The sequence below is a fragment of the Paenibacillus sp. Aloe-11 genome (genome assembly GCF_000245715.1).
Lineage (GTDB): Bacteria > Bacillota > Bacilli > Paenibacillales > Paenibacillaceae > Paenibacillus > Paenibacillus kribbensis.
Genome location: NZ_JH601066.1, coordinates 187,991 through 232,085, shown reverse-complemented (window position 1 = coordinate 232,085; position 44,095 = coordinate 187,991). Strand labels below are relative to the sequence as shown.

Genomic DNA, 44,095 nt, shown 5'->3' with positions numbered 1-44,095 from the left:
CCAAGCCTTTTCCGCCAGTAGCGGAAATTCATTCATTATACTTCTTCCATTTCAAAAAGCTCCAAAGCAGCACCTGATCTGTGGATATCAGCCGGATGCTTCTTTGGAGCTTGGTATCAATACAGCTTATATTTGACGATAATCCTGGAAAATTCCTCGTACGTTTCGCATTTTAACATCTGCTGGATGATATCCGAATTGTCGACCAGTTCCATGAGATGTTTATACATTTTGGCCGGCGGCTCTTTGCCGTTTCTTTCAATGCTAAGGAGACAGATGAACTGCACGGGTTTGTCGCCCCAATCGATAGGCTGTTGAAGGGTGCAGACCGCCCATACGGTTTGATTGCTTTGCGGAATGATAGGATGAGGAATGGCTACCAAATTTCCGTAAGCCGTGGGTGCAGCCTGTTCTCGTTCCAGAACGAGTCCAATAAAGCCTTCGGCAGAGCGGATTAGCCCTTCACAATATATTTTTTGGCCCAGAAAAGAGATGACCTCTTCCTTGGTGGTAAAATTTTGTCTCAGAAATACGAGATCTTCCCGGATGTAGTGAAAAGCAAACTCGGCTTCACCAGCCAGCAAACTTTCAATTTTGCCCATATCACTGCCGCCAAGAAGCGTCTGTACCACCACGACCGGAACGGATAATGGCAGCTGAATGGGAATGGTGCTCACCACGAAATCAATGTTATGGAGAGGAACCTGCTGAAGCTTGTAATATTCCGTTGTACCCGCCACTTCAAGTCGGCTGCCAAAAGTGCTTTGCAGTTTGTACTTAAGCAGCCGGGCGCTTCCGACTCCTGAAGTGCAGACGACCAGACAGCGTTTTGGCCGGGTATTCATACGCTGTCTTTCGATGGCTGCTCCGATGTGAATGGCCAGATAGCCCATCTCCGCTTCCGGGATCGCAATATTCAGCTTGCTCTCGATCAGCTTGGCACCAATGACACCCGCTTGAAAAGCCAGAGGATAGTTGCTCTTGACATGATCCAGCATGGGGTTTCGAATGTTCATCCCGTACTTTACCCGGTTCAGCGCCGGCTTCAGATGAAGGCAGATACCTATGAGCAGTTCCGTATCACGGCTGATGTTCAGGTTCAAATCCCTGTCGATCTCAGCGAGCATTCCCTTGCCCAGTTCATAGATGTTCCGGTCCAACAGCTTCTCGGGTCCCATGTCCTCTATTTGCTGTCCTTCAATCCCGGCAAACCACTTGTTTCCGGCAAGATGCATGGCAATGTAGGCGATCTCGTCTTCGGGAAAAGACAACTGCAATTCCTTTCCGATCAGCTCGACAATATGCTCGGCAGCCCGAAACTCATCGGTGCCCCGCAGATCTCCTATTTCCGTCGAGAGCATAGCCACCCGGTTTCCGTCACGGATACGCTTGCAGGCGATCGCAATATGAATGGATAAATTGCTGAAGGCGATATCGGAGAGCGTCACTTCATATTTCTGAGTCTGTTCCAGAATGATTCCGCAGATCAGCGTCATTTCGCGGGGGCTGACGATGCGCAGAGCTGCATGAAGTGTTCCGCCTTGTTCCTCGGAACGGCTTACAATAAACTCGGACAAGCAAAACCGAAGCTGAACTTCATCACCCTTCAGTTTGACTCCGTAATTCGGCCGTTTGTGAATGGTGATTCCGTAGCTTTGCAAGGTTTGTTTAACCTCTTTGAAATCATTTTGCACCGTAGACTTGCTTACATATAGCTCATCCGCGAGGTCTTCCAGCTTCACATAATGATCAGCGAGCAGGAGGCGCTTTATTAAATACAATTGCCGGTAGCCGGGAGAACCTGGATCATCGGGCTCGCTGGACAGGAACAACTGCTGCAGCAGCGCACGAAAGCTACGATTATCCGTAATTTTCAGTTCATATCCCCTTGAACGAACAGGTTCAATTGCTGCCCCGTGTTTGGTTAGAAATTCATCCAGTTCCCGGATATCGCTGCGGATGGTACGTGAAGTAACCTGGATCAATTTGGCAAGATAATCACTTTTGACAGGAGTGTCGGCAGCCAGCAAGTGCTGAAGAATTGAAACCATGCGCGCATTCATTCAAGGTGCCCCCCCTTTCTGTAAAGCAGAATAAATGTAGTGTACACTGAACTAAATTAAAAAAACCTCCGATTACTCCAAGTGTAACACCTGCAAAATAACCGGAAGCTTGTAGTAAACTCAAAAATAAATGAAGAAGACTGAATTATCAATTGACGGGAGAAGATGGTGTATGCGGTTGTTCTGAACGTATTACCATCTGCACTGCATTCTGCCAACCTGTATAAAGCCGCTGACGGCTGACTTCGTCCATGCTAGGAGTGTAGTGCTCATACAGATTCTGATCAGAGGTGTTTCCGGTGACGATGCTAGGATCTGGCCAGTATCCGACTCCGAGACCGCCCAGATACACAGAGCCCATTGCAGATAGCTCGGCACAGGTAGAGCGGGTAACATGGGTACCCAGGATATCTGCCTGGAACTGCATTAGCCAGCTGTTAGATGAGGCTCCGCCATCCGTACGCAGACTAGTCAGGGGCACACCGGATTGTTCGCGTATAAATTCTACAGCATCTCTCACCTGATACCCGATACTCTCCAGCGCTGCCCGTACAATATGCGCTTTGCCGCTTCCACGGGTCATGCCCAGAATTGCAGCACGCGCAGAAGGGTTCCAGTAGGGAGCACCTAAACCGACAAAAGCAGGAACCAGATATACGCCCTCATTGTCCTGCAATCCGGTGACCATTGCTTGCATTTCCTCAAATGACGAGAATAATCCCAGATTATCCCTTGTCCATTTTATACTGTCTCCGGTCGTGCGTATAACGGCTTCCAATGCATAAGTAACCTTCCCTGAAGCACCCCAGGCAATCGTTGTGACAAGACCTTCACCGCCCTGTACGGGCTGCGGGCCAATATTCATAAGTACAGACGTTCCAGTTCCATACGTCGCTTTGGCGTCGCCAGTTTCAAAGCAACGGTGTCCGTACAGTGCGCCCTGTGAATCTCCGATTATCCCTGATATCGCTACTTGTTCATCCCATAATTGCGCTTCCTGTGTATAGCCATACAAGGCATCGGATGCTTTAACCTCAGGGAGCAGGGAGGAGGGAACACCAAATATGTTGCACAAATCCATATCCCAAGCCAGGGTATGGATGTTAAAGAGGGAAGTACGACTGGCATTGCTGTAATCGGTTGCATGTATTTGACCGCCCGTAAGTTTCCATAGCAGCCAGCTGTCAATGGTCCCTGCAAGCAATCTGCCTTCAGCAAGCAGTTGGGGCGCATGAGGCGCATGTTCCAAAATCCATTTGAACTTGGCAGCAGAGAAATAAGGATCGAGCATTAGACCCGTCTTGGAGCGAATCATATCTTCATAGCCATCATCTTTCAACTGTGCGCAGACCTCTGCCGTCCGCTGGCACTGCCATACAATGGCATTATAGACAGGCAAACCGGTAGTACGGTCCCAGATCAGAGCCGTTTCTCGCTGATTCGTAATGGTGACTGCGGCCAGCGAGGAAGGAGAAAGCCCGGCTTTCTCCAGCACGCCTTTCGCAGCAATAAGCACATTGTGATATATCTCAAGCGGGTCATGTTCAACCCAGCCCGGCCGGGGGTAATATTGTTTGTGCTCCAAAGAATAACGGGCAATCACTTCGCCCTGCCGATTGACCAGCAGTGTTTTGGTTCCGGAAGTGCTTTGATCGATCGCCAGAATATAGGTCTCGATATTCATTACAGCTACAGCTCCTTACTTGTTAATCAGTTCGAGCGCAATCTTGTTGATATTCTCAGGTGTAAGCCCGTAATGTTCAAATACTTCAGCTGTTTTGCCCGCAATCGCCGGCTCATCCGGTATGCCCAGTACTTTCATTGGAACGGGTTGATTTTGAACTACGACTTCTGCTACGGCAGCACCCAAGCCTCCGAATACACTGTGCTCTTCCACGGTGATAATGCCTCCGGTTTCGCGCGCTGCGGCGATGATTGCTTCCTCATCAAGAGGCTTGATGGTGTGCATATTGAGGACACGTGCTTTAACACCCGCTTGCTGGAGCAACTCAGCCGCATCCAAAATGATACGGACGGTCTCACCAGCGCCAATCAGAGTAATGTCTGATCCTTCTCGTAAGGTGACAGCTTTTCCAATCTCGAATGGATAATCATCGGACGAATAGACATCTTCAACAGCATTGCGTCCGATCCGCACATATGCACCTCCGTTATGCTGAACCAGCGCTTCGGTCATTTTTTTGGTTTCATGACGATCAGCGGGCAGCAAGACCATTAAACCTGGAATCGCTCTGGCCACGGCAATATCCTGAACAGAGTGATGGGACATTCCCAATGCGCCGTAGCTGACACCGCCGCTTATCCCGATCAGCTTTACATTGGTCCCGGAATAGGCTACATCTACCTTGATTTGCTCAATACTGCGCATGCTGAGGAAACAGGCAGGAGAGGTGACGAACGGCTTTTTACCACTGTGCGCGAGTCCGGCTGATATACCGACGATATTTTGCTCGGCAATGCCTACCTCCACAAATTGTTCGGGATATGCAGCTGCAAAAGGAGCCATGGCAGCAGAACCGCGGGAATCACTAGCCAACACCATAATATCCCGATCTTCTTTGGCAAGGCCAAGCAGTGTTTCACAGATGACCTGACGATTTGGGATTTTGTTCATTGTTTATTTCACCTGTCCTTCCCCGGATAATTCGTCTATTTTTTGCTGTAGTTCAGTCAGTCCGCGTTCAAGCTCTTCATCGTTTGGAACATGGTGATGCCATCCTGGAACACCCTCGGCAAAGGATACACCTTTTCCTTTTATCGTGTTTGCCAGCACCAACGTTGGTTTGCCTTCAATTTCGGGGACGTTGCGGAATGTTTGAACCAGTTCCTCCATGCTGTTACCGTCAATAGAGATGACATTCCAGCCGAAAGCAGCCCACTTCTCCTCCAGCGGCTCAAGTCCCATAACCTCCTCGGTTGTACCACTGATTTGCAGGCCGTTGCGGTCAATGATACCGACAAGATTATCCAGTTTGTAATGGGCACCTGCCATGGCAGCTTCCCAGTTGGAGCCTTCAGCTTGCTCCCCGTCACCCATCAGACAAAATACACGGTAGGATCGTCCGTCACGCTTGGCAGCCAGCGCCATCCCGACTGAGATGGGGAGGCCATGGCCCAATGCGCCTGTATTCATCTCAATACCAGGCACTTTATTGTTCGGATGTCCAATCAGACGGGTTCCGAATTGGCTGTAGGTTTTCAGTTCTTCTTTTGGGAAAAAACCACGGTCTGCCAGAATGCACCATAAAGATTCGACGGAATGTCCCTTGCTGGCAACAAAGCGGTCGCGCTCCTCCCATTTAGGATTAGCGACATCAATATTCATGATTTCGTAGTACAGGGCGGTGAGTATATCCGTGTTGCTCAGCGAGCCTCCCGTATGCCCTGTTTTGGCACGATGAATAATGGTGAGTAGATCCTGACGGATTTGTGCGGCTTTGATTTTCAAGTCTTGGATTTCCATAGTGTCCTCCTTGAAATAATATAGTTAAACCAGAATGTTCGACTTAGTGACAGTGAGATCGGAGCCGCGCAACCAGCGTTGGATCTCCTGTTCGGTAGGATCTACCGGGTCTGCCTTGACGCCTGGAAGGTAATTGCAGGCCTCGTAGAGAGCCGGGATGACGTTAGCGTGAATGCCAACAGAGTGGTGGACGTAAGGACCTTTGACGAGCTTTTCTTCCCATAACGGCCAGTCGTTGACTTCTACCCAGACATACGAGCCGCGGGTATAAGGTCCCTCAATCCCTTTCGCTTTGCCGAGGAAAATGGAATACTCCCCGTGGTCACCGTCAAAACGAGCGATGGTCATGCCGCCGCCTTTAATTTCTCCTTCATGTGTGCCTGGCGCGTGATCATCGAACAGGAAGTGCTTGCGCAGCTTGGGTTTGTTCTCAATGGACATGGATACTGGAAAATTCCCGCAGTGGAATAGAAGTTCTCCATTGTCATTCTCAGGGTGGCGTACCGTAATATCAGCAAAAAAGGTCGGCAGTTCGTTCATCGCAGCCGCTTGTACCATAACCGAAGTAATAGCTCCGTGAATATCGGTTTCGCAGGTGACCGGAATTTGTTCATCTGTCAAAATGGCATTTGCCAGACATGGCATAATTCCCATGGCTTCCTGAAGGGCGGACCAGCATTGGATGGCGATGGCTGTGCTTCCCGTTTCGATGGCATAGGATTTCATGGCTACTTTAAGTGCAGCGATTCGTCTGACATCATCTTCGGTGACTTCACTGTAGTCCAGCTTCTCTTTGATGTAATCAATCGCTTCTGAAAGTTCGGCACTGCTCCCGGATGCAATTTTCTTGGAACGAAGCTGAATATCTACCAGCGTAATCGGATGGATTTCAATACCGAATCGTTCCAACAGTTCTCCTTCATTGCAGATCATGGTCCAAAAGGAAGCGGGGCGAGGGCCAATCTGGAGAATCCGTAACTTATTGAACTGTCGTACCACATTGGCGGCCGAGATAAAGTTGTTAAACCCTCGTTCAAATACCGGATCAGTCACACGACTGTTGGTTATATAGGTAAATGGGACATTAAAGCGGCGAAGCACTTTTCCGCTGGCGAACAATCCACACTGGGTATCCCGCAATCTCATGCCGTCGGCCAAAGGGGCCTCATCACGTGGACCCCACAATAGAACCGGCTTACCAAGCGCCTTGCCCACACGGGCAACCGTATCCTCAGTTCCAAAATTGCAATGGGGGAAGAAAACGGCGTCGACTTCCTCTTCCTTAAAACGTTTGATAATCAAGTCAGCGTTAATATGATCGTCGTATAGCAATCCTTCTTCATTAAGCCCTTCCAAATCCACAATATCAATGTTCATCCCGAAGCTCTCGATTTGTTTGCGAATGGCAACTTTGTAGCGGAATGCATCCTCAGCACTGAAGGTGAACCGTCGTGTAGGCGCATAACCCAGTTTCAGCTTTTTCATTAATAACTCTCCTTTACTAGAAGTAAATAAACTGAAATGAGACTAAACAAGACTAAACTAAATCAACTAAAATGTATGAAGTTTTATTTTCGAAATCATCGTATCACCTCTATAAACCGCTGTCAATTGGCTGAATTCTAATAGAAATCATTATTTAGTTTAGTTAGTCTAGTTGAATTATCTAAACTTATAGATTATATTTAGAATAAATCACATATATAGTATTCTTTCTCACCAAATTTTCAGGAATAAAATGAATAATATTATAAATAAAGAAACTAAATTTATATCGAGAAATATACTAATCTATTGCATCTGTTTATTCATATATGTAAACTGACTTTAACGGTTAGCCGTATTTTATATAGATGGAGAATCAATTTATGAAAATGGAAGATATCGCCCAAATGGCTAATGTTTCTAAATCGGCTGTTTCTCTTGCTTTTAGTGGTAAGCCGGGGATTAGTCCTGAAACACGAGAGCATATACTTCAAATCGCTCATCAAGTTGGTTACATGCCGAAGAGCCGAGCCTCACATCAGAAGAAAGGCGATAAAGCGTTGCTGTTTCTAGTGTGTACTAGCTCCGGTATTGTTTTTGAGCAATATGATCAACAGCCCTTTTTTAAGTCACTGATTTATTTCATAGAAGAAAACTGCCGCCAAAAAGGTTATAAACTAATTTTTTCGACAGTAAATGTAGAATTTTTTGAAGAGGAAATTAAACATGTGTTTGAGGAAAAATATAGTGATGGTGCCATTGTTCTCGGAACAAATTTGACACGCTGGCAGATCGAAGAAATACATCATATCATGCCTAATTTGGTTGTACTGGATACTTGTTTTGACACGTTGCCCGTACAATTTATCGGTATTAATAACCGTATAGGAGCTTACCAGGCAGGAGCACATTTATGCCAACTTGGTCATACTTCAATAGGTTATATTGCTTCAAATGTACGTATTCATAATTTTGAGGAGCGGCAGCGAGGATTTATGGAGGCATTAGAGGAATTTCAGATCGATATCCCCACATCTCGGCGTTTGTCGGTGGCCCCAACCATTCTAAGCTCACAGGAATCGCTTAAAAAACAATTGACTGAATATTTGAGTGATGATCGACAACTTCCGACGGCGTGGTTTTGTGAATGTGACTACATTGCGATAAGTGCGATTAAAACATTAACCGAGATGGGGATTAAAGTGCCCGAGGAATGCTCAGTTATAGGGTTCGACAATATTAATGAATCATTAATTATTACTCCAGAGTTGACAACGATCCATGTTGAGAAAGAGCGAATGGCTGAGCTTGCCGTCGATCTGTTGACTAAAGCCATCGAAACTGGCCCTAAAATGCAATCTAAAATTACAGTCGATACCCGGTTTGTAGAGCGTAAATCCTGTGCGCTTCCCAACCCGCGAGATTTGAATAATTAAAAAGTAGACGCTTTTTCGCCAAACAGGCATCTGTGGTAAGTGCCAACCGATTAGATCGCCGATTTCAGGCAGATTCCCCTTTATCCAAGCCGCTTAGCCGCAAGCCTAAGCGGCTTGGAATTCTTGGAAACCATTTACGCGAGCTCTTTTTGAAGATAAGCATCAATTTTTGCGAGGGCTTCCTCTGTACCGCCGGATTGCTGGAAGCTATCATTTATTTTTTGTACACCCTCTTTATATGCTGCGTTCGACATCACTTCATGTACGGCCTCTCTTAACGATTGTACATGGATACGGTCTTTGGTTATTCGATAGCCAGCTTGAAGCTCCGTTAACCGCTGCGCGACCAGTGGCTGATCCTTGTCCTGAGGCAGAACGACCAAGGGTACATTGAAGTGAATCCCTTCATTCACGCTGTTCATTCCACCATGCGTAATAAACACATCTGCATGACGCAATACCTCCAATTGAGGAACATAGGGCGAAATGATAAAGTGCTCAGGGGCCGGATTGATTTTCGTAAAGTCGGCTTTCTCGCCAGCTGCAATCACGACGATGCCTTCAAAATCGGAAAAAGCTTCGATACAGGTGTTGAAAAAGTCTTCAATATGATCCAAAACTGTTCCCATCGAAATATACAAAACCTTTTTACCCTGTAGTCTGTCCAAAGGAAAAGAATGTTCCCCTTTGCGCTCAGGGAAGCTGGGACCGATAAAAAGGCTCTCTTCACCAAAACGCTCAGCGTCCGGTTGGAAATATCGGCTGGTGTATACAACATTCAGAGCCCCTGTATTGTTCATAAATTGAACCATACTCTCGGGAGCGACACCGAATCTTTCTTTCATGAGCTCCAGTGAAGTCGCAGCCTGTTCATTAAGCTGAAACGGTACTTTTGCGTCAGAGCGAAAGAGATTGCTAGCCATTTGATTCTTTGAAATTAAAAAGGATGGGGATGAAGCAATACCGGGGATATTCAAATAATCTCTAACTAACTCACCAGCTCCGAATCTATCATAGAACACAAAGTCAAAATCAATGCTTTCAGACAGCTGTTTGGTGATTGCTAATATGTCCATCGAAGTCTGGATATGAATATTCATAAATGCGTTCAACCCAGCCGGAGTACTGGTATCAATGGAAGCCGTTCTGATCAGATCGGGATGCAGGTGAACCGTTGCTCCAACTGCTTGGAGTCTGTCCTTGTATTTCTCAGTTGTAATGTAATGTACCTGATCCCCACGCGCTGCAAAGGCTTGCGTAATCCCGAGCGTAGGATTCACATGCCCTTCTGCCGGAAAGTTAACCATTAATATGTGCAGCATTCATCATCACTCCTGTTCGATTTTATCGAAGATCGCAGCTTTCACTGAATCTCTTTATTTATAATAACAATAATATTTATATTTTCAAATGATATCCTTTCTGTAAATGTGGTGCAAACACATTAAAATGGCATCAATATTTTTCCTGGTGTAACAGAGTACAGCCGCTGTATGGCATGTTTTTGGTGTTTGACGTGAAATTTGTATAACAAATATTTACCTCGTGCATAGTAAAGACGAACTCTACTCAGCAAGGGAGGTTTTTCTAAAATGAATGTTCAAAGAGCACAAGAAATAGCGTCCTCTCCCATAATGGCGAATGTGCTGTGTGAGGGGCAACCCATTTACATTCAGCATGTGAACGAGCAGCGTGAGACGGCACGCATCTATGCGCTGAATCATCCAGAGGAAGAGCGGGAAGTACCTTTGTACACACTAACAGAGCGAGATCAGACTCTCGAATAAGAAAGGAGCGATATAAATAATGAAACCCAATCAACAGAAAGTAGTCGAGGCTGACCGTTTGAATTTTCGTGACCAGACTGATGATGTAGTCAGAGAAGTACCGGCCACGACGGATGCCAGCGAAGCAGTTGCTGCGATGACCTCACATATCAATAAATACGATGTACCGGATGAGCTGGAGGAAAAATAGAGAATGACCAAGCGCGCACAGGATAACCTGCTGCGTGCTTTTTTTATGTGTTTTAAAACATTCATTAATATCAGAAAAAAAGTATTGCATATAGGTTTACTAGGTATTATGATAACAACAGATTTATATTTTTTTGCTTCTTTTAAAGGTATAAGGTTTAGACCTTAAAGATTTATGATCGGAGTGTTCGTATGTTAATCCCATCTCCTCTGCGCTTTGAGAAAGTATCAGCTAAAAAAGTGAGTGATTTTATTAGAGAGCAGCTGGAAGAGGCTATTATTCTAAAAGAGCTGCTTAGCGAGGAGCAGCTGCCAACAGAGCGGGAACTCGCAGAGATATTTAATGCCAGCCGAATTACAGTTCGTGAGGCATTATCTCAATTGGAGTCCAAGGGACTCATTGAAAAGAGAGTAGGTGCCAAGGGAGGGACGTTTGTTCTTCCGGTGACAGCAAATTCTCATAAACGTACCCGGGCAGAAATCGCACAAGATTGGGAGCATATGCTGAAGGTCTTTGAATATCGGATGATTGTAGAGCCTGAGGCTGCTTATTTAGCGGCTGCGCGGATCACCGCGGATGAACTGGACTTGCTTCAGCATTATCTGGATCAGAGTATTGAAGCGGATTGTACCCGAGAATGGTTTCGGGCCCTGGACGTCAAGTTTCATTTGGCGATTGCCAAGGCATCGGGCAACCCACTTTGTGAAGCCGCTGTTAGGCAGATTCGGACTCAAATTAACCCGGCGCTGGATCTCATGCCCTATGATAACCAGATTCGGACGGTAAATTACGATGTCCATACAGAAATCCTGAGTGCGCTTCGGGCACGGGATGCTGAAAAGTCGCGGGAAGTAATGAGACACCATATCGGACATTCCGCAGACGCCATTTATGCGAGATTGGTTGCAAAAGGCTAGACGGTGTCTTACGGAACAAAGAACACAATTTGCGGGGACGGTGAAAGCATGAATGGTGAATGCATGAGCATACATGAGCTCTTGGCTTTATCAAGACCGCTTCAAGAGCAATTGATCACATGGCGCAGGGATTTTCATCGCCATCCTGAAACGGGATATGAAGAGATTCGCACGTCCGGTATTGTAGCTGAGCACTTGCAAAGTCTGGGGTTGGAGGTAACCACACAGGTAGGTAAAACCGGGGTTGTGGGGCTGTTGCGTGGAAAAAGCCCGGGGCCTACCATCGGTCTCAGGGCAGATATGGATGCTTTACCGATTCAGGATGAAAAAACGGCTCCCTATCGTTCGCAGATTCCGGGAAAGGCACATTTATGCGGACATGATGCCCATACTGCGATACTGATGGGAACCGCGCAGTTACTGGCTACTTTGGAGAGACCTGAACGAGGCCATATCAAATTTGTCTTTCAACCGGCAGAAGAAGGTTTGGCCGGAGCCAAGGCCATGATAGATGACGGTGTGCTGGACAATCCCAAAGTAGATGCCATGGCAGGGCTACATATGTTCCCGGGTCTGAGGACAGGCACACTTGGGGTCAGCAAAGGGGTAGCTTTTGCATCAGCAGATGGCTTAACCATTAAAATTTTAGGCAAAGGGGGTCATGCCGCCCGTCCGCATGAGGGGATAGACGCGATTGCCGTGTCCGCGCAGGTGATTTCTGCCCTGCAAAATATACCCAGCCGTCTGGTTGACCCGCTTGAGCCCATTGTCATTACCATTGGCAAAATTAGTGGCGGCTACATGGGGGCTGCCATTGCACCGGAAGTAGAAATGATCGGCACCGTTCGAACTCTATCTGCGGAGCTGCGCAAGCGAATGCCTGAACTGATCGAGCAGGTGGTCCGTGGGGTGTGTGAGTCGTTTGGGGCCGGATATGAATTGAATTATCAGCATGGCTACCCGGTTGTGCAGAACGACCCGGATATGGTCGACCTGATGACGGAAACGAGTGAGCTGCTGTTTGGCTCCAGGGAGTGGGAATACATCAAACCGTCAACAGGCGGGGAGGATTTCGCTTTTTATTGTGAGCAGGTTCCCGGCGTGTTCTTCCGGCTGGGGTCCGGGAGAGGAGATGAGGAAACAAGCTATCCATTGCACCATCCCAAGTTTGATTTGGATGAATCGGTACTGCCTTATGGCGTAGCCATGATGTCGGCTATAGCGCTGAATTTTTTGAAGAAGCAATAAAGTTTGAGACGCTAGAGAAACAGCTGTGTGGCAAAATACAACGTTAATGGACTGGAGTGGACAAAATGAACAGACACAAGTGGTTTACAGGCGGGATCACATTACTGATTGCAGCGATTATTCTGGCAGGCTGCGGTGCTCCATCCACAGGCGGCAGCAAAGACAGTGCAGCATCGACATCGACTGACAGTAAAGTGCTGACGATTGCAAATGCTACGGATATTGAGAGCTTTGATCCACATAACAATAACAATACGGCGAGTGAAGCCGTTCTGGTTAACGTATTTGACTACTTGCTGAAAAATGATAGTCAGCAAAAGAAAGTACCTGGACTCGCTACTTCCTGGGAAAAAGTAAATGATACGACCTGGCGTTTTCACTTGCGCGAAGGGGTTGCCTTCCATAACGGGGATCCATTCACGGCAGATGATGTGAAGTACACGATAGAAAGAGTGGCAAAGGATAACACGCTCAAACAAAATTCCTACTTTAAAAATATTAAAGAAGTGAAAGTGGTGGATGAACATACGGCAGACATCATCACGGATGGACCGGACCCGCTGCTGCTGAATCGTTTGTCCAAAATGGGCGCAGGGATATTACCTTCCAAGTATATTGAGAAAAACGGGATAGAGGCATTCCTTAAAAATCCAATCGGCACAGGCCCTTATAAATTTAGTCAATGGATTAAGGATGACCGGGTCGTACTCGTTAAAAATGATAAATATTATGAAGGTCAGCCGAAATGGGATCAGGTTGTTTTTCGCTCCATTCCGGAAGCCTCTACGCGTGTGTCTGAACTGCTCGCAGGCTCGGTTGACATTGCTTCCGGTATTCCGTCTACCGATGTAGCACGTATTCAAGGCGAAGACGGCAAAAAAATCGTCAAGGCACCGATTCAGCGTGTTCTGCAATTGATTTTACGTCAAAGCCAAGGAAGTGCTACAGCTAACCCTAAGGTGAGAGAGGCGATAGACCTTGCAATCGATAAAAAGGGAATCGTGGACAGCATTGCAGGCGGTGCCGGGATCGTAACTCGCACTTCTGTTACGCCGGGCAACTTTGGTGCCGACCCTTCCCTGTATGAGAAGACCTTATATGATCCGGCTAAAGCCAAAGAACTGCTGAAGCAAGCCGGTTATGCTGGCGCAGGCCCGGAATTAACCTTGTCGGTATCCTCAATATACAAGGAGTATGCTGAGGTTGTAGCCGCCATGTTAAATAAAGAAGGCTTCAAAATAAAGCTGGACGTGCTGGAGCCAAGTGCTTTCAGTGAGCGTTACAGTTCCAAATCGTTCAAGGAAATGTTTATGATCGGCATTGGTAATTCCCTGTTCGATGCTTCCAATAACTATAATCGTTACCTGCTGGAAGAGGCTAAAGGCGAAACGGATTATAACAATCCAAAGGTAGAGAAGCTGCTGCAGCATGCTCTGACAAATCTGGATACAGCCTCGCGTGAAAAAGAGTATCAGCAAGTGCAACAGATTTTGGCTGAAGATCGTCCGGCTGTTTATCTGTTCCAAATGGAAGGGATTTATGGCACTGGTAACGGCGTGAATTTCCAGCCGAGAAGTGATGAAATGTTCTATGCAGAGGATATTGCATCTGCAAAATAAAACGAGAAGTGAACGGGCGGGGACCTCAATGCAGGTTCCTGCCCGTCCTTTTAAAAAAAGCCTGCTGGTTATGGAGGTGACGGATTGAAAACTTATATCGCCAAATCGCTGCTGCAGGTGATTCCTGTACTGCTGATTGTCTCTCTGATTGTATTCATCCTGGTGAGGGTAACCGGCGACCCAGTAGCCCTTATGCTGCCGGAGACCGCTACAGCCGAGGATCGTGCAGTATTGACACAAGCGCTCGGACTGGATCAGCCATTATATACGCAATACATTAAATTTATTGGCAGTGCCTTACAGGGCGATTTTGGCACCTCGTTTCGCTATGGTGAATCGGCTTTGCCCTTAGTGCTGGAACGGCTGCCTGCCAGTTTTGAATTGGCAGTAGCCGCCATGATTTTTGCGGTCATCATCGCAGTGCCACTGGGCGTCATCTCGGCAGTTAAGCGGAATACCTTTATGGATTTAATCATTTCCAGTTTGTCTGTCGTCGGCAAGGCCATGCCTAACTTTTGGATGGGGATTATGCTCATTTTGTTATTTTCCGTCATGTTGGGGATGCTTCCCGTGTCTGGCCGGGGCGGGATGGAGCATTTAATACTTCCAGCCTTTACGCTGGGTGTCGGTCTTTCTGCACAAATGACCCGACTCATTCGCTCCAGTATGTTGGACATTTTGAATCAGGACTATATACGGACAGCACGAAGTAAAGGGATTTTTGAGATTGTAGTGATCGGAAAACACGCTTTTCGCAATGGATTAATTCCGGTTGTCACGATCATGAGCTTGCAATTTACAAGCTTGATCGGCGGAACACTGATTACCGAGACGGTATTTGCATGGCCGGGCTTGGGGCAGTTGCTTGTTGTCGCAGTGAATACACACGACATGGCTATTGTTCAGGCCGCTGTATTTGTGATCGCCTTGATAGTCGTCATCAGCAATATTTTAACGGATATCGTTTATCGACTGCTTGATCCCAGAATTAAATACAACTAGAGAGAGGAGGAGAAGATGTGGCAGGCATCAATCCTATACAAGCCCTTGGCTCGGAGCCGGACGACCCAAAGCAATCCCTTCGACTATCGGCTGTCGGCCGCGTGTGGAAGCAACTGTTACGAAGTAAAACCGGAACGGTCGGTGCGGTTCTGATACTGCTCGTTAGCTTAACAGCTCTATTTGCACCTCTTTTGGCCACTCACAATCCTGCGGATATTGACCCGCTTAACCGACTGAAACCACCCATGTGGCTGGCTGGTGGATTGCCAGAGCATTGGCTTGGTACAGATAATCTGGGGCGGGATATGTGGAGCCGTATCGTATACGGGGCCAGAGTTTCGCTTATCGTCGGTATCGGTGCAGTCCTGGTCTCAGGCACGATTGGCGCGATCCTCGGACTTCTTGCTGGTTTTTATGGCAAATGGGTGGATGCCGTGATTATGAGAGTTGCCGATGCATTTTTGGCTATTCCGGCCATTCTGCTGATGCTGGTCGTCTTGGCCGTGGTAGGGCCTGGCATGACTACACTTATTTTTGTTATTGGCGTTACGAATTGGGTTGCTTATACAAGGGTGGTCCGGGGCGAGGTATTGAGTATCAAGGAACGGGACTTCGTCAAGGCAGCCAAGGCGATTGGCTCCAAAAATAGCAGGATTCTGTTGAAACACATTTTACCCAATGTCTTGTCTTCGTTCATTGTGATTTCCGGCATGAATGTGGCGACAACGATTATTATGGAAGCTTCGCTTAGTTTTCTCGGATTGGGGATCACGCCACCAGCCGTTTCCTGGGGCGGTATGCTGAGCGATGGCAGACAATATGTAGCTACAAGCTGGTGGGTGGCAACGTTTCCCGGTCTGGCAATTACCATCACGGTCCTGGGCGTCATTTTCCTCGGTGACTGGCTTCGCGACGTGTTAGATCCCCACATGAAGGCGAAAGAATAACAGAAGGGGGGCGGAAAAGATGTCCACAAGACTGCTTGAAGTGAACCAATTGAAAACCTATTTTAAAACAGAGGATGGAATGGTTCCCTCGGTCAACGGTGTCAGCTTCACTGTGAACCCGGGCGAAACATTAGCGATTGTTGGAGAGTCCGGTTCCGGTAAAAGTGTAACCTCCTTGTCTATTATGGGCTTAGTGGCTGCGCCGGGAAAAGTAGTGGGCGGGGAAATTTTGCTGGAAGGCCGGGATTTACTCCAATTATCCAAGGGAGAAATGCGCAAATATCGGGGAAACGAGATATCGATGATTTTTCAGGAGCCGATGAACTCGCTGAATCCGGTATTTACGATTGGCAACCAGATCAGTGAGGTGATTCGGCAGCATCAAAAGTTGAGCAAAGCGGAGGCGCGGGAGAAAAGTATTGAAATGCTGGAGAGGGTAGGCATACCTGGTGCTTCGAAGGTTGTGGGTTATTTCCCGCATCAGTTGTCCGGTGGTATGCGTCAGCGGGTGATGATCGCAATGGCCTTGGCCTGCCATCCGAAGCTGCTGATTGCCGATGAACCGACGACGGCACTGGACGTGACGATTCAGGCTCAAATTTTGAATTTAATCCACAAGCTAAGCAAGGAAGAGAACACAGGTATCATTCTGATCACTCATGATTTAGGTGTGGTCGCGGAAATGGCCGATCGGGTGGTTGTGATGTATGCCGGTGAAGTGGTCGAGGAAGCAAACGTATTTGATTTGTTCGAAAAGCCGGGTCACCCTTATACAATCGGGCTGCTAGGATCACTCCCCAAGCTTACGGAACAGAGAGAATGGCTGGATTCCATTCCCGGCACCGTTCCTAATATGATGCAGATGCCGAGTGGATGTCCATTTCATCCCCGTTGCCCTTATGCCCAGGAACAGTGCACCCAGGTTCATCCTGAAATACAGGCCAAGGACCAAGGACACTATGTCAGATGCTTGCGGATGGAGGAGGTGTCGGTATGAGTGAGACAGCACAGGGTACACCGCTTCTTGAGGTGAATGGACTCAAAAAATATTATCCAATGAAAAAGGGCTGGTTCTCTCAAAAAAGTGGTTATGTGCGGGCGGTTGATGATTTGAGCTTTAAGGTTATGCCTGGCGAAACTTTGGGTATTGTAGGGGAATCAGGTTGCGGCAAATCAACAACAGGACAAATGATTACACAACTGCTGGAGCCTACGGCAGGCGAAATCCGTTTTCAAGGGCAAAGTCTGTCTGATTTAACGGACGAAGAGGTCCGCAAAGTTAGACGAGATTTGCAATTTGTATTTCAAGATCCGTACTCTTCTTTGAATCCAAGAATGAAGGTCTTTGATATCGTCGCCGAACCGCTGCAAGTACACGGGATTGCTAAAGGGAAAGAGCTTAAAGCCGAAGTGTTCCGGCTGCTGCAGACGGTAGGACTAGGCGCTCATCTGGCAGATCGGCATCCCCATGAATTCAGTGGCGGACAGCGGCAACGGATCGGCATAGCCAGGGCACTTGCCATGAAGCCGAAGCTCATTGTTTGCGATGAACCTGTATCCGCGCTGGATGTGTCGATTCAGGCTCAGATTTTGAATTTGTTAAAAGAGCTCCAGCAGCAGTTCGAGCTCACTTACATTTTTATCGCTCATGGCCTGCCTTCTGTCAAGCATATCAGCGATCGCATCGCGGTGATGTACTTGGGTAAAATCGTGGAGCTTGCGGATCGTGATGAGTTGTTTGCGCGGCCACAGCATCCGTACACCAAAGCACTGCTTGACGCAGTACCCGTCCCTGATCCGAGGCTGCGCAAGGAGCGAATCACATTGACAGGTGAAATCCCCAATCCGGCCAATCCGCCTGCGGGCTGTACTTTTCACACGCGTTGCCCATACGCACAAGAGATATGCCGCGGGCAAAGCCCGCTGCTCGAAGAGCATACGCCAGGGCATGTTGCAGCCTGTCATTTTCCTCTGCAGAAGCAGATGGCTTACGAATAGATACACCTTTGGCGGTATGCTTGGGCAGTGTGTTCGGCAGTATGATGTAACGGAAAAAGGAGGGCTACTCATGAACAAACGACCAATTGTACCAGAGGATTTGTACGGATATCAGTGGATCAGTGATCCGGCAATAAGCCCCGGTGGAACGATTGCCTACGTCAACAAAAGCATAGATCGTTCAAAGAATGACTACCAGACGCACATCCGTGTCGTATCGATTCATGGAAACGAAGACAAGCCGTTGACCCATGGCAACAAGGATTCGGCTCCTGCCTGGTCACCTGACGGATCGCAGCTTGCTTTTTTACGTGTGGCGAATGGAAGCAAGCAGCTATGGACGATTCCGGCTGAAGGTGGAGAGGGGCAGCGGCTGACGGGGGTGAAGCGTGGAGTAAGTGCATTCGTCTGGTCACCGGATGGAAAGTATATTGTATTCACAAGTATGGTTAGCATTAACGCCGAGCGGGAAGCCATGGAGCTTGAGGAATATAGCAAGCAATCCGGTGAGCGGGGACGTATCGTGGATCGTACCACTCCCAAAGCAGAAGGATCGGGCTGGTGGAACGGTCTGTTTAGTCATTTATTTGTATTGGAGCTTGAAAACGGTCAGGTAACTCCAATAATCTCGGGACCTTGGAATGCTGCTTATCCGGTATGGTCCACGGACAGCAAGCGGATTTCCTTCTTGTCCAAACGTGTAGAAGACGACAAGCTGGATGCAGATCTTCTTTCATACGCGGATGTTTATACGGTTGATTGCAACGGCAGCAATCTGGTGAAGGTTACGGATTCCAGCTTGGCGATCAGCCAATTTTCGTATGCACCGGATGGCAAATCATTGACTCTGATCGCCAGCGATCGCATCTATGGCAGCGGTAGCCAGAATCGCCTGTATACCGTACCTGTGACGGGAGGAGCCTCGCAGCTATTGTTTCCTGAGTTAGATATGCAAATTGGCAACTTTGCCCTAAGTGATATGAAATCCTTTGGTCCGTCTCCATCTCCGGTATATGCTCCTGCAAGGTTAAAGCCGGAAATGTATGTGCTCGGGACGTTACAGGGAGCTGTCCATGTATACCGGTTCGCTGCGGACGGCAGTATTCAGGCAGTGACTGCGGGAAGCGATAGAGATGTCTATCAGTACACGTTATCTGCTGATGGTCGCTATCTGATTTTTGCAGCACTTGATGTGAATGGACCTGGAGAGCTGTATCAAATGAATCTGGAGACAGGGGAAGAGAAGCGGCTCACGCACCATAACGACGATTACATGGCCTCCCTAGAAGTGAGTATGCCGGAAGTGTTCTGGGTTGAGGCTTCGGATGGCTTCAAGGTACAGGGGTGGATCTTCAAACCGTCTGGACTCGGTCCCGGAGAACGGGTTCCTTTGATTTTACAAATTCACGGGGGACCTCATGCAATGTATACCAGTACATATAGCCATGAGATGCAAACGCTCCTTGCGCAAGGATATGCCGTGCTGATGACCAATCCACGTGGCAGCTTCGGTTATGGTCAGGATTTTGCACGCGCCTGTCGGGGGGACTTTGGAGGAGGAGATTATCGCGATGTGCTGGATGCTCTGGACTTTGCGCTGAATCAGTTTGATTTTATAGATGAAAATCGGCTCGGCGTGGCTGGAGGCAGTTATGGCGGCTTGATGACCAACTGGATCATCTCTCATACCAACCGATTCCGTGCCGCCGTTACGCAGCGCTGCATCTCCAATTGGCTATCCTTCTATGGCTTGAGCGATATCGGGATTTCCTATACAGAGGGAATTGTCGGGGCCAATCCGTGGGAAGATCCTGAGCTGCTCTGGTCCAAGTCCCCACTGGCACATGTAAATCACATCGAAACTCCGCTGCTGATTTTACACGGTGAGGAAGACTTGCGCTGCCCTGTTGGACAAGGGGATGAGTTATATACAGCCTTGAAGCGGCTGGGTAAAGCAACACGACTCATTCGCTATCCCGGGTCCAATCATTCTTTGCTGAAAAGCGGCAAACCGTCTCTTCGTGTGGATAGCTTTGAACAAGTGATCGCTTGGTTTAAGTCCTACTTGAGCAAAGGAGCTGACTCCGATGAGTAAAGTGCAATTGTCGATTCCGGTTGCCTTGCTAATCGAGAACTTACGTTCAAGTGGTGAGCCGACAGACGTCATCATTGAGTGTATAAAGCAGCGGGATTTTTCTCCTTTGCTTGGCAAAGTCAAAGAAAAAACAATGGACTTTGAAGAACGTTGTCAAACGGCAGAAGACATAGGGGACGAGTGGGAAGAAGCGATCCACAGTGGTTATGAATTCAAATTTTTACACATCAATGGACTGAAAAGGCTGCTTTATTTCCGTTTTGATCGAGCCATAGATCGCGATTATGAGCAGGATGGAATCACATTAAAGAATCTGCATCTCGATCCTGGTGAAATCGATACCTTGCAGGGGCTTATTGGCAGACAGTGGCAGGTGATTGAGGAGGATCATGAAGTAGGCAGCATGCAGAGAACCGTAAGTATTAAGCTTTTATACCGAAATGAAGATGATTGAAAAAGATAGCAGGACCCTTTGGCGGGGTCTTGCTTTTAAAGTTGGGATTGATTAGTATATAAGCATATAGTTATATGGATGAAAGGGGGGTACACATTGCAACAACTTGATTATGTAGCTGATCACTTAAAGCTATTGGGGGATAAAACGCGGCTGTCCATGCTCTCCCTGTTAAAAGAACGAGAATGGTGTGTTTGCGAATTCGTGGACATCTTCGATATGTCGCAGCCTGCCATTAGCCAACATTTGAGGAAATTAAAGTCGCAAGGGATCGTAAAAGAAGAAAGACGAAGTCAGTGGGTATACTATTCCTTAAACGTAGACGATAAGCCGCATATTCAAGTTGTGCTTGAGTGTATGCCGGATTCCAACTATATTTTAAAATGGCTGAATAAAGAGGAACCCACAGCATCCTGTGGACCGGATTCCCCAACCTGCTCCTCCTAAAGGTTGTTCTGTTTATCTCCCTGCAGGGGTAAAGGTTGTTTTTAATATAAGTATATGCTTATAAGGTGATGGAGGTTTTGAACGTTGGTTTTGTTGGCATGCATTATATTCTTAGCCACTTTAGTGCTGGTGATCTGGCAGCCTAAAAATCTGTCTATTGGCTGGTCGGCTTGCGGAGGAGCAATACTTGCTCTGCTAGTGGGTGTCGTCGATTTGCATGATGTTTGGGAAGTTACCCGCATTGTCTGGAATGCGACTTTGACTTTTGTGGCCATTATTCTGATTTCGCTGGTGCTTGATAAAATCGGCTTCTTTGAATGGGCAGCACTTCACATGGCACGGGCTGCGCGGGGAAGCGGAACCCGGATGTTTGTGTATGTGACTATTCTTGGTGCCATTGTCGCTGCTTTTTTTGCCAATGACGGTGCAGCCTTAATCCTGACACCCATTGTACTTGCGATGGTTCGAGCGCTGAAACTGGATGAAAAAATGGTTTTCCCCTTCATCATAGCAAGCGGATTTATTGCCGACACGACATCGCTACCGCTTGTGGTCAGCAACCTGGTGAACATTGTATCAGCCGATTTCTTTGGCATCACGTTTATGGAATATGCGAGTCGCATGATTGTGCCTAATTTATTTTCCTTAGCGGCTAGTATCGTGGTACTGTATCTCTTTTTCCGCAAAAGGATTCCGAGAACATTTGATGCTTCACAGTTAATAACACCTGCAGAAGCAATTAAAGATCCAACAATGTTCCGCATGTCCTGGTTTGTTCTTGCGTTGCTGTTGGCTGGATACTTTGTGTGCGAATTTTTTAATATTCCTGTTTCGGCGGTAACTGGGGTGATTGCCGTATTTTTCTTGCTGATGGCGAGAAGAAGCACTGCGGTGCCGATAAAAGCTGTCATCAAAGGCGCTCCATGGGCCATCGTATTTTTCTCCATCGGGATGTATGTTGTGGTGTATGGCCTGCGTAATGCCGGATTAACCGATCTGCTGGCTCATGTGATTCAAGCGGCTGCTGGTCAAGGCATGTTTGTGGCCACCGTGGGAATGGGCTTTATCGCGGCAGTCCTCTCGTCGGTGATGAATAACATGCCTACGGTCATGATTAATGCGCTTGCCATTGATGCCACCCATACCACCGGCATGATCAAAGAGGCGCTGATTTATGCCAATGTGATTGGATCAGATTTGGGGCCGAAAATAACCCCGATTGGTTCATTAGCGACATTATTATGGCTGCATGTGCTTGGCTCTAAAGGCGTGAAAATTTCTTGGGGAGCTTATTTTAAAACAGGCATTGTTTTAACGATTCCTGCACTTTTTATTACTCTGTTAGGCCTGTATCTGTGGCTGGTCATTTCATAATTAAACATTGAAGGAGACGTTTATCTTGGAGAAAAAGACAATCAGGTAGGAGAACGCATTAAGCATTTTGCGGAAAACGGAGAATAATAGAACGTTTAGCCGGGGGCAATCCCGGCTTATTTTTGTTGACAGAGTCCACAAAAATTATTACTATAATTGTTGTAAAAGTCCACTAAAAAGGAGGGGTTATCATCAATATCGATGCTGCATTTATAGCAGATATGAGACGTTTCAATCGATTTTATACCAATATACTCGGTTTGTTGGATCGACATGTGCTGGATAGCGGACATTCCTTTACCGAGGCGCGTGTCATTATAGAGATTGGGATGATTGAGCCGTGTATAGCCAATACTTTAGTCGATTCTCTCAAAATTGACCGCAGCTATATGAGTAGAATCATAGCTAAACTTTGCAAAGAGGGCTTCCTTGTTAAGGAAAATTCTTCGGTGGATAATAGAACAAATCTGATTCGTTTGACGCCTAAAGGAAAAGCGTTCTATCACCAACTGGATGAAAGGTCCGACGAGCAAATCATAAAATTAGTTCAAGGTCTATCAGAGGAAGAAATTAAAGAACTACATACTTCTATGGTGTTCATTCAGAACAAACTGGAGAAATTGGAGAGAATACAACATGATTCGATTTGAGTGCGATTATACCGAAGGTGCCCACGAGCGTATATTACAACGACTATTGGAGACGAATGACGAACAAACTGGCGGCTATGGTGTGGATGAACACTGTGACAAAGCCAGGGCTTATATTAAAAAGGCATGTGGCTCCGAAAATGCAGATGTACACTTTTTAGTTGGAGGTACACAGACGAATACAACGGTGATCTCTTCTATTTTGCGTCCGCATCAAGGCGCCGTTGCTGCAGTTTCTGGACATATTGCTGTACATGAGACCGGAGCGATTGAAGCTACTGGGCATAAGGTACTTACTTTGCCAAGTGATGATGGGAAAATCCGGGCCGAGCAGGTAAAGGAGCTGTATGACGCTCACTGGAATGATGCCGCTCCTGAGCATAGCGTACAGCCCGGTATGGTTTATATCTCTCAGCCTACCGAAAATGGAACGATCTATACTAAATCCGAGCTGGAAGCGTTAAGCCAAGTATGCCGGGCCTGCGGTTTACCCTTGTTTATGGACGGCGCTCGCTTAGGGTATGGCCTGGTTGCAGACGACAACGATTTATCTTTAGCAGATATAGCGAAGCTATGCGATGTATTTTATATCGGCGGGACCAAAATTGGAGCCATGATGGGTGAAGCGGTAGTCATTGTAAATGATGCTTTGAAAAAGGATTTTCGATACATGATCAAGCAAAAAGGAGGACTGCTGGCGAAGGGACGCATGTTGGGCATTCAGTTTGAAACTTTATTTGAAGATGGTTTATACTTTGACATTTCCAAGCACGCCATAGACATGGCCAGGCTGCTTCAAACTGCGTTAACGAAACAAGGAATTAGCTTTCTATATCATTCTACAACCAATCAGCAGTTCCCGATTTTTCCAGATCGTACATTAAAAGCATTGAGCGAAAAATATACTTTTTCCTTTTGGGAGAAAGCCGATGCTACACATAGTGCTGTTCGATTTTGTACCAGTTGGGCTACAAAGAAAGAAAATGTTGAAATGCTGATTCAGGATATCCAAGCATTGCAGTAAAGCGAATTTCCGATTTTTCTCGGCCTTTTAATCTGTTCACATCCTAGGGGAGTAAACCCGCAAGCTCATACTTTATTGCATAAATGCAGCGAAGTATGGGCTTTTTGTGCTGCTGTTGTACTTGATTCCATGCGGCTTGTCTTCAGTTCCATGAAAGAGCAAGCAAATATAAAAATGGAAAAACAAGACAAGATCAGATGTATAAAATTTCCTTCTAATTCATTACACTGAGTATCTAGCGAACCTGCTTGCGGTACTGAAGAGGGGAGAGTCCGGTTATTTTTTTGAAGATTTTATTAAAGTGGGAAGCATGGCCGAATCCGACATCCTCTGCAATATGCTGGATTTTGTCTTTGGTGGTTCGCAGTCTCGTTTGGGCCGCCCTGACCCTCACCACGCGGATGTATTCGCTGAAATGAAAGCCAGTCAATTTTGGGAAGATGCGGCTCAGGTAAGCTGGACTAATAAAATAGCAGGCAGCTATCTGCTCAAGGGTTAGCGGTTCATGGTAATGGTCCTGAATAAAAGAGGAAATTTCCGTCATTTTCTGATGCATCGGATGAGAGGAAACGGGTTCACTACGTTCGACCGCTTCTGATCTGTGCACCAGAATGAGCAATTCCAGCAGTAAATGCTGTACACAACGATCGTGCAGGGGCTGCTGATTTCTGCATTCGGTATTCATTTGCAGGAACAAACGTTCAACTTCGATCTGCTCTCTAACCGGTAGGCGCAGCAGTGCAGATTGCTGATACGGGGGCAGGCCAAGAATGTCCTGATCCTGTTGTGGGAGAAATGTCGGTGAGAAATGAATCAGAATACGCTCCGTTTCCTCCAATTGCGAACTGGCGGTAGAGTGCAACTCATGAGGGATGATAAATATCAGATCACCCTTGCGGGCGATGTATACCTTACCGTTCATAAAATAAATGCGTTCGCCCCGCAGCAAATAATACAACTCGTAGCTTTCGTGAACATGAGGTCGTGGCATAACGGTGAATCCGGTACGGTAGATGTGATGAATGGAGAATTGCTGTTCTCCAATGACATATTTGTCGTTGTTCGTTTTATTCATGTGCTTCTTCCTTTGCAAATTAGATAAGTAAGCGCATTCATATATCTATAGTATATATGACACCCGCCAACCGTAAAAGCAGAAAAGATTGATGAGCCAAGCTATTCGTAGCACGGTGAGCACCGTTTGTTATAGCAAGAAGATCGGGGATTCGGCTGATTCGCAAGTAAAGGAGGTGAAAAAAACTGCCGGCTGGTGTGCAAGAAAATGTTGAGGGGAGGAAATAAATTTGAGCAAGCAGTGTACATGGAAAAAGGTACTATGCCATGTGGTTGTGGGTTCATTGCTGTTGACCTTATGCCCGCCACTGATTCAAGCGGAGGCGGCTCCCGGGAGTCAGGCGGTGACCGCAACAGAATTGGCCAAGATAGCAACGGACATTCCGGCGTTCCCCGGAGCTGAGGGTGGCGGTAAGTATGTGACCGGTGGACGTGGAGGAGAAGTATACGAAGTTACTACACTGGAGGACTACGGCAAGGGAGAGCAGGCTATCCCCGGCTCGCTTCGTGCAGCGGTCAGTTCCGATAACCGGACAGTAGTATTCCGGGTGGGCGGAACGATTCATCTCAAGGAGCCGCTTAAAATTCAGGGAAACAACCTGACGGTTGCCGGTCAGACAGCTCCTGGAGACGGAATAACCGTAAGCGATTACACGACAGGGATTGATGCAGATAATGTCATTCTTCGTTATCTGCGCTTCCGATTAACCGACCGTTACACCAGCGAGGATGACGCGTTTGGAGCCAGGTACCATAAAAATATTATGATTGATCACTGTTCCTTTAGCTGGTCGGTGGACGAAGTACTGAGCCTGTACGACAACGTAAATACGACCGTACAGTGGTCCATCGCCTCCGAGAGTATGCTTATGACCACACACCAGAAGGGGCGCCATGGCTATGGCGGCATATGGGGCGGAAGGAACGCCACCTATCATCATAATTTGTTAGCTCACAATGCAAGCCGCAATCCGCGTTTTCCAACGGATAAAAGAGAAATTGACGAGGTGGAAATGACCAATAATGTCATTTATAACTGGGGATTTTTCTCTTCATATGGCGGTGGTGAAGGATCGTATAATGTGCTGAATAACTATTATAAATATGGTCCTAACACATATCAGGACGTTCGCAGTCAAATCTTTGTGGACGTAGGTAGTAAAAAATATAAAACCCGCATGTTCATTGGTGGTAACTACATGTACGGCAACGACTCGGTTACCCAGGATAACTGGCAGCTTGGAACATCGATTGGGTCGATTATAGATCCTTCCACCCGCCTGGCGGAGCCGATTGAAGTAAGAGGGGAGTACGACAACGGAATTTCCTCCGATGCGTATGGTCCCTACCAAGCGACAGATGCGCAGACGGCATATGCAGAGGTGCTTGCAGGCTCGGGAGCCGCGCTGCCAAGAAGAGATGCAGTGGACGCTCGTATTATGCATGACGTGAAGAATGGAACGGGTGCGTTTATCAACTCCTCGCGTGAGGCAGGGTGGATTTACGATGATCGTAATGTAATTACGACGGAGCTTGCCGACAGCGATCACGATGGAATGCCCGATGAATGGGAACGTGCCAACGGGCTGGACCCCTATAACGCGAGCGACCGTAACGGTCAGGGGCTTGCCGGCTCAGGGGCGTATGCTCATTTTGCCAAGGGCTACACTAATCTGGAGGTCTACTTAAATGATCTGATCGAGAAGCGGTCGGATGGAAACGAGGTAGATAATCCGGAGGCCGTCGTTCAGGTGTCTGACGAAAACGGCCGTTCGTTAAAGCATAACGATATTTTAGAGGCAGGACGTAATGCCAGATTAGCAGCAACGGCCAAGGACAAGGATGGTATTGCATACGTTGAATTTATCATTGACGGGGTGCTTACTGGTAAGGTAGAAACTGCGCCTTATCGTCTTGATTGGAACCATGTGACGGACGGCACTCATTATATTGTGGCACGGGTGACCGACCGCAAGGGGACTGCTGCATTTTCCAATCCTGTTGCCATTCATGTCAACATGACTGCACCTGCTGGAAGCTGGCTCAGCGCAGATATTGGCGCTGAGGGTCAGGTCGGCTACATCCAGGGACATACTCAGGTATTAAAGAATGACGAAAATGGAAGCAGCATACGGCTGAAATCGGCGGGAGACATTGACGGCAAGGCTGACTTTTTCCACTATGCTTATCAGAAGCTGGAGGGAGACGGCGAAATTATTGCCCGTGTGGAGCAGATTACACCTACCGATGATGATGCCGAAGCGGGTGTCATGATTCGTGAATCGCTGAAGCCTGGATCGAAAATGGCTTATATGACTTTAGCATTTGTTAAATATGGTAAACAGGGTATTCTCATCAGTCGTGATCAAACGGATGGCAAGACGAAACGTGCGTCAATGGAGACATTTATAACAACACCATATTCGGTTCGTCTAGTACGACAAGGACAAAAGATTACCGGCTGGGTATCCGCAGATGGTGTGACGAACTGGGAGAAGGTTGGTGAAACCGTTATGAATTTGCCGGATCATCAGCCGTTATTGTTCGGCTTGGCCACCGATGCCTCCAAACAACAAAATGATGTATGGAATTATAATACGTCGGAATTCAGCAATGTTACGATCCGCAAACTGGCAGCAACAGCAGCAGTTCCCGTTAAAACAGGGCAAGATGCTGTTGCCCGGGAGGTGAATAGCGTTGTGGTAGCGACCTATGGCCCTGCCAGCTTTACGTCTCTCCAGGCAGCTATTGATGCAGTCCCTGACAACAGTAGCACCAGGACAGTTATTCGCCTCAAAAATGGCACCTATCGTGAAAAAATAAAAGTGAATTCCTCCAAAAAAAATCTGAGCATTATCGGAGAAGATCGGGAAAAAACGATAATTGCCTTTAACGATACGGCCAAAACCGTAGTGAATGGAAAAGAATTAGGAACAAGCAACAGCTATACGATGCGTGTGCAAAGTCCTGATTTTATACTGGAGAATGTAACGGTTGCGAATACAGAGGGGACCGGACAGGTGCAGGCTGTAGCGTTATATGCTGAAGGTGATCGTGGTCAGTACCGCAATGTTAAAATTACCGGACTACAGGATACCTTGCTTGTGAATCGTGGCAGACAATATTTTAAGGACAGCTATATCAGCGGCAGCGTCGATTTTATTTTTGGCAATTCACCTGCCGTATTTGAGAACTCGGTCATACACAGCTTGCGTGCCGGATATGTAACAGCAGCTTCAACAGAAGAGAACAAGCCGGGTTTGGTATTTATTCAATGTCGTTTGACAGCCGAAAATGGGTTGAAAGGCAAGGTGGATCTAGGACGGCCATGGCGTCCTTACGCTCATGTTGCTTATATCAAATCCTACATGGATAACCATATCAAGCCGGGCGGCTGGAACAATTGGGGCAAGGCATCCAATGAGAAGACTGCAAGATTCGTAGAGTTTGACAATAATGGGCCAGGTGCAGCCATTGCCGGACGCGTACCTTGGGCCAAGCAGCTTACTGCTAACGAAGCCAGTCAGTACACAGTCAAAGCCGTTCTGGGCGGGGCAGATCATTGGAATCCGCAGGTGAATAAATAAAAAAATGAATAAATAAATCCGTTTCTTCCAAATAGGCTGGTCAATAGATAAGCGGGGTATTCGTTTCAAGCGTGTACCTCGCTTATTTATGTGACAATCTCAAAATTGAAAACAAATGTGATTGGTGAATCATTACGTCAGGCTGACCGCTGGCTGTTTTTTTTTTTGATTGTGGCACGCTTATAGACTGTGATTTCTTTCTTGTAGAGCATCCGACTGACCAAACTCTAATTTTTTTGAAATCGCCAGCAGACCAAGACAGCAGACTACCAGGGCCAAGCATACCCAATAAGAGTTTCGATAACCCATCCATTGAGCGGTCAATCCGCCCATCAAGCTCCCCGCCAGTCTTCCGATGGTTGTCGCATTGGAATACAGTGTCGAGGCGTATCCAGGAAGAGATGGCAACAAATCTTGCATGTAGCTGATGCCAATGGCCGAAATCACTGCCACAAAGAAGGCTAGAAGGAGCTGCCCCACGAATAGCTGCCACATCTCTGTAGACATCAGGACAAGGAGATAATAGATCACCCCTGTTAAAGCCCCTGAAAATACAAGCAAACGATTGGAGTATTTAGCTGCTAGTACGCCCAGCATGAGCATCAAGGGGATTTCTAATATTGCGCAAATACTGGATACTAGAGCGACATCACTCGTGTCCCCTTTTAAATTGTGAATGATGAACAAGGAAATATTCAAATTATTCATCCAGTGGGACGTGTAGAGCAGAGCAAGAACTGAAAAGGGGATCAGAATTTCAATATTTTTATGCAATGTAATGTGATGAAGTGAAAGCTGGTCCTTGCTTTTGAGCCGAGCCGGGGATTGCTGAATAAAACAGAATAGAAGAATAGCGATCATTATAAAAATAGCAATCGTTCCTGCAAAAATACCTTTAAAACCAGTATGTGCAATCAGAAAAGAACCGAGGAGCGGCCCCGTGATAAAGCCAAGAGAAAACATAGAACGAAGTGTTGAATTGGCAAAGGCATGATCAGCCGATTGACTGCGATCTACCGCTTCGCGTGCACTGGCAAATAACTGCGGCATTCCAGGTGCCCCCATGGCTGTGAAGACAGTCATATATACAAAAAGCACATAAAAATTTTGAATGACAAGATATCCTGCGAATGCTATCGCATTAAACAACGTACAAATAACCAAAATTTGTTTGCGATCCAATCCCGTATCAGAACGCTTGGCAATCAGAGAGCTTATCCATATACCACAAATCAAGGTCACAGCCGTAAAAACACCAAAGGTTCCAACCGATACGCCAAGTGTAGTTGTAAAATATACAGCCAAAAAAGGTGCGCTGATCGATATAGCCATGCCTTGCAATAACATACAGATCATGAATAGTGGGTAGTTAGGGATAATGAAAAGATTTTGAATACGCTTTAGCATTTCATTTTTACACCCCTTCAGTTTTAGAAGCCGAACAATACATATCTATCCTATCTAAACTATATATGACTTTAGCATAATTTGTATAAATACATTGTGTAAAATATTATATATTGTTTTTTCTTTTGATGAGCAGGCCATATGCGAGGTCATATACAGGCAAAGATACGGTATCAGGAGTGGGGTGTAGATCTATATGTTTCCTGGTAGGATTCGCCTTAAAGGCTGAATCGGTCTACAAATTGCTTGATCAGCTCGTTCAATGGTTCGGCGGCCTTCGTAGGAAGGCGGTGATCGGCTTTTTTAATGAAAACAAGCTCACTCTTCGGCAATTGTTGGTGTAATATGTTGGCATAAGGATGAAAGAGCTTATCATCTTCCCCATAAACGAGCAGGACAGGCAGATGGATTTCCCCAAGCCGCGAGGTACAGTTGTACTTCAAGCTGTATCGGTAATATTGTTCGACATTTCTGGAATTTCCCTGTTTTGCATCGTTGAATAATTCACGGAACAAAGAGAACTGTTTCGTTTGCGACCAAGCATTAGAAAGCGCAATCGTACCGACTGCTCTGAGTTTGGAGAGTGCAATGCCCCAAGCAATTTTGTTTCTTAGCCGCCATTCGTTTACTTCCGACATTCCACTGATCACGATCCCTCCCCACGCCCGTTCCGGATAAGTCAGGAGAAATTCAAGCACGATCGAGCCTCCGGTAGAATAGCCACACAAAAAAACTTTATCTATGCTCATCTGGTCCATCAACTGTTTCATATCCTGGACGATTAGAGGGTAAGTAACCGTTTGTTCGGAAGCCTGACTCTGACCGTGTCCTCTGATGTCAAAAGCAATCGTTCGAAAATGAGGGGATAGCCCCTGGATTTGGTATGTAAAATTTAAGCTTGTGAGTACCGGAGGGTGAATGAAGAGGAGAGCGATTCCTTTTCCAGCATCAATATAATGCGTCGAGTATCCGTTTATGCTTGTGGTAGTCATTGTTATATTCCTCTCCCTTTGATGATTTGGGTTTTACTGAAAAAAATAACTCGTGATATAAAAAACATTTTTGGAATCGTTTTATGACTCTGCAATCATAATTATGTTCTCTAAACAATCGAATATACTCTTCTTCATTACGAATATACTCCCCGTTGTCGTACCATTTCATAAACCAATTACATAGCGGTTTTTTCTTGCTTAAACATGGTTCCATAACGATAATGGTCCCGTTAGGTTTTAGAATTCTTTGGAATTCTTTCATATAACTTGAAATTTGGTCCGTAGAAACATGATGCAACACAGCGATAATAAGGATGTAATCGAACCGTTTATTATCAAATGGAAATTTTTTGCTTTCCAAGACCTGAAATGTATGGTGGGTATACAATCGCTTTGCATAATCAATTCGCTTGGCATCAGGGTCAATCCCAACATAATATAACGGATCAAACATGGAGCAATTCGCTCCAGTACCGGAACCGAAATCCAGTACAGTACGGCCATCGAATGTAAAATGGGAATGTACATGATCATGGATATATTTTTTAGTAAGCCATTTCGGACGAACAAACCAATGATAAAGTCTAGGCGAGAACGGAATGTTAATGGGAATTCACCATCTTTCAGATTAAGTTATGGGAAATAATTTAACCTATAAGATTGAAAAACATTCATGCAAGTAAAACCTGTTTTTTTCATAAAATTGCTCTGATTGGGGTATGTTTATTTTGTCTAATGAGGAAATGGCGTTTTTAAAGAAGGGAATTATCCTATGAGAAAAAAGAGAATTTCCATTTTTCTAGTACTAGGTTTAACTTTACTGATCTTTGGTTGCAGGGCGGACTCCAGCCAACAGCTCAATCAACAAAGCGTCAAGTCCCATATCCCGGTGAATAGTAAGGCTAAGCCTGTTATAGTCATCCTGATTGATTCTTTAATGAATAAGCCATTGCAAGATGCAATACAGGAAGGCCGTGCACCCGCAATGCAATATCTCATTAAAAAAGGACAATACTTCCCGCAGGTTGTAAGTTCATTTCCCACGATGTCCGTGACCATTGACAGTACATTATTAACGGGGACGTATGCAGACCAACATCATGTGCCCGGACTTGTGTGGTACAGCGACCAGAGGAAACGCATGATTTTCTATGGAAATGGTGTCAAAGAAGCCTTCAAGATAGATCAAATACAAGTATTTATGGATGCTATCTATCAGTTGAATCAAGTTCATTTGAACAAAAAAACAAAAACCATTCATGAAGAATTGACCGACAAAGGAAAAGCATCTGCCTCAATTAACGCTATTGTTTATAGAGGAAGAACCGAGCATGTTCTAAAAGTGCCCCGCTTCATAGCGAACAGCAGCCGTGTACCAGAACAATTAAGAATAACGGGCCCCCAATGGTTTTCCTATGCAACTTTTGCACAGCTGGATCCAAAGAATAGCTTGAATACTCCCCCGTGGAAAAAATTCGGGATGAACGACGCGTTTTCCGCACAAGATACTGCTTTTTTAATCAATCAAAAAAAACTTCCCAGCGTAACCATCGCATACTTTCCAGAGAACGATAATTCGGTGCATAGAAAAGGCCCGACTCAGTTGGAGGGAATTGAAAAAGCGGATCAAGCGCTGCAAGCCGTGCTTAACGCATATGGTTCTTGGGAGCAGGCTGTGAGAAATGCGATATGGATCGTCATGGGCGACAGTGGGCAAAGTGCGGTTTATGATGATCGACAGGCAGCAACTGTTGATATAAAGCCGCTGTTGAACCATTACCACATAGCACAGTTAAATCAATCTGTAAGAAAAGAAGACCAAATCGTCATTTCTGCGAATGAACGAATGGCTTATGTTTATGCCATTAATGATAACGTCAAGTTATCCGACGTAGTAAAGCATTTACAAAAAGAAGACAAGCTCGATATCATCGCAATGAAAGACGAAAACAATAATATACGTATTACAAAGGGGAAAGAGGGGGCCAGCTTTTCTTACCGTCCCGGTGGAAACTTCACCGATGAATACGGACAATCATGGACATTATCGGGCGAAACGAATCTTGTGGATATTACGATAAATAACAACCGGATCAAGTATGAAATATATCCAGATGTTTTGGCGAGGCTATATGGAGCCATGAATTCTCATGAAGGAAAATACGTTGTTGTGACAGTCAAGCCCGGCTATGAGCTCGTTGGTGAAAGTTCCCCTACCCACATCGGAGGAGGGGCTCATGGATCGTTGCATGAAAAAGACTCCCTTGTTCCATTGATTATTTCCGGAACGAATACACGGCCCCAAACTCTGCGAATTGTGGATATAAAAGATTGGATTCTGCAATTGGCGAATGAATAAGGCGGTATCCTTTTTTGAAGGAAGTTTGTGGTATGGAAGTTTTTTACGTTACATTCTCAAGCTAGTAAAAAAAGGCTAAGGGACGTTGAACGCCTCTTAACCTTTTTATTTTACAGATGAGCCATTAACCCTTAGAGGCTCTTGCATAAGCACTCCCTTTTCAGGAGCAGTGCCAGCAGTCTGCTGGGCCAGTTTCTGTTTTTCCCATAGAGCTCTGGCGATCACCAGCATAGAGAGTACACCGACATATAGTAACAAAAATCCGAGTTCCGGAAGCATCTCCTGCAAAGGTGCACCGCGCAGTCCCATGCTGCGGAGGAATTTGAACATCCATACGAAAGGAAAGAAATCACCGATTTGTATCGCTAAAGGTGGAAACAGTGATCTGGAAAGAGCGCCCCCTGATAGAACAAAAGCAGGCATGAACACTATCGCCATTCTGCCAGCGGCTGCTCCCGGATGTGCGGCTCCCCATGCAACCAGGACATTGAGACATACGGTACCGAATACATACAGGACAACCGGAATTATGAAAAGGATCGGATTAGCTTCGAAACGGCCTCCTCCAAACACTTTAAGTATCCCGAGAGCGAAGATTAAGCCAGCTGTCGAAAACAGCGTATATGGAAGAATGCGCAGCAGGATGTTGAATGGATTTTGCAGCTCGGCAGCCAGTCTCTTGGAAACCCTTAGTCTGGCGACGAGAGGTAAGCTAGTAATATTAAGTATCATAAAAGAGAACATACAAGTAAATGAAAGTATCGATGAACTCTGATAATCATTGGTTGGGTTAAACAGGGAACGTACCTCCAAGGCGATACTATTGAGGGCTCCCTGAGCCTGTTCCGAGTTCATCCCTGTTTTCAATATGGCTGGAACAGACAGTTCCATATTCTCGGAAACGCTAATTTCCTGCATAGCTGTACGAATGAAAGTAATACCTTGAGCATTGGTGTTATCGAGAATGAGACCTACGCGGCTGGAAATGGAACGATTGTGATTGTCCTTTAAACCACGCGGCAAGGAGATAACAGCCAAATTTTTTTCGTGATAAAAATACTGTTCAGGATTGTCCGTAAACGAAACAATCTCAGCTACGTTCATATATGGTGAAGCATCTATTTTCTGAATGAGCTCACGGCTGTAGGCTGTGTTGTCTTGATCCACCACTACCACGTTAGCATCGTTAATTTGGCTGCTTTGGAGCAACAGTGAATACGCCAGTACTGCAATCAACGGGAAGATGATAGCTATGATCGGATACTTGGAGTGAACCAGATACGTCCATTCGTCACGAAGAGATTTCATTCGTATTCACCTCAACGGTCATGCCTGGTAGCAAAGCGGCTTCTCTTGTTACATATACACGTACTTGGAATGTGGCGGTATCTGCCTCACCTTTTTCACGGGACATCTTTACATTAGCGAATTGCGGCGCAGCGGTCACATAGCGTACAGTACCTTTCAAGTCCTTATTGAGAGCAGATACTCTTGTTTTAATCTCTTGGTTGGCCTTGAATTTACCCGCTTGTTCCTCATTCACATAGAGATCGTAATATAAATCGTTGGTTTCCAGAGTAATTACAGGCGCCCCTTGCGCGACATTTTCGCCGACTTTTGTACTAATTGAAGTAACCTTGCCATCCTGTGGTGCCTTTAATACCAAGCGTTCTTTTTTGAGCAGCAACGTTTTAAGCTGAACTTCCTGTGTGTCTTTTTGTTGTTTTAAAAGGTCGATAGCCAGCTTTTGATCCGCCAACTGTTGACGGCTCTGCTGAACGGTTTCCAGTTGGGTCCTGGAACGATTGATGGCCAATTGGGCACCACGGATTTCCTCCTCGGCTTGTTTTACCGCAACCGCTGCTTGTGTCGTCTGTTCGCTGGCTTGCATTCGTTCTTCGGCGGTGGCACCATGGAGCAGCTTTTGAAGAGACTCTTTTTGCTGGTTCAACTGATTTGTCGCTAAAGTCAATGAGGTTTCGGCATCATCCAATGCTGCTTTGGATACACTTCCTGCATCATAAAGGGCTTTATTACGTTTGTAGTTGGTCTGAGCAGTCTGAAAGTTTTTGGTAGCAGAAGCTACGGCAATTCGTTGCTGCTGAACATCTTCATCCCGAGCCCCATTATTGACCTGTTGTTCCGCAGCAGTGGCCTGACGCTGAGCTGCTTGTGCCCGCTGCAATGCCGCATAACTTTTGCTCTCAGTGACTTGAGCTTGTGCGATATCCAGTAGTGCCTGTTTTTCCTGAGTTGTTGCCCGTGTATACCCTAATTGGATTGATTGTTGTTGTTGGCTGATCTGTGTATTGAACTGGGCGATTTGTGTCCGCAGTTGCTCAATTTGCAAATCCACATCTCTGGAATCCAAAGTCATAAGGACAGTTCCCTTTTTCACCTTCGTTTCTTCTGTTACCGGGATGTTCAGGACTTTGCCACCTACTTGTTCAAAAGATACATGAATGCTATCAGCATTGAGCGTTGTGCCTTTAACGGATCGCGAAGCATTGACTTGATCTTGTCCGTTGGTCTGAAGCAGGAAACCCCCGCCGATCAGACAGGCAATAGAAATGACAGGGATGATAAGGCTGGTGACTTGTGTACGATTCATGGGTAATATGCTCCTTAAGTTCATAAAATGGATTAAACCTAGACTCGAATAAATATCCTGATAATGTACATTTTATTTATTCTTATAAAGATGTTAGCTGGCTAACTATAATACGAAAAAAAGAATCTAGATGTTAGCCGGCTAACTATAATGTGAAAAATAAAGCCTACTCTGGTTTTGCTGCTTTATATATCTCTTTTGCTTGAGGGATGCCGCTTTCTATTTTTTTCAGTAATGTCAGGAGCAGCTCTTTTTCATCGTTGGATAGGTGGCTCATCAGTGTGGAGGTGCATGTAAAATGTAAAGGCAGCAGTCTCTCCATCAGTTCTGTTCCTTGTTCAGTCAGTTTAACAATGCTCATACGGCGGTCGGAAGGGTGAACGAATCTCATAATAAGCCCATCGCGTTCCAAACGGTCAAGCAGACGGGTAACGGTAGGCTTGGTAACCCCTACTTTCTCTGCAAGCTCTGTAGCCAGCAACCCTGTTTGGATGTTGCGATACAGCAGAATTAATATCGAAAATTTCCCGTGAGATATACCGAATTTCTCAAAGCCTTCAGAGCTGACTTTAAAAACACTGGAGGATACGCGCATAAAAAATAGCATTGCTTCTGCAGCACTTACATCAATCTCTGGTATACGCATAGAAAATTCTTGCAGCGTATCACGAATGGGCAAGTCCCGTAAATCAAAATCCATAAGGTTCTCCTTTCTTCTTACAGTGTGTACCAGTCGATAAATTAGTTAGCCGACTAACTTTAATCGACTCAAAAATGAATTTCAAGCTAAATTTTGCTAATCGACATGCAGGTATCTTACCATATGGAGGTTGTTCGTGCAATAATTCAAGCTATTCACTACATTGATATTTACAATGATGTGCTTGATAATAAGTGGATATCGCACGAGACAAAGATACCCAAAAGTGAGGGACCTGAAATGACGACAAAATTATATTACACCGCTCCGAATCTTACGGAGTGGGACACTCATATTACACAGAGCATGGAAAGAGAAGGAACATTTTTTGTTATGCTCGAGGAAACGGCCTTTTATCCGCATGGCGGAGGTCAGCCGTGCGATACAGGAACGATTCAGGGCATTCGTGTATTAGATGTTGTTCTTGAGGATGGGGACATTTGGCATCAGGTAGAGCAATTGCCAGCAGATGTGAAGGTAGCCTGCCAACTGGATTGGGAGCGCAGATTTGATCATATGCAGCAGCATAGCGGGCAGCATTTGCTGTCAGCGGTTTGTCTGGAGCTGTTGGGCGCGCGTACAGAAAGCTTTCATTTGGGACAAGAGTACGCCACGATTGATGTAAACTGTTCGGATATAACACCTGCACAGCTATCGGCAATCGAGCAGGAAGTAAATCACCAAATCTACAGCAACCACAGCATAAAAAGCTATTTTGTCACCCATGAGCAATTAAAGGATATCCCGCTTGTGAAAACGCCCAAGGTGACGGAGAATATTCGCATTGTTGAGATTGAAGGCATTGAATATAATGCCTGCGGTGGCACACATGTGGCTCAGACCGGGGAAATTGGGATGATCAAATGTCTGAAATGGGAAAAGCAGAAGGGTATGGCGAGAATTCATTTCAAATGCGGTGCTCGTGCACTTCAGGACTTTAACGAGGGTGTTCGGATTCTGGACGTGTTATCTGCGAAGTTTAATACCGGGCGAAAGGACATTTTGACCCGATTTGAAAAGTGGGAGCAGGAGCACAAGCAACTCAAGGCGCAAATGGAACTCCTGCAGGAGGAAAATGCTGCGTACCAGGCGAAAGAGTTGCTGTCTGCTGTTCAGGGGCACTTTCTTGCCCATATGTTTGAACAAAAATCGTTTCAGGAAGTACAGCAAATGGCTGCCAAGCTGACAGCTGAACATGATTTGCTTGTTTTATTAGCGACGACAGCAGACAACAAAATCATTCTGGCACATAACGGCACACAGGCGGTCGCCTGCGGGGCATTTTTTAAGGAGAATCTGGGCGCATTCCAAGGGAAGGGGGGCGGCAGCAACCAATCAGCACAGGCCGCATTCCCATCCCGCGAGGATCTTTTGAGTTTTTTTGAAACGGCCCAGCGGCAGTTTGTTCAGGGGTAATGTAATACTACAGACTTAGTGACGCAGGGGCAGCTTCCACTTTTCTTTTTCCGTAAATAAAATAAAAGAAAAAATGAGTGCAACAACAGCGCCCCAAATGGCAATATCCCCAATAGCCAAAGTCAGAAATCCCCCCAGCAAGGCACCAACCAAAAAGGCTGCCAGGATAACACCGTAACGCATCGCTCGAATGGCAGCGTTCGTGTCCTTGGTCGTAATGGCAATATACAAAGCCTCAGAAGCTGATCTAAGGTTGCCGGTGCTGACGGTTGAGGTATATGGCACATCAATGAGCTTGCGGAAGGAAGTCATTTGGACAGAAGTGACGAATGAGACGATCACCACCACCACGGTATTGGGAACCCCCTGCGGAATGAGTCCCACGATGAAGAAAATTGCAATTTCCAGTAAAAGAATAGCGCGAGTCCAGTCTGGAGTCAGGCGGTGGGTCGATTTTCGTTTAATCCCTTCAGCAACAAAAACACCCAGCGTAAAGGCGATCAGGGGCGGGATATAAACTAACGCCTGAACCCAGTGTCCCTGAATGATTTTGACAGCCAGCAGTACGATATTGCCTGTCTGTGCGTTGGCGAATACGCCGTCTCTTCCGACAAAGGTATATGTGTCCAAAAAGCCCCCTACTAATGAAAGTAAGGCGCCCAGTCGTAATGATTCGGACGTTACCTGATGTAAATGGATTTTGCCCTTCATAATCACGGCAGAAGCCTCCTATGCTAAAACGTCGATTTCTTTAACTTAGCACGCCAATCCAGATACGACAATTCATTTGGACACATCGGCACGAAATCGGCACAAAGAAACCGCTTCACTAAGGCGAGAGCGTGAAGCGGCTTTTTGTATTGCTAGCTTAAGGACAACTGCCGGGAGCTTCGGCTGTGATTTATTGCAGGGCTTGAACGAGAGCTTCGCCAAACGCCTGAGCGCCATCTGGACCATCGGCTGTAATAATGTCGCTATGCACAACGACATGCTGAGCCACATATTCGGCTTGATGCGATTGGAGTTGATCTTTCTGTACGTCCACCGGATAGCACGCAGCCGTTCTGCCGGAGAGCAGTCCAGTTTGGGCTACAGCTATGGAACCCGCACAGATACCGGACAACAGAATCTTTTGCTCATGAGTTTGTTTTAGCAGGGCTTGGAGATCTGCGTTATTCCACAGATAGTCATTCGTTCCTGAACCACCGATCACAGATACTACATCATAATCGGCAGGGACCGCGTCTGAGAAAATAAGTTCAGCAGTCGCTTTACCGTTGTAGTCACCGAGGATTTCACCTGTTTTTGTGCTCGCCAGCGTCACCGTAACGCCTGCTTGCTCCAGCGCCTCCTTGGGTTTAAACAATTCATCCTCATTAAAGCGCTCTGGGGGTATAATAAAAAGAGCTTTTTTACTCATACTTGATTCCTCCTTGAATGTAAAATGATACTATTATTGTAGGATGGTTTCGTCAGGCTGTGAAGAATGCACTTTCAAGTAAGGAGGTTACCTGCAGGTTACTATGGGCTGTAGGAACATGATGAATTAGAAGGAGTTAATCGATATATGTCTGATACGCTAAGAGAAGAAATACGGGAGAAGATCGTCAACGGAGACTATAATTGCGAAAAGGAATTGACGCTGTCGGTGTTAAGCGGGAAGTGGAAGGTTGTTATTCTGTGGCATTTGGGTGTGGAAGGGCCGCACCGCTTTAGCGACCTGCAGAGGCTGTTTCCGAAGCTGTCTCATAAAGTGCTGACCAACCAGCTGCGGGAGCTGATGGAGGACGGTATTGTACACCGGGAAGTATATCCAGAGGTGCCGCCAAAGGTGGAGTATTCGATGACCGAGCTGGGGATGACGATTTTACCGATTGTAGAGATGATGTATGACTGGGGGAAAAAACGGGTGCAAGCCATCCGTGAGGAAATGGAGCGCGGCAGCGATATAAGCGATATATAAGTGGAACATTTCACTTATCATGTCCATAAAGAAATAGAACGCCTTGCGGATGAGTACGAATTGTACCCGGGCAAAGGCGTTCTTTGGCATGTTAGCAGATCGTGTTATTTATCATGGCATACTTCAATCCAGCGGGTAGCCCAACTACCGATATGGTCAAACAATGGAGCTAAATCGCGTCCTTTATCCGTAAGGGAGTATTCGATCCGGACCGGCTTCTCAGGATAAACCATACGTTGTATGATTCCTTCTTCCTCAAGCTCCTTCAAGCGATCGGAAAGGACCTTCCCGCTTAAATTGGGGATTGAATTCTCAATAGCGACGAAACGCTGCGGACCGTTAGTTAGTTGAAATACGATCAACACCGTCCAGCGCTTGCTCAGTAGCTCCATAGCTTTTTCAAACCGTGGGCACATTTGCGGAATGTTCATAAGATCACCTCATGCTCCTATTATTAACGATTCACTGTTAAAAGTAAATGATTTTACTTTGTATAAATTTATTACTTGACGAAATTGTATGATATAAATATACTTTGTTACATAAAGTAACTCGTTAGATTCAATATGTACATTCATATATGATACTTAAAATTTTAATATTATAATGATAATGTGATTTAATTAATAAAGTATGGACTAATCGTTGAGGTCATGGTTTGGATGTAGGGGGAAGTCAGATGAAGCTGGAATGTGAAGTGTGCGTAGTTGGCGGGGGACCGGCAGGGACTTTATTGTCCTGCTTGCTGGCGGAGCACGGTGTTTCTACAATATTGGTTGAGCGGCAGAGTGTGGCGGGAAAGGCTTTCCGCGGTGAAATTTTAAATGATGAAGGTCAGCAGGTGATTGGGAAGCATAAGCTGCTCGAACAAATTCATGAGGATTACATTCTTCCCTCAACGAGAATCGAATATTGGGAGCATCAGCAGCAGATGAAAATGGTCAAGCCGGACTCCCCGGACGGGAATGTGGGGATTCACATTCCACAGCCCCGCTTTTTAGAGGCTCTGCTGAAACAGGCTTCAACGTATGAATCCTTTCGTTACCTGGCTGGCACGACAGTGACTGCATTGCAAGGTGACAGTGAACAGGGCTACACGGGCCTGACTGCGCGTGACAAGAGTGGCCGTGAGATTACGATTCACAGCTCTGTGATTGTTGGAGCAGACGGTCGCTATTCTACGGTGCGCAAGCTGGCACAGATGCCTGTGACGAACATCCAGCACGGCTATGATCTGCTATGGGCGAAAATCACGGCACCTGCTGGATGGGAGCCTGTGACACGCCTGGCGCTGGTCAACGGACGACAGTTGTCTTTATTTTCGCAGGCTGAGGGCTATATCCAAATTGGCTGGAATGTGGAGGAGGGCAGCTTTTCGGCGCTGTTTAAGCAATCTTTTGAACCGTTCATACAGCTGTTTACAGAAGCGTTCCCGGATTTGGAGCATAGCGTGCATGATCACATCCGTTCATGGAAGGACTTTGTGCCGCTGGATATTTTCAGCAGCCGCAGTGAGACGTGGACGCAGAACGGACTGGTCCTCATTGGAGATGCGGCGCATACGATGACACCTACCGGAGCTTTTGGCCTGAATGCAGCCTTGAAGGATGCCGATGTGCTGGCGAGCGAGCTTCTTCGTTTACGTCAGGAGGGAGGATACACCGCAGCAGGCTTGAAGGCGTTCGAAGACAGACGGCGACAGGCTGTGACCGAGCTTCAGGAACGGCAACTGACGATGGAATCCACGTTTCATGAGCATTTTTCACAAATAGGTAGCCCAATCGTGTAAATCAACCACTAGCCTTTGAATAACCGAGGGCTTTCAAATAGATAGAGTGATATAAAGGATGGTGCAAAGAGATGAACCAAAAAGATGTAGCTACGCTGCTTAACGATAAGATTCAAACGATTCGTGGAGAGCAATCTTCGACGATTTTGGTAGGACCGATCAAGCTGCCAGTTAATCTGGAAGGGGAAACCGTTGTTTTCCAATGGTATTGCTGGTTGCCTGTACGGGATGAGGCAGATCGCCAGGACTTGCTGAACGCGACCGCTGACACGATTGTGAAGCGATTGTCGACACTGAATTTGGCAGAGGGACAACAGTCAAGTGTATTGGTATATGGCGATCTTCAACAGTCGGAAAATGCACTTGTTCGTATGCATAGTATTTGCCATACTGGAGATATTTTTGGCAGCAAGCGTTGTGATTGCGGATTTCAGCTTCACCAATCCATGAAAATGATTGTGGAGCATGGAACAGGTGCATTGTTTTATCTGGCCAATCATGAAGGTCGCGGGATCGGTTTGTTTAGCAAAGCCATGGCATATATTTTGCAGGAAGAGGGCATGGATACCGTCGAAGCCAACCATCAATTGGGCTTTGAAGATGATACCCGCAATTATGTAGATGCTATTAATGTGCTGCGTCATCTGAGACAAAAACCGGTCACTTTGATTACAAATAACCCAAAAAAGCTGGATGCCTTGAAGAAATCGGGTATGAACGTAGCGGGGCGTATGCCGCTGTGGGGCGATGTATCGCAATATAATGAACGGTATTTGAATACTAAAGTGGAACGGTCCGGCCATTTGCGGGATTTCGATTTCAGGGAGGTTCTATGAGCACTCAGACCACTCACGAAAAATATATGCACCTTGCGTTGGAAAATGCCAGAAGCGCCAAAGGGCAAACAGAACCGAATCCGCTCGTCGGATCCGTGATTGTTAACAACGGTCGTATTGTCGGGATTGGCGCTCATTTGAAGCCCGGCGAGCCACATGCGGAGATTCATGCTTTGCGTATGGCGGGTGAGCATGCTCGGGGAGCAACGATTTATGTAACACTGGAGCCATGCTCCCACCACGGACGGACAGGCCCGTGCGCAGAAGCGATTGTGAAGGCTGGCATTCGCCGCGTGGTGATCGCTGCGCTGGACCCGAACCCGCTTGTTTCGGGCAGAGGGGTACAGATTTTGAAAGATGCGGGCATCGAGGTCATCGTCGGCGTATGTGAGCAGGAATCGATCCGCATGAATGAAGTATTTAACCGATATATTGTGAGCAAGCGTCCTTTTATTACGATCAAATCGGCGGTGACGCTGGATGGTAAAATTGCCACCCGGACCTCGGAAAGCAAATGGATCACGTCTGAGGCGGCACGGGAGGATGTGCATCGTCTTCGTCATGAGCATGTGGGCATCCTGGTCGGTGTGCAGACCGTGATTCACGATAATCCGCAGCTTACGACGCGTCTGCCGGAAGGAAGGAATCCGATTCGTATCATTCTGGACAGCACGCTTCGTATTCCATTGGATGCTCGTGTCATTACAGATGGAGAAGCACCTACCTGGATATTTACGGGACGTGCTTATGATGAAGCCAAACGAAGCCAATTAGAACAGCTGGGTGTAAAGGTATACCCGACACAGGATGCAAACAGCGATCGGGTTAATCTGCCGCAAATGCTGGATATTCTGGGTGCGGCCGAGGTGTCGTCAGTGTTCGTGGAAGGCGGTGCCGAGGTGAACGCTTCGTTCGTACAGCAAGACCTGGCAGACAAGCTTGTCCTGTATATTGCGCCGAAGCTGGTTGGAGGACGCGTAGCCCCGGGCTTTTTGGGAGGGGAAGGTGTGTCCGCGATGAGCGATGCGGTTGGGCTGCAAGATTTGAGCGTAACGCAGGTTGGCGTGGATTTGAAGGTAGAAGGGTATTTTGGGCGGAGAAAATGAGTGAGTTGTTTTCAGGGGGGAGGCGCTTCGCG

39 protein-coding genes are annotated in these 44,095 nt (G+C 46.5%); 23 read left to right on the top strand and 16 right to left on the bottom strand.

Annotation, left to right across the window (positions count from 1 at the left end):
* Positions 1-116: 116 nt before the first annotated feature.
* From WG8_RS21180 to WG8_RS21160, 5 genes are all read right to left on the bottom strand, one after another.
* Positions 117-2,063 (bottom strand): BglG family transcription antiterminator, encoded by a 1,947-nt coding sequence (locus tag WG8_RS21180; protein WP_007432301.1) that lies wholly within the window; start codon positions 2,061-2,063, stop codon positions 117-119.
* A 148-nt stretch (positions 2,064-2,211) separates the two neighbouring features.
* The gene (gene glpK, locus WG8_RS21175; RefSeq protein ID WP_007432300.1) at positions 2,212-3,747 is read right to left on the bottom strand and encodes a glycerol kinase GlpK; all 1,536 of its coding nucleotides are present in this window, start codon (positions 3,745-3,747) and stop codon (positions 2,212-2,214) included.
* Between the two features lie 15 nt (positions 3,748-3,762).
* Positions 3,763-4,698, bottom strand: coding sequence for a transketolase family protein (locus WG8_RS21170; RefSeq protein ID WP_007432299.1), 936 nt, complete (start codon positions 4,696-4,698; stop codon positions 3,763-3,765).
* 3 nt (positions 4,699-4,701) lie between these two features.
* Entirely contained in the window at positions 4,702-5,547 is an 846-nt protein-coding gene (locus WG8_RS21165) for a transketolase (RefSeq protein ID WP_007432298.1), read from the bottom strand.
* Positions 5,548-5,571: 24 nt separating this feature from the next.
* On the bottom strand, positions 5,572-7,032 hold the full coding sequence (locus WG8_RS21160; RefSeq protein WP_007432297.1) for an L-fucose/L-arabinose isomerase family protein: 1,461 nt from the start codon (positions 7,030-7,032) through the stop codon (positions 5,572-5,574).
* Between the two features lie 383 nt (positions 7,033-7,415).
* Here WG8_RS21160 and WG8_RS21155 point away from each other — a divergent pair, with 383 nt between their 5' ends.
* Positions 7,416-8,468 carry a LacI family DNA-binding transcriptional regulator gene (locus tag WG8_RS21155; RefSeq protein ID WP_007432296.1) on the top strand — a complete coding sequence of 351 codons (1,053 nt, stop codon included), beginning with the start codon at positions 7,416-7,418 and terminating at the stop codon, positions 8,466-8,468.
* 134 nt (positions 8,469-8,602) lie between these two features.
* Here the strand turns inward: WG8_RS21155 and WG8_RS21150 are convergent, their stop codons facing one another.
* The gene (locus WG8_RS21150; RefSeq protein WP_007432295.1) at positions 8,603-9,790 is read right to left on the bottom strand and encodes a macrolide family glycosyltransferase; all 1,188 of its coding nucleotides are present in this window, start codon (positions 9,788-9,790) and stop codon (positions 8,603-8,605) included.
* Between the two features lie 270 nt (positions 9,791-10,060).
* Between WG8_RS21150 and WG8_RS21145 the strand changes: the two genes are divergently transcribed.
* From WG8_RS21145 to WG8_RS21080, 15 genes are all read left to right on the top strand, one after another.
* Positions 10,061-10,255: a small acid-soluble spore protein H gene (locus WG8_RS21145; protein ID WP_007432294.1), complete on the top strand. Its 195-nt coding sequence runs from the start codon at positions 10,061-10,063 to the stop codon at positions 10,253-10,255.
* A gap of 19 nt (positions 10,256-10,274) precedes the next feature.
* Positions 10,275-10,445, top strand: a complete 171-nt coding sequence (locus WG8_RS27500) for a hypothetical protein (RefSeq protein WP_007432293.1) — start codon at positions 10,275-10,277, stop codon at positions 10,443-10,445.
* Positions 10,446-10,636: 191 nt separating this feature from the next.
* Positions 10,637-11,362, top strand: a complete 726-nt coding sequence (locus tag WG8_RS21140) for a FadR/GntR family transcriptional regulator (protein ID WP_007432292.1) — start codon at positions 10,637-10,639, stop codon at positions 11,360-11,362.
* A 48-nt stretch (positions 11,363-11,410) separates the two neighbouring features.
* Complete coding sequence (locus tag WG8_RS21135; RefSeq protein ID WP_007432291.1) at positions 11,411-12,610, top strand: M20 metallopeptidase family protein; 1,200 nt, start codon at positions 11,411-11,413, stop codon at positions 12,608-12,610.
* Between the two features lie 65 nt (positions 12,611-12,675).
* Positions 12,676-14,229, top strand: coding sequence for an ABC transporter substrate-binding protein (locus WG8_RS21130; protein WP_007432290.1), 1,554 nt, complete (start codon positions 12,676-12,678; stop codon positions 14,227-14,229).
* A gap of 84 nt (positions 14,230-14,313) precedes the next feature.
* Positions 14,314-15,231, top strand: a complete 918-nt coding sequence (locus WG8_RS21125; RefSeq protein WP_007432288.1) for an ABC transporter permease — start codon at positions 14,314-14,316, stop codon at positions 15,229-15,231.
* Between the two features lie 17 nt (positions 15,232-15,248).
* Positions 15,249-16,178, top strand: coding sequence for an ABC transporter permease (locus tag WG8_RS21120; protein WP_007432287.1), 930 nt, complete (start codon positions 15,249-15,251; stop codon positions 16,176-16,178).
* Between the two features lie 19 nt (positions 16,179-16,197).
* Positions 16,198-17,175 (top strand): ABC transporter ATP-binding protein, encoded by a 978-nt coding sequence (locus WG8_RS21115; protein WP_007432286.1) that lies wholly within the window; start codon positions 16,198-16,200, stop codon positions 17,173-17,175.
* Entirely contained in the window at positions 17,172-18,176 is a 1,005-nt protein-coding gene (locus WG8_RS21110; protein WP_007432285.1) for an ABC transporter ATP-binding protein, read from the top strand. The genes WG8_RS21115 and WG8_RS21110 overlap by 4 nt, the downstream gene beginning before the upstream one ends.
* Positions 18,177-18,246: 70 nt before the next feature.
* Entirely contained in the window at positions 18,247-20,271 is a 2,025-nt protein-coding gene (locus WG8_RS21105) for a S9 family peptidase (RefSeq protein WP_007432284.1), read from the top strand.
* Positions 20,264-20,725 carry a hypothetical protein gene (locus WG8_RS21100; RefSeq protein WP_007432283.1) on the top strand — a complete coding sequence of 154 codons (462 nt, stop codon included), beginning with the start codon at positions 20,264-20,266 and terminating at the stop codon, positions 20,723-20,725. The genes WG8_RS21105 and WG8_RS21100 overlap by 8 nt, the downstream gene beginning before the upstream one ends.
* A 96-nt stretch (positions 20,726-20,821) precedes the next feature.
* Complete coding sequence (locus WG8_RS21095) at positions 20,822-21,172, top strand: ArsR/SmtB family transcription factor (RefSeq protein WP_007432282.1); 351 nt, start codon at positions 20,822-20,824, stop codon at positions 21,170-21,172.
* 84 nt (positions 21,173-21,256) lie between these two features.
* Positions 21,257-22,546 carry an arsenic transporter gene (locus WG8_RS21090; RefSeq protein WP_007432281.1) on the top strand — a complete coding sequence of 430 codons (1,290 nt, stop codon included), beginning with the start codon at positions 21,257-21,259 and terminating at the stop codon, positions 22,544-22,546.
* A gap of 221 nt (positions 22,547-22,767) precedes the next feature.
* The gene (locus WG8_RS21085; RefSeq protein WP_007432280.1) at positions 22,768-23,196 is read left to right on the top strand and encodes a MarR family winged helix-turn-helix transcriptional regulator; all 429 of its coding nucleotides are present in this window, start codon (positions 22,768-22,770) and stop codon (positions 23,194-23,196) included.
* On the top strand, positions 23,183-24,220 hold the full coding sequence (locus WG8_RS21080) for a threonine aldolase family protein (RefSeq protein ID WP_007432279.1): 1,038 nt from the start codon (positions 23,183-23,185) through the stop codon (positions 24,218-24,220). The genes WG8_RS21085 and WG8_RS21080 overlap by 14 nt, the downstream gene beginning before the upstream one ends.
* Positions 24,221-24,455: 235 nt before the next feature.
* Here the strand turns inward: WG8_RS21080 and WG8_RS21075 are convergent, their stop codons facing one another.
* A complete protein-coding gene (locus WG8_RS21075) occupies positions 24,456-25,295 on the bottom strand; it encodes a helix-turn-helix transcriptional regulator (protein ID WP_007432278.1) in 840 nt (279 codons plus the stop codon).
* 229 nt (positions 25,296-25,524) lie between these two features.
* On the opposite strand from WG8_RS21075, the gene WG8_RS21070 reads away from it, so the two are divergent.
* Positions 25,525-28,881 (top strand): pectinesterase family protein, encoded by a 3,357-nt coding sequence (locus WG8_RS21070; protein ID WP_007432277.1) that lies wholly within the window; start codon positions 25,525-25,527, stop codon positions 28,879-28,881.
* Positions 28,882-29,061: 180 nt separating this feature from the next.
* On the opposite strand, the gene WG8_RS21065 is transcribed toward WG8_RS21070, so the two are convergent.
* The 3 genes from WG8_RS21065 to WG8_RS21055 form a co-directional block, all read right to left on the bottom strand.
* Positions 29,062-30,288, bottom strand: a complete 1,227-nt coding sequence (locus tag WG8_RS21065; RefSeq protein ID WP_007432276.1) for a sugar efflux transporter — start codon at positions 30,286-30,288, stop codon at positions 29,062-29,064.
* A 218-nt stretch (positions 30,289-30,506) separates the two neighbouring features.
* Positions 30,507-31,280: an alpha/beta fold hydrolase gene (locus WG8_RS21060; protein WP_007432275.1), complete on the bottom strand. Its 774-nt coding sequence runs from the start codon at positions 31,278-31,280 to the stop codon at positions 30,507-30,509.
* Positions 31,237-31,821 (bottom strand): class I SAM-dependent methyltransferase, encoded by a 585-nt coding sequence (locus WG8_RS21055; protein WP_083837605.1) that lies wholly within the window; start codon positions 31,819-31,821, stop codon positions 31,237-31,239. The genes WG8_RS21060 and WG8_RS21055 overlap by 44 nt, the downstream gene beginning before the upstream one ends.
* Positions 31,822-32,055: 234 nt before the next feature.
* On the opposite strand from WG8_RS21055, the gene WG8_RS21050 reads away from it, so the two are divergent.
* Entirely contained in the window at positions 32,056-33,642 is a 1,587-nt protein-coding gene (locus WG8_RS21050; protein ID WP_007432274.1) for an alkaline phosphatase family protein, read from the top strand.
* 105 nt (positions 33,643-33,747) lie between these two features.
* On the opposite strand, the gene WG8_RS21045 is transcribed toward WG8_RS21050, so the two are convergent.
* From WG8_RS21045 to WG8_RS21035, 3 genes are all read right to left on the bottom strand, one after another.
* Entirely contained in the window at positions 33,748-34,950 is a 1,203-nt protein-coding gene (locus WG8_RS21045; protein WP_007432273.1) for an ABC transporter permease, read from the bottom strand.
* The gene (locus WG8_RS21040) at positions 34,934-36,253 is read right to left on the bottom strand and encodes an HlyD family secretion protein (protein ID WP_007432272.1); all 1,320 of its coding nucleotides are present in this window, start codon (positions 36,251-36,253) and stop codon (positions 34,934-34,936) included. The genes WG8_RS21045 and WG8_RS21040 overlap by 17 nt, the downstream gene beginning before the upstream one ends.
* 166 nt (positions 36,254-36,419) lie before the next feature.
* Positions 36,420-36,953: a MarR family transcriptional regulator gene (locus WG8_RS21035; protein ID WP_007432271.1), complete on the bottom strand. Its 534-nt coding sequence runs from the start codon at positions 36,951-36,953 to the stop codon at positions 36,420-36,422.
* A gap of 240 nt (positions 36,954-37,193) precedes the next feature.
* Here WG8_RS21035 and WG8_RS21030 point away from each other — a divergent pair, with 240 nt between their 5' ends.
* Positions 37,194-38,369: an alanyl-tRNA editing protein gene (locus WG8_RS21030; protein ID WP_043891312.1), complete on the top strand. Its 1,176-nt coding sequence runs from the start codon at positions 37,194-37,196 to the stop codon at positions 38,367-38,369.
* 15 nt (positions 38,370-38,384) lie between these two features.
* On the opposite strand, the gene WG8_RS21025 is transcribed toward WG8_RS21030, so the two are convergent.
* Positions 38,385-39,086 carry a YoaK family protein gene (locus WG8_RS21025; protein ID WP_007432269.1) on the bottom strand — a complete coding sequence of 234 codons (702 nt, stop codon included), beginning with the start codon at positions 39,084-39,086 and terminating at the stop codon, positions 38,385-38,387.
* Between the two features lie 184 nt (positions 39,087-39,270).
* Entirely contained in the window at positions 39,271-39,789 is a 519-nt protein-coding gene (locus WG8_RS21020) for a DJ-1/PfpI family protein (protein ID WP_007432268.1), read from the bottom strand.
* Positions 39,790-39,936: 147 nt separating this feature from the next.
* On the opposite strand from WG8_RS21020, the gene WG8_RS21015 reads away from it, so the two are divergent.
* On the top strand, positions 39,937-40,332 hold the full coding sequence (locus tag WG8_RS21015) for a winged helix-turn-helix transcriptional regulator (RefSeq protein WP_007432267.1): 396 nt from the start codon (positions 39,937-39,939) through the stop codon (positions 40,330-40,332).
* A gap of 104 nt (positions 40,333-40,436) precedes the next feature.
* On the opposite strand, the gene WG8_RS21010 is transcribed toward WG8_RS21015, so the two are convergent.
* Positions 40,437-40,763, bottom strand: coding sequence for a winged helix-turn-helix transcriptional regulator (locus WG8_RS21010; RefSeq protein ID WP_007432266.1), 327 nt, complete (start codon positions 40,761-40,763; stop codon positions 40,437-40,439).
* Positions 40,764-41,011: 248 nt separating this feature from the next.
* Between WG8_RS21010 and WG8_RS21005 the strand changes: the two genes are divergently transcribed.
* The 3 genes from WG8_RS21005 (at position 41,012) to ribD (ending at position 44,063) form a co-directional block, all read left to right on the top strand.
* A complete protein-coding gene (locus WG8_RS21005; RefSeq protein WP_007432265.1) occupies positions 41,012-42,121 on the top strand; it encodes an FAD-dependent monooxygenase in 1,110 nt (369 codons plus the stop codon).
* A 71-nt stretch (positions 42,122-42,192) separates the two neighbouring features.
* Entirely contained in the window at positions 42,193-42,957 is a 765-nt protein-coding gene (locus tag WG8_RS21000) for a GTP cyclohydrolase II (RefSeq protein ID WP_007432264.1), read from the top strand.
* Positions 42,954-44,063 (top strand): bifunctional diaminohydroxyphosphoribosylaminopyrimidine deaminase/5-amino-6-(5-phosphoribosylamino)uracil reductase RibD, encoded by a 1,110-nt coding sequence (gene ribD / locus WG8_RS20995; protein WP_007432263.1) that lies wholly within the window; start codon positions 42,954-42,956, stop codon positions 44,061-44,063. The genes WG8_RS21000 and ribD overlap by 4 nt, the downstream gene beginning before the upstream one ends.
* Positions 44,064-44,095: the final 32 nt, after the last annotated feature.

Coding starts and splice junctions, on each gene's coding strand:
- WG8_RS21180 (WP_007432301.1), bottom strand. CDS start 2,063: ATGAATGCGCGCATGGTTTCAATTCTTCAGCACTTGCTGGCTGCCGAC.
- glpK (WP_007432300.1), bottom strand. CDS start 3,747: ATGAATATCGAGACCTATATTCTGGCGATCGATCAAAGCACTTCCGGA.
- WG8_RS21170 (WP_007432299.1), bottom strand. CDS start 4,698: ATGAACAAAATCCCAAATCGTCAGGTCATCTGTGAAACACTGCTTGGC.
- WG8_RS21165 (WP_007432298.1), bottom strand. CDS start 5,547: ATGGAAATCCAAGACTTGAAAATCAAAGCCGCACAAATCCGTCAGGAT.
- WG8_RS21160 (WP_007432297.1), bottom strand. CDS start 7,032: ATGAAAAAGCTGAAACTGGGTTATGCGCCTACACGACGGTTCACCTTC.
- WG8_RS21155 (WP_007432296.1), top strand. CDS start 7,416: ATGAAAATGGAAGATATCGCCCAAATGGCTAATGTTTCTAAATCGGCT.
- WG8_RS21150 (WP_007432295.1), bottom strand. CDS start 9,790: ATGCTGCACATATTAATGGTTAACTTTCCGGCAGAAGGGCATGTGAAT.
- WG8_RS21145 (WP_007432294.1), top strand. CDS start 10,061: ATGAATGTTCAAAGAGCACAAGAAATAGCGTCCTCTCCCATAATGGCG.
- WG8_RS27500 (WP_007432293.1), top strand. CDS start 10,275: ATGAAACCCAATCAACAGAAAGTAGTCGAGGCTGACCGTTTGAATTTT.
- WG8_RS21140 (WP_007432292.1), top strand. CDS start 10,637: ATGTTAATCCCATCTCCTCTGCGCTTTGAGAAAGTATCAGCTAAAAAA.
- WG8_RS21135 (WP_007432291.1), top strand. CDS start 11,411: ATGAATGGTGAATGCATGAGCATACATGAGCTCTTGGCTTTATCAAGA.
- WG8_RS21130 (WP_007432290.1), top strand. CDS start 12,676: ATGAACAGACACAAGTGGTTTACAGGCGGGATCACATTACTGATTGCA.
- WG8_RS21115 (WP_007432286.1), top strand. CDS start 16,198: ATGTCCACAAGACTGCTTGAAGTGAACCAATTGAAAACCTATTTTAAA.
- WG8_RS21110 (WP_007432285.1), top strand. CDS start 17,172: ATGAGTGAGACAGCACAGGGTACACCGCTTCTTGAGGTGAATGGACTC.
- WG8_RS21105 (WP_007432284.1), top strand. CDS start 18,247: ATGAACAAACGACCAATTGTACCAGAGGATTTGTACGGATATCAGTGG.
- WG8_RS21100 (WP_007432283.1), top strand. CDS start 20,264: ATGAGTAAAGTGCAATTGTCGATTCCGGTTGCCTTGCTAATCGAGAAC.
- WG8_RS21085 (WP_007432280.1), top strand. CDS start 22,768: ATGAGACGTTTCAATCGATTTTATACCAATATACTCGGTTTGTTGGAT.
- WG8_RS21080 (WP_007432279.1), top strand. CDS start 23,183: ATGATTCGATTTGAGTGCGATTATACCGAAGGTGCCCACGAGCGTATA.
- WG8_RS21075 (WP_007432278.1), bottom strand. CDS start 25,295: ATGAATAAAACGAACAACGACAAATATGTCATTGGAGAACAGCAATTC.
- WG8_RS21065 (WP_007432276.1), bottom strand. CDS start 30,288: ATGCTAAAGCGTATTCAAAATCTTTTCATTATCCCTAACTACCCACTA.
- WG8_RS21060 (WP_007432275.1), bottom strand. CDS start 31,280: ATGACTACCACAAGCATAAACGGATACTCGACGCATTATATTGATGCT.
- WG8_RS21050 (WP_007432274.1), top strand. CDS start 32,056: ATGAGAAAAAAGAGAATTTCCATTTTTCTAGTACTAGGTTTAACTTTA.
- WG8_RS21045 (WP_007432273.1), bottom strand. CDS start 34,950: ATGAAATCTCTTCGTGACGAATGGACGTATCTGGTTCACTCCAAGTAT.
- WG8_RS21040 (WP_007432272.1), bottom strand. CDS start 36,253: ATGAATCGTACACAAGTCACCAGCCTTATCATCCCTGTCATTTCTATT.
- WG8_RS21035 (WP_007432271.1), bottom strand. CDS start 36,953: ATGGATTTTGATTTACGGGACTTGCCCATTCGTGATACGCTGCAAGAA.
- WG8_RS21030 (WP_043891312.1), top strand. CDS start 37,194: ATGACGACAAAATTATATTACACCGCTCCGAATCTTACGGAGTGGGAC.
- WG8_RS21020 (WP_007432268.1), bottom strand. CDS start 39,789: ATGAGTAAAAAAGCTCTTTTTATTATACCCCCAGAGCGCTTTAATGAG.
- WG8_RS21015 (WP_007432267.1), top strand. CDS start 39,937: ATGTCTGATACGCTAAGAGAAGAAATACGGGAGAAGATCGTCAACGGA.
- WG8_RS21010 (WP_007432266.1), bottom strand. CDS start 40,763: ATGAACATTCCGCAAATGTGCCCACGGTTTGAAAAAGCTATGGAGCTA.
- WG8_RS21005 (WP_007432265.1), top strand. CDS start 41,012: ATGAAGCTGGAATGTGAAGTGTGCGTAGTTGGCGGGGGACCGGCAGGG.
- WG8_RS21000 (WP_007432264.1), top strand. CDS start 42,193: ATGAACCAAAAAGATGTAGCTACGCTGCTTAACGATAAGATTCAAACG.
- ribD (WP_007432263.1), top strand. CDS start 42,954: ATGAGCACTCAGACCACTCACGAAAAATATATGCACCTTGCGTTGGAA.